42 protein-coding genes and 1 pseudogene (1 of these 43 only partly in view) are annotated in these 57,671 nt (G+C 67.5%); 17 read left to right on the top strand and 26 right to left on the bottom strand.

What is annotated here, in order from left to right; all coding sequences use genetic code 11:
• The first annotated feature begins 242 nt into the window (after positions 1-242).
• The gene (locus tag ACIHA7_RS23550; RefSeq protein WP_397293067.1) at positions 243-1,427 is read left to right on the top strand and encodes a cytochrome P450; all 1,185 of its coding nucleotides are present in this window, start codon (positions 243-245) and stop codon (positions 1,425-1,427) included.
• Between the two features lie 122 nt (positions 1,428-1,549).
• Here ACIHA7_RS23550 and ACIHA7_RS23545 read toward each other — a convergent pair whose 3' ends face one another.
• From ACIHA7_RS23545 to ACIHA7_RS23535, 3 genes are all read right to left on the bottom strand, one after another.
• The gene (locus ACIHA7_RS23545; protein WP_397293066.1) at positions 1,550-2,803 is read right to left on the bottom strand and encodes a cytochrome P450; all 1,254 of its coding nucleotides are present in this window, start codon (positions 2,801-2,803) and stop codon (positions 1,550-1,552) included.
• 190 nt (positions 2,804-2,993) lie between these two features.
• Positions 2,994-4,763, bottom strand: a complete 1,770-nt coding sequence (locus ACIHA7_RS23540; RefSeq protein WP_397293065.1) for an acyl-CoA dehydrogenase — start codon at positions 4,761-4,763, stop codon at positions 2,994-2,996.
• Positions 4,764-5,568: 805 nt separating this feature from the next.
• Positions 5,569-6,048, bottom strand: a complete 480-nt coding sequence (locus ACIHA7_RS23535; RefSeq protein WP_397293064.1) for a hypothetical protein — start codon at positions 6,046-6,048, stop codon at positions 5,569-5,571.
• Between the two features lie 775 nt (positions 6,049-6,823).
• Between ACIHA7_RS23535 and ACIHA7_RS23530 the strand changes: the two genes are divergently transcribed.
• From ACIHA7_RS23530 to ACIHA7_RS23520, 3 genes are all read left to right on the top strand, one after another.
• Entirely contained in the window at positions 6,824-10,654 is a 3,831-nt protein-coding gene (locus ACIHA7_RS23530; protein WP_397293063.1) for a hypothetical protein, read from the top strand.
• A 25-nt stretch (positions 10,655-10,679) separates the two neighbouring features.
• Positions 10,680-12,026, top strand: a complete 1,347-nt coding sequence (locus ACIHA7_RS23525) for a family 1 glycosylhydrolase (protein ID WP_397293062.1) — start codon at positions 10,680-10,682, stop codon at positions 12,024-12,026.
• 230 nt (positions 12,027-12,256) lie between these two features.
• On the top strand, positions 12,257-12,769 hold the full coding sequence (locus ACIHA7_RS23520) for a nitroreductase/quinone reductase family protein (protein WP_397293061.1): 513 nt from the start codon (positions 12,257-12,259) through the stop codon (positions 12,767-12,769).
• A gap of 280 nt (positions 12,770-13,049) precedes the next feature.
• On the opposite strand, the gene ACIHA7_RS23515 is transcribed toward ACIHA7_RS23520, so the two are convergent.
• Entirely contained in the window at positions 13,050-14,531 is a 1,482-nt protein-coding gene (locus tag ACIHA7_RS23515) for a type IV secretory system conjugative DNA transfer family protein (protein WP_397293060.1), read from the bottom strand.
• 265 nt (positions 14,532-14,796) lie between these two features.
• On the opposite strand from ACIHA7_RS23515, the gene ACIHA7_RS23510 reads away from it, so the two are divergent.
• Positions 14,797-15,750, top strand: coding sequence for a hypothetical protein (locus ACIHA7_RS23510; protein WP_397293059.1), 954 nt, complete (start codon positions 14,797-14,799; stop codon positions 15,748-15,750).
• Between the two features lie 106 nt (positions 15,751-15,856).
• Here ACIHA7_RS23510 and ACIHA7_RS23505 read toward each other — a convergent pair whose 3' ends face one another.
• A complete protein-coding gene (locus ACIHA7_RS23505; RefSeq protein ID WP_397293058.1) occupies positions 15,857-16,264 on the bottom strand; it encodes an SgcJ/EcaC family oxidoreductase in 408 nt (135 codons plus the stop codon).
• A gap of 212 nt (positions 16,265-16,476) precedes the next feature.
• Between ACIHA7_RS23505 and ACIHA7_RS23500 the strand changes: the two genes are divergently transcribed.
• Positions 16,477-17,346: an NAD-dependent epimerase/dehydratase family protein gene (locus ACIHA7_RS23500; RefSeq protein WP_397293057.1), complete on the top strand. Its 870-nt coding sequence runs from the start codon at positions 16,477-16,479 to the stop codon at positions 17,344-17,346.
• A 100-nt stretch (positions 17,347-17,446) separates the two neighbouring features.
• Here ACIHA7_RS23500 and ACIHA7_RS23495 read toward each other — a convergent pair whose 3' ends face one another.
• Entirely contained in the window at positions 17,447-18,322 is an 876-nt protein-coding gene (locus tag ACIHA7_RS23495) for a LysR substrate-binding domain-containing protein (protein ID WP_397293056.1), read from the bottom strand.
• Positions 18,323-18,488: 166 nt separating this feature from the next.
• Between ACIHA7_RS23495 and ACIHA7_RS23490 the strand changes: the two genes are divergently transcribed.
• From ACIHA7_RS23490 to ACIHA7_RS23480, 3 genes are all read left to right on the top strand, one after another.
• A complete protein-coding gene (locus ACIHA7_RS23490) occupies positions 18,489-19,208 on the top strand; it encodes an MFS transporter (protein WP_397293054.1) in 720 nt (239 codons plus the stop codon).
• 3 nt (positions 19,209-19,211) lie between these two features.
• Entirely contained in the window at positions 19,212-20,171 is a 960-nt protein-coding gene (locus ACIHA7_RS23485; RefSeq protein ID WP_397293053.1) for a LysR family transcriptional regulator, read from the top strand.
• A gap of 113 nt (positions 20,172-20,284) precedes the next feature.
• Positions 20,285-20,662, top strand: a complete 378-nt coding sequence (locus ACIHA7_RS23480; protein ID WP_397293052.1) for a nuclear transport factor 2 family protein — start codon at positions 20,285-20,287, stop codon at positions 20,660-20,662.
• An 88-nt stretch (positions 20,663-20,750) separates the two neighbouring features.
• Here ACIHA7_RS23480 and ACIHA7_RS23475 read toward each other — a convergent pair whose 3' ends face one another.
• The 4 genes from ACIHA7_RS23475 to ACIHA7_RS23460 form a co-directional block, all read right to left on the bottom strand.
• On the bottom strand, positions 20,751-21,692 hold the full coding sequence (locus ACIHA7_RS23475) for an alpha/beta hydrolase family esterase (protein WP_397293051.1): 942 nt from the start codon (positions 21,690-21,692) through the stop codon (positions 20,751-20,753).
• A 190-nt stretch (positions 21,693-21,882) separates the two neighbouring features.
• The gene (locus tag ACIHA7_RS23470) at positions 21,883-22,560 is read right to left on the bottom strand and encodes an alpha/beta hydrolase (RefSeq protein WP_397293049.1); all 678 of its coding nucleotides are present in this window, start codon (positions 22,558-22,560) and stop codon (positions 21,883-21,885) included.
• 54 nt (positions 22,561-22,614) lie between these two features.
• Positions 22,615-23,043: a VOC family protein gene (locus ACIHA7_RS23465; RefSeq protein ID WP_397293048.1), complete on the bottom strand. Its 429-nt coding sequence runs from the start codon at positions 23,041-23,043 to the stop codon at positions 22,615-22,617.
• A gap of 238 nt (positions 23,044-23,281) precedes the next feature.
• The gene (locus tag ACIHA7_RS23460) at positions 23,282-23,881 is read right to left on the bottom strand and encodes a TetR family transcriptional regulator (RefSeq protein ID WP_397293047.1); all 600 of its coding nucleotides are present in this window, start codon (positions 23,879-23,881) and stop codon (positions 23,282-23,284) included.
• Between the two features lie 101 nt (positions 23,882-23,982).
• Between ACIHA7_RS23460 and ACIHA7_RS23455 the strand changes: the two genes are divergently transcribed.
• On the top strand, positions 23,983-24,960 hold the full coding sequence (locus ACIHA7_RS23455) for an SDR family NAD(P)-dependent oxidoreductase (protein WP_397293046.1): 978 nt from the start codon (positions 23,983-23,985) through the stop codon (positions 24,958-24,960).
• A 428-nt stretch (positions 24,961-25,388) separates the two neighbouring features.
• Here the strand turns inward: ACIHA7_RS23455 and ACIHA7_RS23450 are convergent, their stop codons facing one another.
• The gene (locus ACIHA7_RS23450) at positions 25,389-25,559 is read right to left on the bottom strand and encodes a hypothetical protein (protein ID WP_397293045.1); all 171 of its coding nucleotides are present in this window, start codon (positions 25,557-25,559) and stop codon (positions 25,389-25,391) included.
• A complete protein-coding gene (locus tag ACIHA7_RS23445; protein WP_397293043.1) occupies positions 25,540-26,250 on the bottom strand; it encodes a hypothetical protein in 711 nt (236 codons plus the stop codon). Before ACIHA7_RS23445 ends, ACIHA7_RS23450 begins: the two co-directional genes overlap by 20 nt.
• A 286-nt stretch (positions 26,251-26,536) precedes the next feature.
• Here ACIHA7_RS23445 and ACIHA7_RS23440 point away from each other — a divergent pair, with 286 nt between their 5' ends.
• Positions 26,537-27,244, top strand: coding sequence for a WD40 repeat domain-containing protein kinase (locus ACIHA7_RS23440; protein ID WP_397293042.1), 708 nt, complete (start codon positions 26,537-26,539; stop codon positions 27,242-27,244).
• Positions 27,245-27,258: 14 nt separating this feature from the next.
• Here the strand turns inward: ACIHA7_RS23440 and ACIHA7_RS23435 are convergent, their stop codons facing one another.
• The 6 genes from ACIHA7_RS23435 to ACIHA7_RS23410 form a co-directional block, all read right to left on the bottom strand.
• On the bottom strand, positions 27,259-27,630 hold the full coding sequence (locus ACIHA7_RS23435; protein ID WP_397293041.1) for a hypothetical protein: 372 nt from the start codon (positions 27,628-27,630) through the stop codon (positions 27,259-27,261).
• Positions 27,631-27,657: 27 nt separating this feature from the next.
• Positions 27,658-28,941, bottom strand: a complete 1,284-nt coding sequence (locus ACIHA7_RS23430; RefSeq protein ID WP_397293040.1) for a hypothetical protein — start codon at positions 28,939-28,941, stop codon at positions 27,658-27,660.
• A 6-nt stretch (positions 28,942-28,947) separates the two neighbouring features.
• Positions 28,948-29,253 carry a WXG100 family type VII secretion target gene (locus ACIHA7_RS23425; RefSeq protein WP_397293039.1) on the bottom strand — a complete coding sequence of 102 codons (306 nt, stop codon included), beginning with the start codon at positions 29,251-29,253 and terminating at the stop codon, positions 28,948-28,950.
• On the bottom strand, positions 29,253-29,588 hold the full coding sequence (locus ACIHA7_RS23420; RefSeq protein WP_397293038.1) for a WXG100 family type VII secretion target: 336 nt from the start codon (positions 29,586-29,588) through the stop codon (positions 29,253-29,255). The genes ACIHA7_RS23425 and ACIHA7_RS23420 overlap by 1 nt, the downstream gene beginning before the upstream one ends.
• A 212-nt stretch (positions 29,589-29,800) precedes the next feature.
• Positions 29,801-30,649: a 3-oxoacyl-ACP reductase family protein gene (locus tag ACIHA7_RS23415; RefSeq protein WP_397293037.1), complete on the bottom strand. Its 849-nt coding sequence runs from the start codon at positions 30,647-30,649 to the stop codon at positions 29,801-29,803.
• Positions 30,646-32,208 (bottom strand): DHA2 family efflux MFS transporter permease subunit, encoded by a 1,563-nt coding sequence (locus ACIHA7_RS23410; protein ID WP_397293036.1) that lies wholly within the window; start codon positions 32,206-32,208, stop codon positions 30,646-30,648. Before ACIHA7_RS23410 ends, ACIHA7_RS23415 begins: the two co-directional genes overlap by 4 nt.
• A 132-nt stretch (positions 32,209-32,340) precedes the next feature.
• On the opposite strand from ACIHA7_RS23410, the gene ACIHA7_RS23405 reads away from it, so the two are divergent.
• Positions 32,341-32,937 carry a TetR/AcrR family transcriptional regulator gene (locus tag ACIHA7_RS23405; protein WP_397293035.1) on the top strand — a complete coding sequence of 199 codons (597 nt, stop codon included), beginning with the start codon at positions 32,341-32,343 and terminating at the stop codon, positions 32,935-32,937.
• A gap of 13 nt (positions 32,938-32,950) precedes the next feature.
• On the opposite strand, the gene ACIHA7_RS23400 is transcribed toward ACIHA7_RS23405, so the two are convergent.
• Positions 32,951-33,727 carry a thioesterase II family protein gene (locus tag ACIHA7_RS23400; protein WP_397293034.1) on the bottom strand — a complete coding sequence of 259 codons (777 nt, stop codon included), beginning with the start codon at positions 33,725-33,727 and terminating at the stop codon, positions 32,951-32,953.
• 43 nt (positions 33,728-33,770) lie between these two features.
• Positions 33,771-35,072: an FAD-dependent oxidoreductase gene (locus ACIHA7_RS23395; RefSeq protein ID WP_397293033.1), complete on the bottom strand. Its 1,302-nt coding sequence runs from the start codon at positions 35,070-35,072 to the stop codon at positions 33,771-33,773.
• A 244-nt stretch (positions 35,073-35,316) separates the two neighbouring features.
• Between ACIHA7_RS23395 and ACIHA7_RS23390 the strand changes: the two genes are divergently transcribed.
• On the top strand, positions 35,317-36,894 hold the full coding sequence (locus ACIHA7_RS23390) for an aspartate aminotransferase family protein (protein ID WP_397293032.1): 1,578 nt from the start codon (positions 35,317-35,319) through the stop codon (positions 36,892-36,894).
• 36 nt (positions 36,895-36,930) lie between these two features.
• The gene (locus ACIHA7_RS23385; protein ID WP_397293031.1) at positions 36,931-38,319 is read left to right on the top strand and encodes an FAD-binding oxidoreductase; all 1,389 of its coding nucleotides are present in this window, start codon (positions 36,931-36,933) and stop codon (positions 38,317-38,319) included.
• A gap of 79 nt (positions 38,320-38,398) precedes the next feature.
• On the opposite strand, the gene ACIHA7_RS23380 is transcribed toward ACIHA7_RS23385, so the two are convergent.
• A complete protein-coding gene (locus ACIHA7_RS23380; protein WP_397293030.1) occupies positions 38,399-39,811 on the bottom strand; it encodes an MFS transporter in 1,413 nt (470 codons plus the stop codon).
• 89 nt (positions 39,812-39,900) lie between these two features.
• Between ACIHA7_RS23380 and ACIHA7_RS23375 the strand changes: the two genes are divergently transcribed.
• Genes ACIHA7_RS23375 through ACIHA7_RS23365 form a run of 3 tightly spaced genes read left to right on the top strand, consistent with a single transcriptional unit; the run spans position 39,901 to position 42,361 of the window.
• Positions 39,901-40,467: a TetR/AcrR family transcriptional regulator gene (locus ACIHA7_RS23375; protein WP_147131517.1), complete on the top strand. Its 567-nt coding sequence runs from the start codon at positions 39,901-39,903 to the stop codon at positions 40,465-40,467.
• Entirely contained in the window at positions 40,464-41,471 is a 1,008-nt protein-coding gene (locus ACIHA7_RS23370; protein ID WP_397293029.1) for an ABC transporter ATP-binding protein, read from the top strand. Before ACIHA7_RS23375 ends, ACIHA7_RS23370 begins: the two co-directional genes overlap by 4 nt.
• A complete protein-coding gene (locus ACIHA7_RS23365) occupies positions 41,468-42,361 on the top strand; it encodes an ABC transporter permease subunit (protein WP_397293028.1) in 894 nt (297 codons plus the stop codon). The genes ACIHA7_RS23370 and ACIHA7_RS23365 overlap by 4 nt, the downstream gene beginning before the upstream one ends.
• Positions 42,362-42,424: 63 nt before the next feature.
• Here the strand turns inward: ACIHA7_RS23365 and ACIHA7_RS23360 are convergent, their stop codons facing one another.
• The 5 genes and pseudogenes from ACIHA7_RS23360 to ACIHA7_RS23340 all read right to left on the bottom strand — a co-directional run.
• On the bottom strand, positions 42,425-43,582 hold the full coding sequence (locus tag ACIHA7_RS23360) for an acyl-CoA dehydrogenase family protein (RefSeq protein ID WP_397293027.1): 1,158 nt from the start codon (positions 43,580-43,582) through the stop codon (positions 42,425-42,427).
• Positions 43,583-43,620: 38 nt separating this feature from the next.
• Positions 43,621-43,854, bottom strand: a complete 234-nt coding sequence (locus ACIHA7_RS23355; RefSeq protein WP_397293026.1) for an acyl-CoA carboxylase subunit epsilon — start codon at positions 43,852-43,854, stop codon at positions 43,621-43,623.
• Positions 43,851-45,431 carry an acyl-CoA carboxylase subunit beta gene (locus tag ACIHA7_RS23350; RefSeq protein WP_397293025.1) on the bottom strand — a complete coding sequence of 527 codons (1,581 nt, stop codon included), beginning with the start codon at positions 45,429-45,431 and terminating at the stop codon, positions 43,851-43,853. Before ACIHA7_RS23350 ends, ACIHA7_RS23355 begins: the two co-directional genes overlap by 4 nt.
• Positions 45,432-45,438: 7 nt before the next feature.
• Positions 45,439-51,666, bottom strand: a pseudogene (locus ACIHA7_RS23345) (type I polyketide synthase); the annotation flags it as partial.
• A gap of 68 nt (positions 51,667-51,734) precedes the next feature.
• A protein-coding gene (locus ACIHA7_RS23340; protein WP_397293024.1) for an SDR family NAD(P)-dependent oxidoreductase crosses the window boundary here: on the bottom strand, positions 51,735-57,671 show its 3' portion. The gene runs 3,111 nt beyond the window's last position; 5,937 of the gene's 9,048 nt are visible here — the last part of the coding sequence; the start codon falls outside the window, past its right edge; its stop codon occupies positions 51,735-51,737.

Here is a 57,671-nt window from a genome sequence, read left to right as displayed (position 1 = left end):
CTGCTATCTGTGCGCTGACCCTGCCGCTGCTCATGCCGGTCCAGCACCGGGCGGTCGATCCGGTCTCGTTCACAAACGACGTCCAGGCATGAATAGCTTTTGCTGTGCAGATCTACGTCAGCCGATACCTTCCGAGGAGTAATTGTCATGGCCTTGTCGTCTGCCCCGACACGACCGACGACCGAGCACGCTTGCCCGCCGGGTGATCTGTCGGCGGTGCCGCCGTCCGACGAGTCGCGCACGTGACGCTGCACACGCCGGAGTTCGCGGCGGATCCACACAGCGCCTATCAACACATGCGCGACAATCACGGCCCGCTGGTTCCGTTGGAACTGGCGCCCGGGGTACCCGCGACGTTGATCATCGGCTACCGGGAAGCCTTGCAGGTGTTGAGCGACCCCCTGCATTTTCCGGCCGACCCGCGGTCATGGCAGTCCGGTCGCGCGGCGGGTTGTCCGGTGTTGCCCACCATGGGGTGGCGGCCCGGCGCGCCGCGGACCACCGATCCGGAGTACGCCCGAATCCGCAGTGCTACCACGACCTGTCTGAACCAGGTCGATCTGTACGCGCTGCGTGCCACGGTCGAACGCATCGCGTCGAGGCGGATCGACAGCTTCTGTGAGGCAGGCTCGGCCGACCTGCTCAATCAGTACGCGATTCCGCTGACCGTCGAGGTGCTCCACGATGTGCTGGGGTTCGGGCCCGAGCGCGGGCGGATGGCGTTCTCGGCGCTGATCGCATTGCGCAACGCCACCGATGCGGCCGCAGCGCGATCGGGCGATGAGATGTTGACCGCGGTGATCGCGGAGACGGTGGCCGCGAAGCAGGTCGAGCCGGGCACCGACGTCATATCGTGGCTGCTCCAGCACGGCGCGGGTGCGGACGAGAAGGAGCTGGTGGACCAGGTGGCCACGCTGTATGTGACGGGCACCGAACCGACCTGGAATCTCATCGCGAACACAATCCTGCTGCTGGCGAGTGATGATCGTTTCGGCGGCGAACTGCTCGGCGGTGCCTTGTCCATCCGGGACGCGATCGATGAGGTGCTCTTCACCGACCCGCCGGTAGCGAATTCGTGCTTCAGCTATCCGCGCCAACCGCAGATCGTGGGGAACACCTGGCTGCCGGTGGATCAACCGGTCCTCATCAGCCTGGCCGCCTGCAACGCCGATCCGGCCGCGGCGGACGGTGACCGCACCGGTAACCGTTCGCATCTGTCCTGGGGCGCGGGCGCGCATTCGTGCCCGGCCCAGTCGGTGGCGATGGTCATCGCCCAGGAAGCGCTCGACCAGTTGCTCGACGCGCTACCGGAGGTCCGGTTAGCCGTACCGGAAGCCCAGTTGCAGTGGCGCACCGGCGGTTTCCACCGGGCGCTGGCCGCTCTTCCGGTGCGGTTTCCGCCATCGCCGCCACTGAATCTCGGCTGAGGCACCACCAGCGGGACGAGGTTCGCTGAGCCGGGGCCGGGCGGCTCAGCGAATCGATCTACCGCGAAAGCCGTCGCTGCCCAACGGCTTTCACCTGATTCGGAGCGTGTCGGCGACCACTTTCACACCGGCAACGGCGCAGTGGGCGGAAACACCACCGGCAACGTGGTCAACGCTCGGTGGAAGGGGCCGGGGCGCCACACCAGCTCCTCTTTGGGGACCGCCAGTGCCAATTCCGGGAGTACGTCCAGGAGCTGATCGATGACCTCCCTGGCGAGCAGCAGTCCGTACGGCCGAGCGTGCGCGGGGCAGGCATGCGGGCCCGTGCTGAACGCCAGATTCCAGCCGTTGTCCAGAAATTCTCCGGTATTCATCTCCGGATCGGTGTTGCAGGCGGCCATGCTCACAATGACCGGCTGATTCGCGGGCAGCCACACGCCTTCGATGATGATCGGCTGGCGTGGATAGGTGATGCAGTAGTTCGCCATGGGCGGGTCGGTGGCCAGCCGCTCGTCGAGCGCGGTCTTGGTCGAGAGCGGCTGGCCGTTGTCGATGGTGGTGAACCGGGAGTCGGTCAGCATCAGCAGCAGAGTGTTGGCCACGAGGTTCAGTGGCGGTTCGACACCGGCCGCGAACAGCAGGACCAATTGATGCACCATCTCCTCGTCGGACAGTCCGGCGGAATGCTGGACCAGCCGCGTGGTGACGTCATCGGCGGGTTGCGCGCGCTTCAACGCGGTGAGGTCCAGCAACGCGGAACCCATGATCGCGTTCACCGTTTCGGTGTCCACACCGTCGAACATCGCCGCACTGGCCTTCGCGACTCGCTCGCCGATTTCCGGGGGGCAGCCGAGAACCTCACAGAAGACCGAAAAGATCAGCGGAAGTACGTACTGGCTCAATACATCGGCGTTGCCGTCTCGGCAGAACGTATTGATGATCGGGACGGCGGATCGCTCGACAATGGATCGCAGGAAGTTGAGGTCCATGCCTGCCAAGGCGTCGTTCAAAGCAGCGCGGTAACGAGCGTGCTCCGCGCCGCTGGTACGGATCGCGTTGGGCCGATATTCGATCATGGGCATGATCGGTATATCGGTGGGCACCGTCTTCTGCCAGATCCTCGGATCGGCGGGAAAATGGTCGGAGTCGTTGAGAATTCGGACGGCGGTGCGATATTTGATGACCAGGGTTGCAGGCACTCCTGGCCACATCTCGACTGGGACCAAGGGTCCGTAGTCCTTACGCATCCGGCGATAGAACTTGTGCGGATCGGCCGCGAATTCTTCGCTGTAAATCGAGATTCGCGGACCTGCGAACTCGATCGACGGGGTCGGGGCGGTGGTGGTGGAGCCATGAAGCCTGTGCTGCGGATGCACTGACGTCTCCTTGGTGTCGGTTTCGCCAGCATCGTACCCGCGACGCGCGAGTAACATCATCGCTATCTTGTTACCTGTCAACGAGATTGCCCCGCCGGAGCCGATTCGGACATACCTCGCCAGGTGGATGCGGCCGCGGCGCCCGCACCGGGCGCCGCCGCCGCGTCAAGTGTCCTGGCGGACAGCCGGATCAGTGTCGTTGCGTGCTTTCGCAGCGCGAGTCCCACGCCCCGGGCAGATCATCGGACAACACCGGTGCACCGAGGATCTCGTCGTCGAGCTCGAAGGCGTCCAGCACTGCGGGCAGGTTGCCGGCCAGCTCGTCGATGGCGTGCCGGAGTTGTCGTTTCGTGGCTTCGATCGCGGGGATGTCGAGCAGGCCGTGCGTGAGATACCAGGTGGCCTGCTCCAGCAGGTGGTGCAACGCGAAAACATCACGCACGGCCGCTATTTCGGGGTGATCGGTCTGTTCGTCGAGCAACCGCAACGCCACTTCGGTGCAGTACGCCTCCGCGAGGTCGAGTGCCTCGGGGATGACCGCCAAACGGTCCGCGAGCGCCGGTGTCGCCAGATGCCGCTGTGCCTCCTGTGCGATCGTCAGGGTGCGCGCTTCGAGCAAGCGCAGGCGGTCGTCGGGGTCGGCCGGGTCGTGCAACCGGACTTCCGGGGGCAACGTACCGGCGAGTTGCCTGGCCAGCACTCGACCGGCGACCGAGCCGAGGACGTGACAGTCGCCCTCGCCGGTGATGGCGGCGTGACAGACGCCGAGGTAGTCGGCGACGCGGTTGGCGCTGAACATGCCTTGCGCACCCATCTTGATGCGACAGTGCGTGACCGTTTCCAGGGCGTGGAGCTGGATGAAGTGCTTGGCCAGCATGACCGACACCACCGTGTCGCGATCAGTGAGATCGCTACCGGCGAGGGCGGTTTTGATCGCGTTGCCGTACACGGTTCGGGCAACCGTACCGGCCAAATCGGTGAGCAAGGTGTCGCGTACGTGCGGAATATCGAACATCAACGGGCTGTCGACCGGGGTCAACGGGACTACCCGCTTGGCGGCGTACTTCAGCGCGATGTACAGCGCCGCACGGGCCGTGGCGTTCAAACAGGACGAGAGCGCCAAACGCCCGACAGTCAGTTGGCTGATCGCCGAAGAGAACCCCCGACGCCGGCTGGTCTCATCGCGCCACGTCAGCACGCCTCGCTCATCGATGGTAGCCAGGTCATTGCTCAGCCAGGCACTCCTCTCGACTCGCAGCCCATCGAAACTGATGACCGAGTTGTCCATGATGACCAGCGGCTGGTGATCGAGCTGGGTGATCCGCACGCCCGCGCACGGCTCGCCGTTGGCGTCGCGTAGTCGCGCGGTGAACAGATGCACGCCCTGGTCGACGCCTGCCGCGTCGATGAACCGCGCACCGATGACACAGACCCGAGCGACCGGGATGCCGACGCTCGGCATGAACTTCCGCGCCCGCGGGTTCGGCGTGTCCAGCACGAACCCGTCGCCGTCCCACGTCGCGGTGGTCTGCATGAAGCCGATGTTGGAGCCGCACCCGTATTCGGTAAGCAGCATCACACCGATGCTGGACGCGTCATCCAGGTCCTGCAGATACGGTGCGGCGGAGTCGGCATCGGTCAAGGTGGCCAGACTGCCGGAGGCCAGGTTGTAGTGGCCGGAGATCAACGGGATCAGGTCCGTCGCCAGCACCGCGGACCAATCGAACACCGCGAACAGCTCGGGGAGATCGGTCGCGACAGCACGGGTGCTGCCGATCCCCTTGACCAGGTCCCGGAGTTGATCATATGCGTTCCGGCGCCGTTGTTCCTGGCTCTGCCGCTCCGTGACCGCGAAGTCCGGGTTGCACAGAATCCGCTGCAGTTGTTGGTGGAACTCTCGGTCGCCGTGCCGAATAAGCCCAGCTAGCGATGCACTATCCCGGAGCAATTGCGTGACCATTACCGCCTCCTACTTCATCCGATCCCAGCGGTCGTTCATCCACCGTCGGGCATACCTGGGCCATCGCTGCCGAGCTACGACGTTCCAGAACCGGCGTTACCGCACAGCTATGCGGACACCGCCAGGAACCGGTACAAGAGAGCCGGAACGATCACCTGTCAAAGTTCACTGAGCCACATACCTTCTCGTAAGGTTTCGTTCACCTGATCATCGAATTCGCGTGTAGCACTGCGAAATCGATGTTCCGATCCAGCTCATATACCGGATCACGTACTCGGGAAATGGTTGCGGCCGGACCGGATTCACATGGCCCCTATTGTAGAGCGACTGCTCGTGAGTTATCAACCTGGAGAACGCATTTCGGCGTTTTCGATTAGCGCATCGTGGGATCACCGAAATAGCCCCACCCAGCGGAACCGGACTGTCACAACCTGAAACGTTGGACGCCATGGGATGTGATCATCGTCGGCGCAGAACTCGGTGCGGAGGATGATGTTCGACCGGGCATGCTCGCCTCGGCTTCGGACGCGGCCCGCCCGCGGCGGGCCCGAATGGTCGGTGTCGTCTAGCCATCACCCACCTCTCCCAACAGATCCAGAGTACGACCGCGCGCCAGGAATGGATGTCCAATCCGGACATGTCGGATTGAACGACAGCGGTACGCCGCCCGGCCGTGTCGTCGCGGGCGACATTCAAGCATGTAGCACCCGACCGGGGATCCCCTCTCGGCTTGCGCGAAAATTATCTGGATCTGACTGAAACTTGTTGATAGTAGCTGGATTCGAACTCATCCGGTGATCACCGGCTACGAGCGCAACACGACTTCCACGGACATTCGGTGGGGATCGAAGGTTGTCGCGAGGGTCTTCCGGCCGTCCGATTCCGTGACACTGATCGCGGTGGCACCCGCGAAGGACACCCGCGCGGGGCAATACCCTTCGGTCTCTTCCCACACGAGAGCTTGCTTGCTGAACGGCCCGCCGCGCTCCCGAAGCCACACGCGGCAGCCCGAGTCGAAGCCGGAGTACGACACCGCGACGGCTTCGTGGCGACCGTCAGGACTCACCGCTACGGCCTCGACCTCGCCCCGGTCGACGGATGCCGCGAACGCCGTCAAGACCCACACCGGCACCGTCACCAGCGTGAGCACGGCGGCGACCGTGCCCCATACCCACTTGCCGTACCGAGGGAGCACCGGGGGGAAGAAAATGTAGAGCACTACTGCGGCCGTCCAGATCACCGGCGTTGCCTCGAGCGGGAGGATGCCGAACCGGTAGAAGCGCACTGCCAAACCATCTGCCGGCCAGGCAATTATCCCCGTCGCGATCGCTGCCGCGAACAGTGCGAGTACCCCGCACAGCCACCGGATCCGCTGCCTGCGAAGCACCCGATCCGCCCCGCCCCCTTCCGCGCCCGCTGCAGACGGTTCTTCTTCAATTGACTGCTCGGTCAAACGATCTGTCCACCTCGTGCGATCCGCATCCGACTCATCTCGGTCGGACGCCGTCAGCCTATCCGCACCAGCCCGCCGCCACCCCGCCACCGCCCACTCGACAATGGTCGATGCGGCGGCCGGACCCCAGGCCCAATTTCACGGCGCGGCAATAGATTCAGCGGCAAGATTCACAACTGGGAGATTGCGTCCGCACCTTGAAGTCTGGAGGTGGGGAGGCTCTCCCCTCCGGAGCCTCCCCACCTCCAGACGTTCCTACGGAACCTCGCCGAGCTGCTTCGCCGGGTCGGTGAGGTCCTGGAAAAAGCCTGGCGCAGCGGCAGCTACGGATCGAACGCCCGCCCGTGAACAGATAAGCGAAGTTGCTGGTAGGGGGTGGTTTTCGCGTTTCCCGGTCCGGCAATCGAGCCTGGCAGGCGCAGTGCGGGGATGCGCTGACGCGCAGAACATTCCATGCAACGAGCCGATCGCCCGCGCCCCGCCGGAGGTATCGTCGAGGTGGTTGTGCCGCAGGGGAAGATGTCTGAACGGGGGAGTTGAGACGTTGATGTCCGGAGATCGCTTATGGCGCCGGCGAAGTCGATGTGTGGCCGATGAGTGATAGGCCATGAATCAGGAAGCGGGAAGTTCACCCCGCAAGGTTTTCACCCGACAATTCAACAAACTGTGGGAACGCGCAGGGAATCCCATCCTCGATCGGGTGGCACGCACGGCCAACCAGCGTGAGGAGGCGGCCAGAGGCCACACCGGGACGGTCACGACCCAGCGGCTCAGCGATTGGCGCGCCGGCGCTATCCCGGCCCGGTGGGAAGTGCTTCGTCCGGCGCTGCTGACGCTGATCGACCTGGCGAAGCAGGCGGACGGGCCGGCTCCCGCGGAACTTCTCACCTTGCGACATTGGCAACGCCTGTGGTCCGAGGCCACTGCGTGGAAACCTTCAGCGGACCCCTATTGCCCGTATCAGGGCCTGGCACCGTACTTTCCGGGCGACGCCGAGCGGTTCTTCGGCCGCGAACGCGCGACCGCCGAACTGGTGGAGCTGGTCCGATCGACCGACCTGGCCGGTGGCGGGATCGTCGTTGTGTTCGGTGCCTCCGGCGCGGGCAAGTCGTCGCTGCTCGCCGCGGGGCTGATCCCGGCTCTGGGGCCCGAATGGACAACGACCACCAGCACACCGGCCCCGGACCCCGCCGCGATCGAGATCCCGTCAGACCGTGGCAGTCGGCGCCTGATGGTCGTCGACCAGTTCGAGGAGCTGTTCACCGCAGCAATCGACGACGATGCCCGCAGGACGTTCATCGACCGGTTGCCGCGCTGCGCGGAGCAAGGTGTCACGGTGGTGATTGCGGTGCGGGCCGACTTCTTCGCCCCCTGCCTGGAGTATCCGGTGCTGGCCGACGCCATCACGCGACGCCCGTTCCTGCTGTCCGCGATGAGCAGCGATGAACTGGCCGAGGCGATCACCGAACCGGCAGCCAGGGCGGAACTGAAGCTGGAGCCGGGCCTGGTCGAACTGATCCTGACCGAATTCAGCGGGCTGGGTGACCGCACCGATGGTGCGCTGCCGCTGCTGTCCCATGTCATGGAGGCAGCCTGGCATCGTCGCAAGGGACGCAAGCTGTCCGTCGCCGGTTACCGGGCCGCGGGCGGTGTCGCCGGGTCCGTTGCCCACACCGCCGACACCGCGTGGCAGAAACTGGATAACGCTCAGCGGACAGCGTCCAAAGACATACTGCTGCAGCTGGTCACCGTCGGCCGCGACACCCGCGACACCCGACGCCGGGTTGCCCGCGCTGATCTGCTCGCACATACCAGCGACCCCGAGGCCGCGGCGACGGCGCTGGAAACCCTTGCCCAGGCCCGGCTGATCACCCTCGACACCCATACCGCGATCCTCACCCACGAAGTGGTGATCGACGCATGGCCGGAGTTGCGGAAATGGATCGACGCTGATCGTGAAGGCCACCTCGTCCGTCAGCGGGTCGCCGCCGACGCCGCGGAATGGTCGGCCGCGCAACGCAACCGGGCCCTGCTGTATCGCGGCACGCGCCTGGCGCAGGCCCGCGAACATCAATCGAGATCGACCGGGCAGACCGGCGAATTCCTCCTCGCGGGCATCCGGCAGCGCCGCAGGCGCATCGCCACGCAGGCCGGGCTCGCGGCGGCGCTGGTCGTGCTGCTGGTCGCCGCGCTGACCAGCGTCGTCCGCGCCGGCGTCACCAGCAGAGAGCGCGACGAGGTCTTCTTCACCACCGTGCTGAGCGAGGCCGACCGCCTGCAGAACAGCGAGCCGACGCTATCCGCCGAGCTGAGCCTGCTCGCACAGCGACTCCGCCCCGGTAGTCCCGACGCCGCCGCACGCCTTATCGCGAGCCAGAACCTGCCGGTGGCACACACTTTCGCCGACCACGACGGAGACATCGCCGGGCTTGTCTACCTCGACAATGGTCTGCTGGTCACCACGGGCGACGATCACGTCATCCGGGTGCGCGACCCAGCCACCACCGCCCTGCTGGCAACGATCACCGACCACGCCGGCACCCTCACCAGTCTGGACGGGCATGGGTCGACCCTGATTGTGGGCAGCGCGGACCACTCCGCACGAATCTATGATCTGTCCACCCCGGAACGTCCTCGCTTACTACACATTGTCGACACCGGGTCTCCGATCACGAGCCTGGCGTTCTCGCACGACGGCCGCACTGTCGCCATCGCCAACGACGACCGCGTCACGCTGTGGGATCTCACCGACCCACAGACAGCCAAACCTCGCTCGCCAGCTCTGACCGTCGGTGAATCCGTCTACGCGGTGGGATTCAGCAGTGACGACAAGGCGCTGGGGACGGCGAGCCGAACGGCGCAGGGCTTGTTCGGCAAGACGCTCACTGCTCGGCTGTGGGATCTCGACGCACCGCCGAGCACCCGGACCGGAACGCAGGTCGCGCAGGTCGTCGACGGACGAATGCTGCTGGATTTCGCAACCAGCACACCGCTGCTGGTCGCCGCAGGCCGGTGGCCGTCGCAGCCACCAGGCAGCGACGCCGAAATTCGGTTCATGAACATCGAAGACCCGCACCGGCCGATTCCCGCTGCCGCAGGCTTCTCCGTCCCCTCCGCTTACGACCTGGTCAGCATCGTCCTCAGCCCCGACGGCCGGACCCTCGCGACCGTCACATCCTTCGGCACCCAACTGTGGAACTTGGCCGATCTCGCGCACCCCTCCCCCCTCGGACCGCCGCTGGCCGCTGCCGCGACCTGTCTCGGATCCAGCGACCGGCGATGCTCCACCATCCCGGCGGGCGCTGCCTTCAGCCCCGACGGACGCTACTTCACGATCGCCACCGTCGGCGGCACGGTGCAGCAATGGTCGCTGCCCAGCACGACGCCGGCTGGGCAAGCCGGACAGATCCAGCCCCCGGCGGTCAGCGCCGACGGTACCCGGATGATTACCACTGCCCACGGCGCCGCCGCCCGCATCTGGGACATCCACGACCCCGCAGCGCCACAGTTACGCGGCACCGTCGACAACGTCACCGGAATCGCGGGCATGTCCGGCACCAGCTACCCCGTCGTGAGTTTCGACGGCCGGTTCGCGGCACTATCGATCAACGGGGTGATCACGCTCCTCGACATCACCGACCCGGGCAAACCCCGTGCGACGCACCGTTTCCCGGAAGCAGCCGGCGTGGCGTTCGCCCTCGACCAGCAGGTACTGGTCACCCTCTCCCGAGGGCCGGTCGCGACATTGATCGTCTGGGACTACACCAACCCCGACCGGCCGGTGCAGCGCAGCGCAGCGATCGTCGTGCCGTCATCGGTTCGGTTGTTGCGCACCGGATTCAAGTTCGCCGCCAGCCGCGACGGCAAGATCGGCGCCACCCTCGCCGACAAACTCAACATATGGGACACACCGCAGTCGCTGGCGCACTCCACCGGGCCGATCGGCACCATCGTCGCCGACTGGCTCGGCGACGGCGGCGGTCTCGCGGTCAGCCCCGACCACCGCACCGTCGTCGCCGGTTGGGACGCGGGCACAGCCCGCGTCTTCGACATCACCGACCCGGGAAACATTCGGCCACTGGGAGAGCCACTCGCGGCCAGCAGAAGCGCGGTCTCCTCGGTGGACATCAGTCCCGACGGCCGCCGCCTGGCAACGGCAGGCACCGACTCCACCGTCCGGCTGTGGACTTTCACCGATCCCGAACACCCCACCCCCTACGGCCCGTCCCTCGCGCCACCGGGCTCCGGCCGATGGCATGTCGCCTTTCACCCGAAAGCCAACTACCTCATCGGCACCGGCGGTCAAGGCGCACTTCGACTCTGGGATCTCGACCCCGAGCATGCCGCACACCGCATCTGCACCCTTACCGCCGACACCATCACCACCGACCTCAGTACCTACTTGCCGGGACGGAAGCTGCCGACGCTATGCCCGTGATCACTTCTTCGAAAGTGCAGACACCATGAGCAGATTCACCCGGCGTGCCGCGTTCGGATTGGCGGTGGCCGGTCTCGCCGGCACCGTCATCGGCCAACCCGCGGTTGCTGCCGGACGGCCCGCGTCGCCTGTCGATCTGCCGCCGCTGGGCCCCGACTTCCACTGGGGCGTAGCCGGTTCCGGATTTCAGAGTGAAGGTCACACACCCGACAGCCACCAGCGGCGGCTGTTCACCGAACACACCGCGCTCGCCCGATTCCCCGACTGCGTGGACTTCTACACTCGGTATGCAGCGGATATCGCGCTGGCCGCCGGCCTCGGGGTCGGGGTGTACGGCATCAGCATCGAGTGGGCGCGGCTACAGCCCGGCCCCGATGAATGGGACGAGGCCGGTTTCGAGTTCTACGACCGTGTACTGGATGCCATGGCCGCCAACGGAATCCGTCCGATGCTCACCCTCGACCACTGGGTGTATCCCGGGTGGATCGCCGAGCGTGGCGGTTGGGGTGATCCGGGCATTGTCGAGGCGTGGCTGCGCAATGCCCGCAAGGTGGTGGACCGCTACGCCTTCCGAGACCCGCTGTGGATAACGGTGGCCAATCCGGGCGCATACATCAAGTTCGAGACGCGCGACACGCTACCGGCCACCGGCATGGCGGCGATGACGTCGCGGCTCGCCGAAGTACACAACGCCATCTACGACCACATCCACCTCGTGCAGCCCACCGCACAGGTGACGATGTCGACCAATGTCGCGGCAGGGACCATCGCGGATGCGACGGAAAGCCTGATCCTGGATAGGGTCATCGACCGCTTGGATTTCGTGGGTCTCGGTACCTACCTCAGCTTCTCGCTGGACACGCTGCCGCAGCTGGCAGAGCACACGATGATCGCTCCGCAAGACCTGAACAACCCGTTGACGCACGCGGTACAGCCGGAATCGATGTACTACGCGCTGCACTACTGCGCACGCAGATTTCCCGGCAAACCGGTGTATGTGGTGCAAAGCGGGATCGTGACGCGCAACGGCACGCGAGACGACGGGTATAGCCGCGCCGATCACCTGCGCGACACCGTCTACTGGTTGCAGCGCGCGCACGCCGACGGCATCAACGTGATCGGCTACACCTACTGGACACTCACCGACAGCTTCGCCTGGGGCAGTTACACACTACGTTTCGGCCTGTACACGGTCGATGTCGTCACCGACCCCACTCTCACTCGCAAGCCCACCGACGCCGTCGCCGCCTACCGCGCCATCACCGCGTCCGGCGGGATACCGGGCGACTATCGCCCCTCGCGGCAGCCGGCCGCTTGCTCGTTCGTCGACCTCCCCGACAGTTGCATCGACCCGGTGACCGTGCCGCATTGAGGGCAGCGCCATACGTTCTCATCAGTTCTCACGGGACGTACGCGGTGCCGCTCTCGGGGACACCGTCGATCATCGAGCCGCGAATTCGACGGGCTGACCGTTGATCGTGCGGACCAGTCGCTTCCGCCGCACGACTGCCAGCGCTGTGAGCGAGCGCGCGCGAAAATCTGATCACGATCCCTGGTCGACTTAGGACCGTAACTGTCCTACCGCTACGACATACTCGAATCATGAGCGAAACCGCATCGACTGCCGGACAGCCGGAACAGACCGACATCACCGACTACAACGATCCCGACGCGCCGTGGAACCAGGCGTGGGACCAGGAGGGCGGCATCGCCAACTGGAACGATGATGTGATCAAGGAGTTCCGGGAGAACTCGGGCAAGGTGGGCGGTGCTTACGCGGGCGGAGATCTCATCCTGCTCACCACCACGGGAGCCAAGAGCGGCAAGCGGCACACGACTCCACTCGGCCCGCTGTACCGAGGCGACACCATGTACGTGAGCTCGTTCATCGAGGACAAGTACCCCGCCTGGTGGTACAACATCAAGGCCAATCCGCAGGTCACCATCGAGCTCCGGGACAAGACCTACCAGGCGACCGGCAAGGTCCTCGAAGGCGCGGACTACGACGAGTTCGCGGCCTGGGCACTGGAGAGCAATCCACTGCTGGCGGATTTCCAGTCCAAGGTCGACCGGCCCATACCGCTGGTCGTGCTGAACCTCGACGGCGAGAGCTGAGCGCTCTCCGAAACCTCCCAGCCACGGCGCGTCGACATCGGTGCGCGCCGGGCTGCGCAGGCTGCTGCCGCTGGCGGCGCCGGCCGGATACGCGGGGCCTCAGGTAGGGACCGGTCGCGGCCAGGCGCTGGGCGACCCGGGTGCCGGGCGTACCGAGGCTGCTGCGTCATCTTCAGAAGCGCGTACCTGTTCGGGTACGTGCTTCTCGCGTTGAACGCCTTACAGCCCAACCGATCACTACGACCGGCCCACACGCGATTAGCGCCTACTCAGCGTGCGTTTACGGCGGGGCCGCCCCTCCGGTCTTCTCCAGGCTGACCGGCAGTGACGTCCCGGTGGGCGGTGCACTGTTGACCAGATCCGCCAGAGTCGGCTTACGCGGCAGATGCGCGTCGATCGATCGCCTGACGGCATCGGCGTAATACCCCGTCCACCAGGGTTCGGTCTTGATCAGCACCGGCGGTACTCCGGATGCGAACAGCACAGCTCGCTCGCGCGGTAACGACCGCAGCTCCGATACCCCGATGCCGTAGCCGCCGATTCCATCCACCCGGTCTCGCAGAAATGGCACATCATCGACACCGGCGCCCACCACCTTGATGTTCGCGGCCGACCACAACTCGTTCATACCGTCGCGTCCCCAGCATCGGACGCCCTGTGCCCACGACTCCAGCATTGCCATCACAATGACGTTGCGGGAACCGTATCGGCTGTACCACTGCGGAAAGTCTTTGCGCCGAGCCACATTCGCGGCATCATCCAGGATCGTCAGCACGGGAACGGTCCACCATGCCTTCCGCACGGCGACATCCAGCACCGATTCGATCAAAGCGCTCACCAATGGCGCCGACGAACCACTCCCCGCAGCCGCCAACGCATACAGCGTTTCGTTCGCGTTGACGAACTGGTGCCCATCGAACTCCTGCTGGTCGTCGCTTACTCGGCTGACCCAGGGGCGCAGGTGCGGGAACCGTAGGCAACGAGCCATCTTCTTGGCGGTCCCGAAGAGTCCGCCCTGGTGGCGCAGGTCCGTGTTGTATACGGCGGCCAGACCCGCCGCAGCGAGATGGTGCCCATGCCGGCGAAGCAGCTCGACAGGTTCGGTGTCCTGCAGATATGTCACCCATTCCCACACTTGCTGGATCGGACGTCCGGCAACGGATGCGGCCAGAAACAGCGTAGAAAGCAACTCTTCGGCCTCGACCTCGAAGTAATCGCCCGCGTCGGTGCGGTTGTCCGCCTCGGCGAAATGCGCTGCCAGACGGGCAGCCCGAACGGCGTCGCCGCCGACCCACGCGAGCGGATCCCAGAACCAGCTCGCCTCCTCGCCCGCCACATTCTGCGGGTCGAACACCCAGATTCGGCTCCCTTGGGCCGCACGGACGTCACGCGTCGCGTCGACGATGTCGCGCTTGGTCGAGGCGGCGACCACCGGCCCGACGGCATCCAGAATCGCCGGGATGGCTCGGCACGCCGACTTTCCTTGCCGTCGACCCCAAATATCCAGATGGAGGTCGTCATACGAGCCGTAAAGCCGTTGTCGTCCGGCAACAGCTGTGCCGATCGGAACGCCCGGCGCCTCGGCAAATCCCAGCTGCATACCGAGCTCGTCGGCCTTCCGCCGTGCACCGGCTGCAGTCAACGGTGCAAGCGCTTTGCCGGATGCCATGAACCGAGCCTTGCTATCGATCGCCGGCCGTCCGCGAGCAACGAGCTTGCGAATCAATACCTCGGAGACCCGCCCCATCATCACCTTCGTCATCCCCCTACTCGAACTCCGCCCTGGATACCAGAGTGTCCCAGTAGAACTCATCTACCGCCAGTTCCGGACACGGTCCAGCTGAGTCCGCCGCGCCGGATTCGGACTCGACCGCCACCATGCGCGGGCCACTGATCGCGAGAGGAGGTGATGTCTCGGTGACGGCGGGATGAACAGGGATTGCCATTCGAGGCCAGGACTGTGGCGGCGATGATCGGGCGGGCAGACTGCGGGTGCCGAGCCGATCTGTTGCCGAGTGGAGGTATCGATGACTTCGCGTGTGCCGATATCGCGGCGGTGCTTCCTCGGGCTTGGGGCCGCGGCCACATTGATCGTCGGTGGTCGCGCGACCGCGGAGGAAGTAACGCTGGGGCGGTTCGCGTTGAGTGCGGCGTCGACCGCGTTGCTGTGGCGTAAGGCGTTGTATGACGAAACCGTCCTGCAGTCCTTCGCTTTCGACAATGCGAACGGTCACATCTATACCGCCCAGGTGCGGAACGGGGCGAGTTCGGCGGCGGCGGGCGATTTGTGTCTGACGAAGTTGTCGACTGCGGGTGCGGTGCTGGGGCATATGTATTTGATGGGTTTCGGGCACGGAGTTCAGATCGGGGTCGAGCCGGCGGGGACTTCGGCGTATCTGTGGACCGAGACCGATGCGGTGACCGAGGGCGGGAGTGCGTGGGGCAGCAGAATCGCTCGCTTCGAGTTCGCTGACGGGCGGACGGTGCCGGCATCGTCGGCGGAGCTGAGGAAATACACCCTTGTTCCTGGCGCGACGAATACCACCTGTGCGATCGACCCGTCGACCGATCGATTGATCATGCGCTATAAGCAGGGAAGCGAGTTCCACTACGCCGTATTCGATCGGAAAGTCGTCGAAGCGGGCGGTACGACGCGGCTGTTCGATATCCCCCAGCCGGACGGACTCGGCATCTTTCAGGGGTACACCGCCTTCGGCGACTACTTATATCTGCTGACCGGAAACGCCTACGGCGACAGCAACCCCGCACCTGGCAATACCTACCTCACCAGCGTGGATCTGCGGACCGGCGCGCAGGTACAGCAAGCGCTGACCCAGGCGGGAAAGTCGCTGGACTATCGCGAACCGGAGGGAATGGCCATCCAGCTGGTGGCAGGTCGGCCGCGGCTGTGCTTCGGTTTCGCCTCCGGTGCCGAAAAAGCGCGCTCGGCAAGCATTTTCTACAAATCCGAGCTGGTGTGATGTTCAGCAGAACCGGCGGCGACTTTGCATTCCGTATCCAACGGGCTCGTTTCCTGACGTACCCGAGGCCATGCACCCGCATGGCCTCGGATAGCCCGCCGACCCGTCAGTGATCGACGACGGGAGTGTTCTGGCAGAAGGTGAGCAGCCAGCGTCCGTCCTCTTTGGTCATGCCGTAGAGCGGCGAGCCCTGTGACTGGAGTTCGTCGGCGTGGTTGAAGTACTGCTGGCGGACCTTCACGGCAGCCACGTCCGGTCGGATGAACCGGATGAAGAAAGGCTCGTAGGTGGCGTAGCCGTCCTTGGTCGCGCCGGGCAGTGCGGCACGGGTGAATTCGGAGATCTCGTTCAGTCCGTTGAGGAATTTGCCGCCGCCGGTGGTCCAGATGGCGTCGGGGTGGAACAGGGCGAGGAAACCGTCGGCATCCTCGGCGCGCTGCGCCTTGGCGACCGCGGCCACGACGGCGTGGATGGCGGCGATGTCTTCGGTCTGCTCGAGATCTCGGGTTGTCATGCCGACATCTTCGAACATCAACCCCACTCGAGGTCAAATGACCAAGAGTGTGATCCATCTCGCTGACCGCGGACCACGCCGCGCGCAATGGACGGCATCTCCCCTGGCAGTCGCGACTAGCGGAAGTCGAGGTCGTATAATACGGTACCGGGGTACCGTGAGGGCTGCCGAGCAGACCCTGGGCGGCTGTGACAACCAGGAGGAGATTTCTCATGCGAGTACTACTCATCGGCGCGAGCGGCTACGTGGGTTCCGCTGTCGCCGAACACCTCTCGTCCCTCGGGCACGAGATCGTGACGCTCGAGCGCCCCGGCGCCGCTACCGGCGCGAGTGGGTACGAGACTCGCACGGGAGATCTGGCCGATCCCGCGTCGCTGATCGCCGCGGTCACCTCCGACATCGACGCCGTCGTCAACCTGGCGACCCCCAGCGGTGATGTGGCCGTCGACGCGGCCGCGGTCACGGCGCTCACCGATCCGCTGCGCGGCACCGACAGATCGTTCGTCTACACCAGCGGCGTCTGGGTGCTCGGCGCGACCGACGGCGCCGACGAAACCACGCCTACCAACCCCATCCCTATCGTCGGGTACCGTCCCGAGATCGAGCGCCAAGTCCTCGCGCTGGCCGACACCGGCGTCCGCGCGGCCGTCGTCCGCCCCGGCATCGTCCACGGCCGGGGCGGCGGAATCCCCGCTCTACTGGTTGATCTGGCCCGGAAGCACGAGGCTCCTGTTGTCGTCGCCGACCCCACGGTCGTGTGGCCGATGGTCCACATCGACGACCTCGCAGACCTTTTCGCCAAGGTCATCGCAGCCGCCCCGGCAGGTTCGGTGTGGCATGCCATCAGCGAGCCCGCCGTCCCGGTCGCCGAGCTGGCTACGGCGGCGGGCCGGGTGGCCGGCGTCTCCGGTGCAACCAAGGTCTGGCCCCTCGACCAGGCCCGAGCCGACCTGGGCGAGCTCTTCGCCGACGCGCTGGCGCTCAGTCAGACCGTCACCGGTCAGGCCGGAATCGACCAGCTGAACTGGGCGCCGAAGGGCCCCGACGTGATAGCGGATCTGACCAGCGGTTCCTACCGCTGATCAGCTCGCACCGAGGGAAGGGGCCCGTCATGCCGCCTGACGGGCTTACCCGACCGCCGTCGGCGGCTGCCCGATTCGGGGCGTCGGAGCTGACCGAAGATTATGCCGTGCCGCTCAGATCGCTGATCACTTGCGCGAGGGCGCGTACCGGCTCGGTCTCGGTGCGCCACACCAGCGCGTAGGGCAGCGGCGGCATATCGGTGATGGGGATCCAGCGGACGTGCGTCACTCCCCAGTGGTAGCGCACGTGGGCGGGGAATGGGTGGATGATATCGCCGTTGCCGACCCAATCGATCAGTTCGTCGGGGCTGGTGGCGATCTTGCCACGGGTGATCGGGCGGCCGCTCGGGGTCGTGAAGGGCAGGTAGGTCTCCTCCCACTCCGGCGGCGGGTCCGGGACCATTGCGTGCAGGTCGTCGGCCAAGTCTTCGACCGAGACCTCGGCACGATCGGCCAGCGGGTGGTCGTGGCTGACCGCCAGCACGCGGGTATCGCGGAACAAAACGGGGCCGAGGGTCAGGTCGTCGCCGACCGGAGGCCAGACCACGATCGCGTCGTACTGGCCGCTGCGGAGCAGACCGAACGGGTCGACGAAGGACAGCCGGTGCAGTCGCAGTTCCCATTGCGGATGCCTGCGCCGAAACTCGCCCCAATAGTGGTGCAGCCCTTCATAGTTGAAGGGCAGCAGCGCGACGCGCAATACCGCCGTCTGCCCCTGCGCGGCGAGCTTGGCCCGCCGCACACTGTGTTCGAGCCCCTCGTAGAGCGGACGCAGATCGTCGCGCAACTGCTCGCCGACCGGTGTCAGCCGCACCACCCGATTGGTCCGTTCGAACAGCAGCGCGCCGATCTGCCGCTCCTGCTTCTTGATCGCCTGGGTGATACGTGCCGGGGTGACATTGAGCCGCTCGGCGGTCCGGCCGAAATGCAGTTCCTCGGCCAGCGTCAGGAAGATCTCGATATCGCGTAACTCCACGAAGTCCCTGTCTCGTTAACTCCGCGGTTAATGCGGCATTGCTTTTTTGATCGTTGTTCGGCGGTGGCCGGCCGCCCATTCTAGGACCCGAGCCCGGTGCGCCACCGCCGCCGCGGGTCCGATCCCGGTGACCGGAAGGTCCCGATCGCGAGCAAGGAGCTTTCGTATGACGACCGTGTCCGGTACTCCGGCAACGGATTTCGTGGCCGACCAGGTGCCGCTGCGGCACTGGTTCGGCGTCGCCGCTGTGGCCATGGGCACATTCGCGGTGGTGACGTCCGAACAGTTGCCGGTGGGCCTGCTCCCGTCGGTGAGCAGCGCGCTCGGCGTATCCGAGGGGACCGCCGGGCTGATGGTGACCGTGCCCGGCCTGGTGGCCTCGGCGACCGCGCCCATCCTGCCGGTGGCCATCGGCCGTCTGGATCGCCGGGTCGTCCTATTGGGCCTGATCAGCCTCATGGTCGGCGCCAATCTGCTCTCGGCTTTCGCCCCGAATTTCGCGCTGCTGCTGGCCGCGCGGTTTCTGATCGGCATCGCCATCGGCGGATTCTGGGCGCTGGCCGCCGGCATCGCGGTACGCATGGTGCCGGAGAAGTTCGTACCGCAGGCCACCGCCATCGCCTTCGGCGGCGCGACGGCCGCCAACGTCCTCGGCATCCCGGCGGGCACGCTCATCGGTGAATTGACCGACTGGCGCATCGCGTTCGGCGTGCTCGGCGGTCTCGGGCTGGTGGTGGTCGTCGCGCTGCTCGCGCTGCTGCCGCGCCTGCCCGCGACGCAGGCCGTGCACGTGCGCACCCTCGGGCAGCAGTTCCGCAGCGCGCTTGCCTCCCTTGCGATCTGGTCGACCCGCGGATCCAGGCCCGCGCACATCGCGGAAGCCTGAGCCGTGGCGAGTTCCGATGCGCTGGACCGGGACGTGTGGCGGTCGGACCGCCGACCCCGATCCGCCCTGCCCGAGTTGAACATTCGACTGCTGGAGTCCTTCCACGCGGTCGCGCAGGAAGGCAACATCACCCGGGCGGCCGCCCGGCTGCACCTCACCCAGCAGACCCTCTCCGCGCAGATCAAGCAGCTGGAGCGGGCGCTCGGCGCGGTCCTGCTGGTCCGTGATTCGCGTGGCGTACGACTTACCGCGGCCGGTGAGATCTTCGCCGAAGGCGCCGGCGCCATGGTGAGCGGCCTGGCAGAGCTGTCCGAACGAGTGAATCGCGCTGCGGGACAGTCGATCAGTCGGCTGCGGGTGGTGTTCTGCCCGCGCTCGACGGCCCCGTTCCTGATCCAAGTCGCGAATGAGCTGGAAGCCGCAGACCCGACCCTGCGGGTGGTGCTGGTCAGCGTGCGGTCCATGGCGGAGACCCTGTGCGAACTCGAATCGGGCCGCGCGGACGCGGGCCTGATGTGGCTGCCGATCGAGGGAGACACACTGCGCCACAGCATCATAGGTTCCGACGGCTGGGTAGCGGTGTTCGCCCGCGACGACGACTTCGCCGATCGCGACCGGGTACGGCTGGCGGAATTGACCTCAGCGCCGCTGGTGCTGCCCGGCATTTTCATGTCCGCCGCAGCCGAACAGCACTGGGCTGCGGCCCTGCGCCCCGGCCCCGGACTACCGGAGGCGACCGTCGCCGACACCGCCGACGGTCCGATCATCGCCGCACGCAGGCAAGGGATCTGGATCGCGCCCGAATCCCTTGGCCGCCGCTACGCCGACGCCAACAACCGCGTAGTCCGCATCGCCGACGCGCCGCCCATCGAGGCGGCCGTGGTCTGGACCGCGCGGGCGCCGCAACAACTGACAACACTGTTGGTCCGCGCGATACGCGCGGCCGTGGAGGTGAACGAATGACCTGGCGTACCAAATCCTGTTTGTACCAGGAACCGGAAAAGACTGTTTCCCACCGGCTTTCGGGGGCGGCAGGATCGCATAGCACCCATCCGCGCCTACCCGAGGAGTTCAGCATGCGCACCACCGCCGAGGTCATGGACCGGTTCAACCGCGCCTTCATCGAACGTGAACCCGAGCTACTCGATGATCTCGTCGACGACGACTGCGTCATGGAGTCGGTGCAGCCCGCACCGACCGGTGAGCGGGTCCTAGGGCGGGAGGCCTGCCTGCTGTTCTGGAAGACCCTGGTCGAGGACACCGCCACCCAGTTCCAGCCGCAGGAAGTGATCGTCGCGGGCGACCGCGCGACCATCCGCTGGCAGTACCGCTTCGGCGCAGGCGAGAACGACTGGGTCGAGGGGGTGAACCTCATGCGCGTCCGCAACGGCCGGATCGTCGAGGCCCTCGGCTACAGCAAAACCACCGGCAGTGTCCCCCTCGCCACCGACTGAGTGTCTATCGACATTTGCGCGAGGCGCGATACCCGTGAACGCCCGGCAGGGAGTCCAGCCGGGCGTTTTCGCTCGTAGGGCAGCAGGATTACGGCAGTGTGTAGTTGGTGAGGTAGTTCCATTGACGGTCGAGCAGGTCCGTGACTCCCGCGCCACTCGGCCAGCCGTGCGGGACGCCGGACATGACCCGCCAGATCTCGGTGATTCCGGCATCGCAAGAGCTGTAGGTCTGCAGGGTGCCGAAGGCATCGTCGGTGGCAACCGGTGTCGACTTGCAGCCGTTGCGCTGCGTCCACTTGGTGATGTTCTCCTGACCGACCGGTTGGTTGGAGTAGAGGTCCGCCGAGCCCTGAAAGATTCCGACGGCGATGGGCCGGCTCGGCGTGCACGGCGAGACCGGGACCGTGGTCGCGCCGACACTGCCGAACCCCCCGCTTCCGAAGGCTCCGAGCAAGTCGTTGGCACTCGGTAACGTCGGGTCCGCACCCTGCCAGGACGTGGCCGCGGCGAAGATGTCGGCCGCGTCGCACGCCATGCGCTGCGCCATGATCGAACCTTCGGAGTGGCCGGTGGCGTAGACCCGCGTCTTGTCGATGCACCAGGTCTGCTCGATGTCGGCGACGACGTTCTTCAGGTACTGCACGTCGATCGAGTTCTGGTTGAACAGCCAGACGTTGCCGGGGAAGACCTGGGGAACTAGCGGGATGCTCAAACCGGTCGTGCCTTCCACGATGCTCTGCGGGTAGGCCACGATAAAGCCGTGGTTTGCCGCGTACTGGGTCCAACCGGTGCCCGCGTCCATGTCATGGGCGGTGGCGTTGAAGCCATGGTTGGCGATCAGCAGCGGCACGTCGCCGGACAGGCCGGGCGGGACGTGCACGGTGTACGTCCGCGTTCCGGGGACCACGAGGCCACCGACGGTCAGGACCGGGCTGGAGATCGTGCGCGTGATCGTTGCGCCGGTCGGGGTCAGGGTGCACTGGGCCTGAGCTTCCGCCGTCGCCGGCGGGAGCACCGCGAGCAGGCCCACAGCCAGCGCCAGTGACGCGATAGCGGCACCTGTGCGACGGAGCGGGGCTCCAACTCGCCTCCTCCGGTAAGGAAAAACGTTCATGGCAATCCTTCGGTTGATCGCCCCGGGCTTTCCGGGCGGCATTACGGTGGCTCTCGAGCGGCGTCCTACAGGAGATATAGCAAAACCGAATGGACTGTTACCTATATCACGATGAATTGCTGAGCGGCGGGCGGCTCCCCGCAGACCTGAGTTTTATGGTGCTGGGCCCGCACACCGAAGCGCCAGTGCGGGCTGACGGAAGATCAACGGGCCGAGCCCATCTCGAGTCAGCTACGCACTGACATGCGAACGCTCGATCATCCGGAACGGTCGACGGGTGCGTTCGGCGGTCACGAGCCTCCAACTCCGGCACCCGAACACCGGGCCAGCGGCCCGCCCGACAGGTCGTGTCATGTTCGGGCATGGTGCCCTCTACCAAGTAGCTGGTGACGACTTCGGACGTGCACGGGTTGCCGCCGAGAAGATAAGCCCGTGCCCACTTCCGTCGACAATGACCAACCGAGACCGCTGACCGAACTTTCGTCGAGCAGTTCGCCGCCACGTAGCGGGGTGATTGGTCCGCGACGCAGAACAATGACCCGATTACCTTCTTCGTAGCTTCTGAACGGGGCTGCGGTCGCCCACGGTAAACACCCGACCGAGCGTCTCGACACACCCCACGCCGCTGGATGCGCGGTTCATGGTCACCGCGAAGGGCGCTCTGCGAACGCGCGGTTCGGAGAGCGCCGCGCGCGCCTGCGCGCACTGGGCTTCGACCGCGTCGACGATCTGGGAATGCCGAGGTTGCGGACGGCGCTTCACCGGGCGCGCTGTGGCTGATCATGTCCGGTGCGATGCGGGGTCGGCGCAGGCTGGGCACTCGCCCTGGTCAGGAGGTTCAGTAGGTCGGCCAGTTACCCGGTGTCATGAGTTCGAGGAGGTGCTCGTCGGGATCCCGGAAATAGATGCTGCGGCCGCCGAGTGCCCAATTGGTCCGGCCTTCGATCGGGATGTCGTGCGCGTTCAGGTGAGCTTCCCACTCGGTCAGTTGGTCCTCGGCGACCGCGAAGCACACATGGAGCCGGCCACTGCCGTCGTGGGGTGGGATCTCGCCGTTCGGCAGACCCGGTCCGGGCAGCACTTTCGGTTCGAGCGATCCGCCGCGGCGGAACAGCAGCAGCACATTGTCGCCTCCGATATCGAACGCGCACAGCGGGTCCGCTTCGAGGATCGGTTTCAGTTGCAGCACATCGGTATAGAACTTGCGGGAACGACCGAGGTCGTCGACATACAACGCGGACTCGATGATCCGGTCAAGTTTCGGCACAGTTCGCTTCCCTCCTCGATTACGGTGTCGGAACAATCGTGCAACCTCGAGCCGACTCGAGGTCCAGCGTTGGGTGGATCACAGGGTTCCGGACGCGCCTGGACGCCGAGTTCGGCGACGCCCGACGCTCGCGCCGCGCACGTCGCTCTCGGGCTTTTGGTACATCACCCAGGTGGCGAGGCCGAATAGAGGCGCTGGGCCCGGTGACGCCAGCGAGCGCGACGGCGTTGGCCGGCGCCTACGGACTTTCGATGAAGCCGACTCCCGCACGACGGATCGCCTCGCGCATGGCCGCCCGCCGCCGGGCGGCCGGAGTGCCTGCGGCGATGGCCGCTGTCGCGCCGAGGCACGCGCCCAGATGCGCGGTGATGACCGGCCACCCGGTCTGGTCCGGGAAGTGTTGTTTGAGTTGTTCGAGCAAGGTGGTGTGGACGGAGCGCAGCCGGACCATCAAGGATCCGGGGAATCCTCCTGCACTACGAATGAATTCGCGCCGTAGGTCCGCGAGTTCATCGGCGCCCGCCGCGGTGACGTCGACGGCGTCGACGAGTGCGTTCATCGCCGCTTGTACCGCTTCCCACGCCGTCGCGTCAGGGGCGAGGGCGGTGATCGAGTCCAGCGCGAGCTGGATATGCGCCTCGATGTGATGGAACAGCACGTCTTCCTTGGCGGGGAAGTAGAGGAAGAACGTCCGCCGCGACACACCTGCCGCGGCCGCGATGTCGGCCACCGAGGTGGCCGTGAAGCCGCGGTCGAGGAACAGTTCGGTCGCCGCTCGGACGATCGCGGACCGTGTCGCCTGACGCTTTCGCTCGCGGAGCCCCGTCGCTTCTGTCACAAGAGCAGAGTAGCCGCTTGACAACCTACATTGCACTAGTGCAAATATACATTAGTGCAATTTCGGCCCGGCTTACCCGGCCGATGACGAGCGGAGAAGTGATGACTGAGCTGACGGGCCGTACCGTCCTGGTGACCGGCGCAGGGCGTGGCATCGGTCGCGCCGAGGCATTGTTCCTGGCCGCGGCGGGGGCCAACGTCGTGGTGAACGACCCCGGCGTGCGGATCGACGGTTCCGGCGGCGATGACGCGATCGCGGCATCGGTGGTCGCCGAGATCCGAGCGAACGGCGGAAACGCGGTGGCCGACACCGGAAGCGTCGCCGACTGGAATGCCGCCCGGCGCATGGTCGATCGCGCGGTCACCGAGTTCGGTGATCTCCACGCGGTGGTCAACAACGCCACCATCGAGATAAACAAGGGGCTGGAGCGGCTGACCGAGACAGAGTTCGATGATGTCGTCGCCGTGAAGCTCAAGGGGACCTTCGCCGTCAGCCACTGGGCAGCGGCCTTCTGGCGCAGCCGATTCGACGCGGGACAACGCGTCGATCGGGCCATCGTGAACACTGCCTCGGGCTCTGGCCTCCTGAACCCGCTTCCGCTGCAAACCAACTACGCCGCGGCCAACGCCGGGGTCGCGGCGATGACCACGGTGCACGCGCTGGAGCTCAAACGCCTTGGCGTCCGGGTCAATTGCGTCAGCCCGTCGATGATCCGCACTCGGTTGACCGACCCGGTGCCCGGCATGGATGAGACACCGCCACCCGGCGACCTCGACCCGAAGGACCCGATCACCGTGGCACCGCTGGTCGCCTACCTGGTCGGCCGAGACTGCCCCCTGACCGGACAGGTGCTTTCCGTGCGCGGCGGGACGATCGCGGTGAACCACAGCTGGTTTCGCGGCGCGCAGATCCACAAGCAGCACGAACTCTGGACCGTGCGGGAACTGGCGGCACGCCTGGAAGCGCTCGCTCTCGAAGACCCCTTCGACCGCCTGACCACCGCACTAGGCGGCGCGCTCGGCATCGCAGGCCGCGACCAATTGGAAGCCATGATGAACGCGCGACTCAGCGAAGCGTGATCGACGACGCAGCCGGGACCGCAACAGCTGCGAAGACCGACGGCTCGAGTCCGCCGAAACAGCGGAGGCCGTAAGGCTACGACCTTTGCCGAACATGCCGCTGGTGGACCAGCCTCAACTACGTCCGAGTGACGATCGGCGGCCTCGGTTGGCTGTGTCTGTTGCGGGCCCTGTCGTTGGTGGCGGCACCGGCCGAGCAGGCGGCAGCGCCTGCGGTGGGTCGGCCTGCGCGAGGTGGCATACCGCCCACGCGAGGACGGCCGAATCTGTCAGCTGACGGAGAAACGCCGTGTGACAGCTCTCAATGGCGCACTGAGCGCGATAATCGCCGTCGCCCTCGGATTCGCCGGAACCACCGGCAGTGCGGCGGCGGTATTAGGCGTATTCGGTGTCTGGACACTGGGCGGGCGTCCTACCCCATCGTGTCCCTACTCCGAGTCGCCGCAGTCCTGGATCGTGATCCGCAAACCCACCGGAACTCCGATGTCATCGAATTCGAGATAGGCGGGAAAGAATCCGTCGCCCACCGACGTCATCGCGAACATGATCCGCGCCCCGCCCACCTCGATCGCCGCCGCCTCATGCTCCGCCGCGCACACCCGCCATCACCTGCCAATGATGGGAATGCGGACGGAAGTCGACGGCGAAGCGACGCTCCGGTTCTCTGGTGCGACGCTCTTGCAGCGCAACAGCTTTCGCATGCGCTTCGACCGCGGGGATGCCGAGCCATCCAAATGCCCTGCCGTCCGGGGTGGCTAGCTCCTCGGCGGCGAACTCCTCCGCGATCTCGTCCTCGTGCAACCCCCAGAACACAACGTCGGCCAGCCCGTCGATCGGCTGCTCGTGCTCCCATTCATTCAGCGCATCCGCGTCGGCGAAGGCCAAACGCGCATGGTCGACACCGACGCCGTCGAGGTATACCACTGCCGCGACCGGCCTTTCGGCGAAGACGATCCGCAGATACTCCCATCCGTAATCCTTCGCAGGCTTCCCTACGATCGGTAACGTTCGATCGGCCGGTACATCACCGACAGCGAGAACTGGAACGCCGCTGACGATAAATCCTGAATCGCCCGCGGCTATCGCCCGCCGGACCCGCTCGCGGTGCGTCACCTGGTGCGCAAAGGCCTGCAGTGACGCGTCGAGCCCCTCGCGCCGACACACCGCGGCGAAGCTTTGCTGGAATTTCGCCACATGCACGGACGGAATGTCATACAGCGTGCGACCGGCCTGCCGGTCGAATGCCCGCGCGGCCAATTCCGCATCGCGACCGACGATCTCGAAGTCCACCGCCTCCGGAACACGCCCACCCTCAGCCACCCGCGCCCCCGACCACAGCCCGAGATACCCACCATCGATCACTACCAGCTCGCCCGACGGACACGTGATCTCGCCGAGCGCAACAAGATTCGCCACGACAGCGCAGTGTAGGCGAGCCCGGGCGGCCTCCGCTCAGCGCGGAATCGACGCTGCCCACCGCCGTGCGGGTGAGTTACCGGCTGATAAAGGATTCGGGGAGTTCGTAACGCCCGCGTGCGACTTGCGACATCCTTGGTGTCGGCGGGCGGAGGGAAGAATGGGGAAGACACTCGCCGTGGAACGCGAGGACAACCGCCTGGAACGCATCGTGCACGTGTGGGATATCAGCGACCCGGCGCACCCCACACCGTTCGCCGAAATCCACACCGGAGGTTGGCTCCAGCCCACGTTCACCATGTCACCGGACGGGCGGATGCTTGCCACTACCGTCGCACCGGCGGACACCGAGCTCTGGGATATCAGCAGGCGCGACCAGCCCAAGCTTCGCGCGCGACTGCCCGGAGATGCGGCGAGTCTCGCATTCGGCCCCGACGGCCGAGTGCTGTACCGATCCGGCCGAATCGGTGACGACCAGGGGACCGAGATATTCGATCTGACCGATCCCACCGTGCCGAAACTACACAAGGCCGTGCAGTCCAAGACCGGATCCCCCGCCTTCAGCGCGGACGGCCGAATCTTCGCCACGGCGTCAGGGCGTGATCTCGTCCTAGCGCCGACCGACAACCTGGAGAGCACCTTCGGGCTCCCCGGCCACCTCGGCACCGTGACCGCCCTGCGGTTTCGCCCCGACGGCCTGCTCGTCTCGCGCGACCCGCGCAACGTCCGGATCTGGGATGTCCGTGGCGCAACGCGAACATTGAACGATCCGGTAGCGGCAGCCTGCGCTCGCCTCGGATCCACTGTCCCGGAACGGATCTGGCAGCATTACGCGCCGAACCTGCCGTACGACAACGTCTGCGGATAACTGCTACGTGCTTTCTAGATCTCGATCTGCGACGGATCGGGCAACGATTTCGGGCGCTCGTCGGTGTACCAGGTGTACTCGATCCCGCCGAGTCTCCCCTCCTCGACCCACAGAATGACCTCGCCGATCGGTGCGCCGTTGCGGTCGGTCACCCCTGCATCGATGAAGATGCCGTTCGTCGAATCAGATGCCGCTTGCACACCAGGCGGAACCATCAGATCCACGCTCGGGGAACCCTCGCCCCACGAGGCAACGACCTGCGTAAACGGTACTTGCGCCAGATAGTCACCAGCACCGGCCTTACCCGAGGCGGACAGCAGTTTGGTCACCACACTCGATTCGAGCTCGGTCAGCGCCCTCGGTTCTATCGGCGTAGTACTACTCATCACCCTCTCCTCAGTTCTCGCGGTACGTCACGGAATGTACGCGGTGCCAATCTTGAAGACACCGTCGATCATGGAGCCGCGGATTTCGACGGTCTGCCCGTTGATCGTCCGCACCAGCGGATTCGTCCTGTCGTACACGCCGTTCGGAACACCCTGCACGCTCTCGATGAGCTTCTTCATCGTCGCTTCCTCACCACCGAGCGAGTTCACCAGGCCATCCAGTTTGTGCTTCGGGACGAAGACGTGTTTCATCGGCTCCGGGCCGAGCGCGTAATCCAGCGAGCTCTGCAACTTCTGGCGCGCGACCTTGGCGATATCCGCGGTGCGCTGCGCCATGAGGTCGGCGATACGCTGGAGCGCAGCCCGCCTCGCCGCGAGGTCCTCGCCGGTTTCGGTGACCTTGTCGACGAATTTGGCGGCCCGCTTCGCAGCCAGCACCCGGTCGACGTATTTCTTCATCTTCACCGCGAGCTTGCCTGCCTTGGCAGCGGCTATCGCCGCCGCGCCGAACCCGGCCGTCAACGCACCCGCGATCACGCCGAGGATGACGGTTTCGGCGACCTCCTGCGCCAGATCCTTGGCGAGATCGACCAGCAGCTGCCCTAATTGGGTCCGGAACTCCAGAATCGCGGCGCGATGGTCGCGGCACGATTTCGCGAGGTCCCTGTAGAGAGTGAGTACTCCCTCTGCGGAGGCTTTCAGCTCCCGGATGTCTTCATCGACGTGGGCGGCGTCGGGCGCGGTTTCGCTGTCGAATCGCTTCGCCAGCTGATCGAGCAACGTCGGCAGATTGCCGACACCGGATTCGGTAGAAGCGAGCTTGTCCCAGGAATCGGCGGCGGTCAGCAGGTCGTGCGGCTCACCGTCGGGCATCGAAACGCCGAATTCTTCGAGCGCGGACACCGCGAACCCGACATCGTCGAACAGACCGCTACCGGGCCCGCCCGCCGAAGGCGGCGGCACCAGACAGCTCGACCAGGCGGGGTACAGATTCGCCGGTTTCGTCGGCTCCGGACGCCCGGTTCCCTCGACGTAATCCGCGAGTGCGTGGTTGTATCCGAGCTCGTTCAGAATGCCTGCGTAGTTACTCATCGCGGTGACGAGAAGCTCGCTCATACTCATCGCCGTTTTGACGGTCGAGTCGTAGGACGTGGCCCAGGCCTTGGATTCGCCGACACTCCCGCCCATATTGCCGGTATCCCGCAGTGCGGCGATCTGCGTGGAGAAGGTCCGATGGTATGTGGTGGCAAACGAGTACAGGGACGCTCCTGCCGCGGAGTACACGGCGGGATCGACGATCAATTTCGTCATGGAGTCCTATGACCTGCCCAGCATTGCCAGATTCGCGGCGACGGCCGCCGAATACCGGTCGTGCGCGGCCTGGACGGCTCGGCGCATGGTTTCGATCCCGTCGGCAACATCGGTCGCCCCGGTCTGCCAGTCGCGGAAAGCCTCGGCCTGCGCGTCCGCCGCCGCACCGTTCCAGTTCTGCTGCACGGTCGAGATGCGCTGTTGCAACCCGTCGAGGCTGTCGTTGAGAAAACCGACGAACCCTGCGACCCGAGCGACCATCTGCTCGAGCTCGTCGAGATCTACCCGGAAAGGCTGTGAATTCTCGACCATCACAGCGCCGGCAGATCGAGCGACCCGGTGGACTGGAGGGTGCTCGCTCGCACCCGGTCCTGATCGTCGAGTGTCTTGCTCGTGACACCGAGCAACTCGGCCATCTCGGCCAGGGCATCGAGCACGGTGTCCGCTCCTTGTTTGGTCTCGGTCCACCCTGCACCGAACGAATCGGCCGAGGTCCCTCGCCACTGGGACAGCAACGCTGCAATATCTTTTTCGAGGGAGGTCAGGCCGTTGATCAGTGATTCGGCGACCTGCTGGACGTACCGGCCGGCGTCGCTGACTTCGTCAGGAACAAGGGCGAAGTCGGTGGAGATGGGTTGGCCTGTCATTCAGCATCCTCGAACGTTGGTGCGGGTCAATAGGTTAGACGCGGTAACGTAACGTCCGGTTCCTTCGTGGGAGCGTGGCGGCGGTCACAGGGATGCTCACGGCGCGGCGGGCAACAGGGTGTTGAGGACCGCGGCCAGCTCACGCACATGGGGCTCGGTGAGCATCGAGTAGTGGTCTCCCGGCACCGTGTGCCGTTGGACCGCACGGTTGCTCAGCTGTTGCCACGATGCGGCCGCGCGGTCCTGGGCCGCCGGATCGCCTTCGGCGGTGAACAGCAGGACCAGGTGGTCGACGGCTCGGCGTGGCCAAGACCCAATTGGGCCCCCGCGCCGCCGTCGACGGAGATGGTGGCGCCGGTGGTGTACGCGGCGTCGGGGCCCGCCAGATGGACGACCATGCCCGCGACGTCCTCGACGCGAGCGAACCCGCGCAGCGGAACCTGCTTTTTGATGCCCTTTGCCCCCTTGTCGACCAGCTCGGCTACCAGATCGGTCGGTGTGAAACCTGGCAGCACCGCGTTGACTCGGATACCGAATCGGGCGAATTCGATGGCGGCACAGCGGGTGAACGCATTGATCGCGCCCTTGGACGCGGCGTAGTTGGCCTGGCCGACCCAGCCGCGCTCGCTCATCACCGAGGAGATGTTGACGATCGCGCCCTCCCCCTGGCGCATGAAGTGCTGCTGCACCGCCTTGGTGCCGTTGAATACGCCGCCGAAGTTCACCGCCATCACCGACTGCCAGTCGTCGGCGGTCATGTGGAAGATGAGCTTGTCGTTCGCGATGCCCGCGTTGTTGACCAGGATGTGCAGGCCGCCGAGCTCGGCGATCGCTCGCTGGGCCAGCTCGTGCGCGGCTTCGGGATCGGAGACGTCACCGGCCACGGCGACGGCGCGCCTGCCCGCGGACTCCAGCTCGGCGACCAGTTCCTTCGCCGCCGCGTCGCTGCTGCGGTAGTTCACCGCGACGTCGGCGCCCTCGGCGGCCAGCGCCAGGCAGATCGCGCGGCCGATACCGCGCGCGCCACCGGTGACCAGTGCGACCTTGCCGTCGAGTTTCATCGCTGCCGCCCCGGCATGAGCACCGCGACCACCACGGCGGCGGTCGCTGTCGCGATGGCCGCGGCCAGTGAACCGGCGTGCACCGAGGACATGAACGCGTCCCGCGCGGTGTTCATCGCGGGCCCGGCCACCTCCGCGGGCAGCCTGCCCGCCACGTCGAAGGCCGCGACGACAGACCTCGACGCCTCGTCCACCGGCACTCCGAGGGCGGTGAAACCGCGCTCGACGCGATCGGCGTAGACCTGGTTCATCACCGAACCGATCACCGCGATGCCGAGCGCCGCGCCGATCTCGCGGGTGGTGTCGTTGACCGCCGAGCCGGCGCCGAAGCGATTGGCGGACAGGGCATTCATGATGGAGTCGGTCGCGGGCGCGGTGCCCCATGCCAGACCCGCCGCCATCAGCACCATGGCGCCGACCACCGGGCCCCAGTAGTCGGCGTAGGCGCCCTGGACCGCGGTGAGCAGGAAACCCGCTGTCAGCAACAGCATTCCGAGCGTCACCACGATCCGGGCGCCGATGCGCACCGTCAGTGCCATGCCCACCGGCGCGAGCACACCCATGACCACGGCGAACGGCAGGGTGGCCAGACCGGCCTTCAGGGTGTCGTAGCCACGGATCACCTGAAAGTACTGGGTGATCAAGAAGACGAAACCGAGCAGACCGAGGAACGCCATCATGATCGCGACACAGGCCGCGGTCACTCGCCGGTCGCGGAAGATGGCGACCTCGAGCAGCGGGTTGGCGATCCGCAGCTCCCACCAGGCGAAAAGCACGAAAAGTGCTGTGGCACCGGCGAATCCGCCAATGGTGGGGCCGGACAGCCAGCCGTGGGCCGGGCCCTCGATCACGGTATGCACCAGCACACCGACGCCGGCGATGGACAGCAGTGCGCCGACCACATCGAACCGGCCGACACGTTCCGCGCGCGAATTCGGCAGCAGCACAAGGCCGCCGACGAACGCCACCGCGATGATGGGGAGGTTGACAAGGAACAGCGAGTGCCACGGGTAGTGCTTCAGCAGCAGGCCGCCCGCGATCGGCCCCAACGCGGTGCCGACACCGGAGACCGCGGCCCAGATGCCGATCGCCGCCGCCCGCTCCTTGCGCTCGGTGAAGATGGTCGACAGCAGCGCGAGCGTGGCCGGGTAGATCAGCGCGGCCGCCACACCGGTGGCGGCCTGCGCGGCGATGAGCTGGCCGGTCGTCGCGGCACTCGCCGCGAACGCGGAGAACACCGCGAACAGGACCAGGCCGATCTGCAGAGTTGTCTTGCGGCCGAAGCGATCTCCGAGGCCGCCGCCGGTGAGCAGTAAACCCGCGAAGACCAGGGTGTAGGCATCGACGATCCACTGCATCGCGGTGGTGGACGCACCGAGCTCACGGCCGAGCGTCGGCAGCGCGACATTGACCAGGGTCGCGTTGACCACCGAGAGCAACACGCTGAGGCACACGACGATCAAGGCCAGCCAGCGGCGTGCGCCGCCGCGTCCGGGCTCGGTGGTGAGCGGCGGCTCGGCGCCCGCGGCATCGGCCTGCTTGGCAATGTGCGCGTTCACGCCACCCTCCTATAGAACGATGCACTATTATTGTGTAACACTGTTCTACAGTATCCTTCGTCTAACCGTCAACCAGAATCGAACGGTTACTGTGACAAGTCCAAACGCCCCCGACCGAGGAGCCACACTGCTATGGCCGACCGCGCCCGCACCCCGAGCAAGGACGTCGAGCGAGCGCTCATCGAGGCCGCCGAGGTGGTGCTGATCCGCGACGGCCTGGCCGGCGTCACCGTGCGCGCGGTCGCCGCCGAGGCCAGCGTGGCGCCGATGGGCGTCTACAACCGATTCAGCGGAAAGGACGGCCTGGAATGCGAATTGCTCATCCGCGGCTTCCAGCGCCTGCGCGCCGAAGTGCGCGCGCCCGCCGATGCCGAACCGCTCACCAGGCTGCGCGAGTCGGCCATCGGATACCGCCGCTTCGCCATCGAGCACCCGCAGCACTACCAGATGATGTTCCACCACCCCTCGGCCGGTAAGCACTTCGCCAACAAGGCCGTTCAGGAAAGCGCCAGCGGCACGTTCGACGAACTGGTCGCCCATATCGGCTATGCCACCGCCCGCGGCGCGATCGCCGATGGCGACGCGGTGGAACGCGCCCAGCAGTTCTGGTCGGCGCTGCACGGCGCCGTGTCGCTCGAACTCAACGACGCCATTCGCACTCCTGACCCGGCGGCCACCTACGCCCAGCTGGTCGAGCTGCTCATCCACGGCCTGCGCCACGATCTCTGACCGACGCGTGCGTTCACGGCAGAAATGCTGCGCTGCGGGCAATTTCGTGCCGCGGCCGGTCGCCGACCTGGTCCGCGATCAGGTCCGCCAGCTCGAGCGTCTTCACGGAGTTGTAGAAGTGCCCGCCCTCGAAGACCCGCAGGTCGAATTCGGACGTCGTGTGCTCGGCCCAGGCGCGCGCTTCTGCCACGCTCACCTCGGGGTCGTCCCTGCCGATCAAGGCGGTGATCGGACTGGCGATGCTGCTGCCGGGACGCGGCCGATAGGTCTCGATGGCCTTGTAGTCGCCACGGAGCACCGGAAGTGCGGAACGCAGAATCTCTTCGTCGTCCAGCACCCGACCGGCGGTGCCGTTCAGTTTCCGGATTTCGTCGATGATGTCGCGGTCCCGGCCGAGATGGACAGTGCCGCGCCGGAACGTCGACGGTGCGCGTCGCGCCGACGCGAACAGCCGCGTGGTCTCGAAGTCGCCGGCCTGCGCGACCTCGTAGGCCACCACGGCGCCCATGCTGTGACCGAACAGCGCTAAAGGCTTGTCGCGCAAGGATTCCATGACCGGTCCGAGCAGGTCGGCGAGCCGGTGGATCGAGTCGACCACCGGCTCGTTGCGGCGGTTCTGCCTGCCCGGATACTGGATCGCCACCACCTCGACGCGCGGGCTGAGGGCCTTGGCCAGCGTAAAGAACGAGCTCGCCGCCCCGCCCGCATGCGGGAAACACACCAATCGGACCGGCGCCTCCGGCATCGGCATGAATCGGACGGTCCATCGATCAATATCGGTCAGTGTCATAGCTCTTCTCTTCTCGCGGCGGATGGCAGCCCGGGAGCGGGCACTACGTTGGCTGCAGATGGGCGAGCAGCGCGGGATCCAGGAGCGCGGGCAGCGGGTCGACCAGGCCGAACACCCGCAGGCAAGCGATCGCGACCTCGGCGTTGTCGTGCGCGGCGTCCTGCAGGTGCCCGACGTGCTCGATGATCTGCATCAGCTCGGCGGGCCGCTCGCCCGGCACCCCGGGCAGGCTCAGATCGCTGGTGATCGCCATTTCCCAGACCCCGTCGACGACCTCGGCGGCCAGCTCGGTGAAGAACGCCGCCGCGTCCGGTCGTCCGGCACCGAGGTGCCTGCGCAACACCCGCGCGCCCATCGCGGAGACCGACATCCCGTGCCCGTATACCGGATTGAAGCTGCACACGGCGTCGCCGAGCACCAGAAGTCCGGCGGGGAAGTCCGTCATCCGCTGGTAGTGCCTGCGCAGGTTCGCCGGATACCGGTACCGCATCGGGCCGGAGATGGGTTCGGATACCTCGAGTACCTCGTACATGTCCGGTGCGGCGAACTTCTTGCAGAACTCGCGGAAGCCGTCGAAATCGGTGGGCGGGGCGCCGCCGAGCACGCCGTAGGCGGTGGCGATGACCCGGCCGCCGTCGACGCGTTGCAAGCTCCCCCCGGTCGGATTGTCCGGCCCTGCCACGGTATTGATCACGATGTCGTCGCCGAGCGCGTCCTCGGGAGTACGGCAGTAGAAGGTCACGTAGCCGACGTCGATGCGGTGCTTCTCCTCCGCCACCCGCGGATAACCCAGCTCGGCCAGCCAGGCGGGCGTGCGCGAACCGCGGCCGGTCGTGTCGATCACCACGTCCGCGGCCAGTTCCTGTTCGACGCCGTCGCGCAGCACCTGGACACCGGTCACCTCGCGCCGATCAGCGCTCGTTGTCAGGTGCAGGATATTCGTGCCGGTGCACAGTTCGACCTGCGGTAACGCGCGCACTCTTTCCCGAATACGGAATTCACGGAACGGGCGCGAACTGGCGACCACCGATAATCCGGAATCGCCCTTGGCGAACGGGCGGCCGCCGAATATCCACCGCACATTCCGGGACAGATCGCCGCGCGGCGCGCCTGCCGCGACGAGTTCGTCCATGATCCCGGGGAACAGCTCCTCGACGGCCTGCTGACCGCCCGCGAGCAGGTCGTGCGCGTGTTCGCCCTGTGGCACCCCGCGGCGCGGTTCGGCGGTCTCGGACAGCACATCCCGATCCACCACCGTTACCCGGTCATAGTGTTCGGCGGCGACCCTGGCGGCACACAGGCCCCCGATCCCGGCGCCGAGTACCACCGCGTGTCCACTATTCATCGCGAATAACTCCTAGCGTGGAAATTCAGGATCATTTCTGCTAAACCCAAATTAGCCGCGCCGTCCAACGGCCTGCCCATTCACCGACAACCAGTCGGCAACCCGACCACCGAAATGGCGATTACCGAGCGATGACCGCTTGTTGACCAGCCTGATTACCGGCCGTCGTTACTGTCGGGAATTCATAGGGTAATTTCCGGCGCGCGCCGATATTGCGGCCGCCGGCCGTACTGGAGGAGATGGCATGGATTCCGTTGTCGACGGCCTGGAACTCGCAGAACCTCAGATGCGTGAGGTGCTGTCGATGGCCAAGCTCGATGTCGAGTACGTTCGGGCCGAGGGAAACAGCCTCTACCACCTCGACGCACAGCAGGCGGAAGTCCGGGTCGCCGACTTCGTCGGTGGCTACGCCTCGCTGCTGCTCGGGCACAGCAACCCGGAGATCATCGCGCACGCGAAGGCGACCCTGGACGCGCAGACCCCCGTGTACGTGCCGATCGCCATCCACGCCGCGGCCAACCGGGTTGCGCACCAGCTCAATGCGATCATTCACCGCGAAACCGGCAGCACCGAGCCCTATTTCGCGATTTTCGCCAGCACCGGCGCCGAGGCCATCGAGTCCTCGCTCAAGCATGCCGAGTTCGTCCGCACCGCCCGGATCTCGGCGCTGACCGACGAGATCGGCTCGCACATCGAGCAGGTGCGCGCGGCCATCAAGAACGGCGACGCGTCGGTGGCCGAGGCCGCCTACGCGCGGCTCGGCCTCAGCGAGACCGGGATCGAGGGTTTCGAGGAGGCTGCCGCCGAGGTGCAGCGCCGCAACGCCGAGACCGGCGCGACCCCGCCGCGCTTCCTCGCGGTCGAGGGCGCGTTCCACGGCAAGCTGGTCGGCAGCGTGCAACTCACCCACAACGCGAGCTTCCGCGGACCGTTCGAGGCGATGGCCGCACGCGCCGACTTCGTCCCCTTCAACGATCCGGCGGCGGTGGCCGAGGTGGCCGCGCGCGGCCGGGCCAAGCTGCTCGACCTCGTGCTGACCGACGGCGTGGCCGCCCTCGTCGAGCGCGACTTCCCGACCTACTGCGCGTTCGTGCTCGAGCCCATTCAGGGCGAGGGCGGCATCAAGCCGGTGACGGCCGAGTTCGCCGCCGCGGTCCGGCAGGCCTGCGACGCCCTGGACTGCCCGCTGATCCTCGACGAGATCCAGTGCGGCATGGGACGTTCCGGCAAGTTCTTCGCCAGCTCGCTCGTCGGGCTGCACGGCGACTACTACGTCCTGGCCAAGAGCCTCGGCGGCGGTATCGCCAAGAACTCGGTGATGCTGGTGCGCGGCGCGCACTACCGCAAGGAGTTCGAGCTGATCCACAGCTCCACCTTCGCCAAGGACGGGTTCTCCAGCGCCATCGCGCTGAAGGTGCTGGAACTGCTCGAGGCCGAGGACGGTAAGGCCTACCGGCTCGTCGAGGAGCGCGGCGGCGCGCTGCGGGACATGCTGAACCGGGTCGCCGCGGCCAACCCGGACACGATCAAAGAGGTCAGGGGCGAGGGGCTGATGCTCGGCCTCGAGTTCCAGGACCTCACCGGTTCGAGCGCACCGATGATCTCGGGCTTCGCACACGCGGGCGTGATCGGTTACGTCATCGCCGGATACCTGTTGCGCGGGCATCGAGTTCGGGTGCTGCCCACCGGTAGCGCACCGCACACGCTGCGGTTCACCCCGTCGATCCAGCTCTCCGACGCCGAGATCGACCAGCTGGAGACCGCGTTGCGCGATATCTGCGAGGTGCTGCGCACCCAGGACGAGCAGCGGCTCTTCGGCTGACGAGTATTCGTACCCAACGAGGAAAGGCTCGCTGACGTGAGTGATCTGGACTGGATCGAGCGGTTCGACGCCGAGGTCCGACCGCACCTGGAGGGGCCGGTCCACCGGCCGGGAGAAGAGGGCTACGACGCCGAACGCGCGGTGTTCAATGTCGCGGCCGAGCATCGGCCCGCGCTCGTGGTCGGGGTGACCGGCTCGACCGATATCGCCGCCGTCGTGCGGTTCGCGGGCACCCACGGCGTACCGCTGGCGGTGCTCGCCACCGGACATACCGCGTCGGTCCCCGCCGACGGCGGCATCTTGATCAACACCAGCCGGATGCAAGAGCTGCACATCGACCAGCAGCGGCGCACCGCGCGGGTCGAGGCCGGGGTGCGCTGGGGTTGCGTGATCAACGATGCCTCGCGGTACGGCCTCGCGCCGCTCAATGGTTCCTCGCCGACGGTCGGCGTGGTCGGTTACACCCTCGGCGGCGGCGCCGGGCCGCTGGGCCGGGCCTTCGGCTACGCCGCCGATCGGGTCCGCGAGCTCGAGGTGGTGACCGCGGATGGAACGATGCGCCGGGTCACCCCGGACGACGACCCGGAGCTGTACTGGGGACTGCTCGGCGGTAAGAGCAATTTCGGTGTGGTCACCGCGCTGGAGTTCGAACTGGTCGAGGTGTCCCGGCTCTACGGCGGCGGCATCTTCTTCCCGGGCGAGCACGCCGCCGACGTGTTGCACGCCTACCGGCAGTGGGTGACCGATATCCCGGACGAGATGTCGACCTCGGTTGGGCTGCTGCGGATTCCGCCGGATCCGGCGATGCCCGAGCCGCTGCGCGGTCAGTTCGTCGTGCACTTGCGGGTCGCCTACCTCGGCTCGGCCGAGGAGGGCGCGCGGCTGCTCGCCCCGCTGCGGGAGAGCGCGCCGCCGATCTTCGACATGGTCATGGAGATGCCCTACACCCAGGTGCACACCATCCACCAGGACCCGACCGATCCGCTGTACCTGCTGGACCGGGGAACGTTCCTGCGAGAGCTGGACGAGGCCGCCGTCGACGCGATGGTGGAGCTGGCCGGACCGGCCAGCAACAGCCCGCTGTTGCTGCTGGAACTGCGGCACCTCGGTGGCGCGCTGACCCGGCGGCTCGGCCCGCCGAACGCCGTCGGCAACCGGGAGTGGCCTTTCGTGCTGTCCGGTGTCGGGGTCGGTACCCCGGCGGGCACGGAGGCGATCGAGGAGAACCTGGAGCTGCTGCTGAAGCGGATGGCTCCGTGGAGTCCGGGGCGCAGCTTCCTGAACTTCCTCGGCCATCTGGACACCGGGCCGGACAGCGTCCGCGGCGCCTACGACGAGGGCGACTACGAGCGGCTCGTCGCACTCAAGACCATCCACGACCCGAAGAACATCTTCCGGGTCAACCACAATATCCCGCCAAAGTAGTCGGGAAGTTCCCGCCGACGATGTCGGGAACGCGAGATGGGCCTGTCCCCCACCGGGAACAGGCCCATCGGCGTCGGAGTCAGTGCGGGTTGCGGCCCTTCGGCAGGAACAGGGCGAGCACGAAACCGACGGCAACCACGACAGCGCCGACCGCGACCGCGGGCACCAGGCCCGCCACGAACGAGGCGTAACCGCCGAAGCCGGCGAACACCGAAGCCAGCACGGCGACACCGAAGGCGACGCCGAACTCGCGGACGGTGTTATAGGAACCGGAGGCGATCCCCTGGTCTCCGGCGGGCACGCTGGCCAGCGCCATCATGCTCATCGGCGAGAACGTCAAGCCGGTGCCGAGGCCGGCGAGGATGAACGGAATGACCATGGCCGAGTACGCGATATCCGCCTCGTTGGTCAGCGCGATCCAGCCGAGCCCGATCGCGAGCAGCGCCATGCCGGTCACGATCAGGATGCGCGAGCCGAACTTGCTCACCAGGAAGCCGGACAGCGGCGCGACCACCATCGGCGCCGCCGTCCACGGCAGCGTCCGCAGCCCCGCGTTCAGCGGGCTGAGTCCCTGCACGATCTGGAAGAACTGGGCAAGCAGGAACACCGCGCCGAACGCGCCGAAGGAGAACACGAACGCGACGATGTTCACCACCGTGAAACCGCGCGATCGGAACAGCCGCAGCGGCAGCATCGGCGCCTCGGCCCGGCTCTCGGCCAGCACGAAGGCGATCAGCAGCAGCACGCCGAGGGTGAGCGAGACGAGCACCGTGGTCTGGGTCCAGCCGTGGTCCGAACCGTGGATGATGCCCCAGATCATGGCGAACACCGCGGCGGTCGCGAGTACCAGGCCGAGCGGGTCCAATTTGGCCGCGCCGCCGCGTGATTCGCGCAGCACGTACGCGGCCAGCGGCAGCGCGAGCAGGCCGACGGGCACGTTCAGCCAGAAGATCCAGGTCCAGTCCAGACCGTTCGCGACGGCGCCGCCGACCACCGGGCCGACCGCGATGCCGAGACCGCTCAGCCCGCCCCAGATGCCCACCGCGGCGTCACGTTGCCTGGCCGGGATGGCGGCACTGAGCAGGGTCAGCGACAGCGGCATCACGGCCGCTCCCGCCACGCCCTGCAGCGCTCGCGCGGTGATCAGCATCCACGGCTCGGTGGCCAGACCGCAGGCCGCCGAGGCCACCGTGAAGACCGCGATGCCCAGCAGGAAGATGCGCTTGCGGCCGAACCGGTCGCCCAGCGAGGACGCGGTGAGCAGCAGTGCGGCGAAGGGCAGGGTGTAGGCGTTGACGAACCATTGCAGGTCGCCGAGCGAGGCGTTCAGCTCGGTCTTGATCACCGGTAGGGCCGTCGTGACGACCAGATTGTCCAGCGTGACCATGAACAGCGGGATGCTGACCGCGGCGAGGACGGCGGCGAGCGGGCGGTGTCCGGTTTCGGACGCGTCGGTTCGCGTCGTTTTCGTGGGGGTTTCCAGCGCAGCCATGAAGCAACTTTCGTAGTTGTGATCCGCTGATAACTAAGTAAAGTAGCTATCGACTGATAACATGTCAACGGAGTCGATCAGGAGGCTCGATGACCAAACGGCTGACCGCCGCCGAGCGCACCGAACAGCTGGTGACCGCCGCCATCGGCGCGTTCTCGATCGCGGGCTACGCGGGCACGACGACCGACGACGTCGCGCGGCTGGCCAGCGTCTCGCAGCCCTATGTGATCCGGCTCTTCGGCTCCAAACAGCGGCTTTTCATCGCGGGGGTCGAGCGCGCGGCGGACCGCGTCGAGCAGATCTTCCGCGACGCCGGTACCGAACTGAGCGATCTCGCGCCCGCCTACGACCGGATGATGCTGGCCGAGCGGGAACTGATGGCCATGCTGCTGCACGGCTTCGCGGCCAGTTCCGATCCGGAGATCGGCGCCGTGGTCCGGGACCGCTACGGCCGGATCTATCGACTCATCAGGGACCTCACCAACTCGTCGCCGGCGGAGGTTCGCGCCTTCCTCGCCAACGGCATGCTGCTCACGGTCATGTCCTCGCTGCGCATCGTCGGCCCGAACCCGGTGCCCGCCGAACCCTGGATGACCGAACTCATCGACTCGATTCCCAATTTCACCAATGACTACGAGGCGCTGGAGGGGAAATGACGCTCGCGACCATCGCCGGCGACCGGCTGCCGAACGCGGGCCTCACCGGCCCGTTCGCGGCCCGTACCAACGGATTACGCAAGGTGTATCGCGGCACGGTCGCGGTGGACAAGGTGGACCTACGGGTGCCGGAGGGCTCGGTGCTCGGCATGCTCGGGCCGAACGGATCGGGTAAGACGACCACCCTGCGCATGCTGCTCGGCCTGGGCAGGCCGACCTCGGGTGAGGTGGAACTGCTCGGGCACCGGATGCCCGAGGCCGCGTCCGCCGCGCTGCCCGAGGTCGGCGCGCTCGTCGAGGGGCCGGGTTTTCACCCGTTCCTGTCCGGGCGGGAAAACCTGCGCAGGCTCGCCGCCGCCGAACCGGGACTGACCACCGCGGAGATCCCGAGCGCGGTGACGGCCGCGCTGGCGCGGGTCGGCCTCGGTCCGGCCGCCGATCGGCGCTACCGCGGCTATTCACTCGGGATGAAGCAGCGACTCGGGCTCGCGGCCGCGCTGCTGGCGCCCCGGCGGCTGGTGATCCTCGACGAACCGACCAACGGCCTCGATCCGGCGGGCATCAGGGAGGTCCGCAAGATCATCGCCGAGCTGCACGCCGAGGGCGTGACCGTGGTGGTGTCCTCGCACTTGCTCGCCGAGGTGGAGGCCACCTGCACCCACGTCGCGGTGTTGCACAACGGCACTCTGGTGGCGCAGGGCGAGATGGGTGAGTTGCTGGAGGCGGGCGGCCCCTCGCTCATCGTCGCCACCACGGACGGCACGAAAGCCGTTGCGCTGCTGCGGGAGAACCGGATTCCGAGCCTGCTCGTGCCGGAGGGTGTCCGGGTCGACCTGAGCACGACCGACGCGCCCTCGGTGCTGCGCATCCTGGTCCGCGGTGAGGTGTCGATCTACGAGGCCACCCGCGCCCGCACCGGGCTCGACGCGATGTTCGCCAGGTTGACCGAGGGTGCGGAACCGACGGACCTGTGGTCCGCGATGGACGAGGAACGATCGGCATGATCAACGCAGAGGCGATACCGAGCAAGAACAGGATGGAGGCCGCGACCACGGCCGCCACGACCAGGGGCTCGGTGGCGTTCACCAGGCTGCTACGCGCGGAGCTGCGCTGGGTCTTCCGCAGGCCGCGCAACCTCATCATGCTCAGCGTGCTGCCGTTCATCCCGATCGCCGTCGGGATCAGCCTGTTGTTCGCCGAGCCGTCCACGAGCCCGCACGCTGGGCCGGGTTCAGGTCTGCTGCCCGCCGCTGTCGGCAACGCGTTCGCACTCCCCATCGCCGTGATCGTCATCTCGCTGACCACCGGAATGCCGATCACCGCGGCGATGGCGGGCGCGGACGCGCTGGCGGGCGAGGCGGCGCACGGCACGCTGCGCGGCTGGCTGCTCGCGCCGGTGAGCCGGGGCAGGCTGCTCGCGGTCAAGGCGGTCGGCGTCGCCGTCGTCGTGCTGGCCGCGACGCTGCCGATGGCGCTGTCCGGCTTCGCCGCCGGTCTGGTGATGAACGGTACGCACGCGACATACAGCCTGTCCGGCGGCAGTGTCACCTTCTGGGCCGCGCTCGGCAAGATCATGATCGCCGTCGGCTGGGTGACGTTGCAGCTGCTCGCGGTCGGGGCGGTGGCACTGGCGATCTCGGCGTGCACCGACCACCCGCTGATCGTGGTCATCGCGGTCCTCGGCGGCACCGCCCTGTCCACCCTGCTGACCATGCTGTCCCCGCTGGACTGGCTGCATCCGTTCCTGCTCACCGAGTCCTGGAACGCGATCGGTGATGTGCTGCGCGATCCGATGCCGACCGACGCGCTGCGGCAGAGCGTGCTGTGCGCGCTCTGCTACATCGGTGTCGGACTGTCGCTGGCCTACCTGCGGCTCACGACGAAGGACAGCTGAGAAAACGTCGAACGTGCCGCCATCGGGGTGCGGCACGTTCGGCGCATAGCGGGCACGGAGTGCTCACGATCGGCGCGACACCGGCACCACGTAGCGGCTGAAGACCAGATCCCGCAGGACATCGTCGCCGCCTTCCACGATCGAGACGTAGCGCATATCCCGCAGCAGCTTGCCGATCGGCGACTCGTGGGTGTAGCCGAGGCCGCCGAACATCTCGGAGCCGACGCTCGCGATGTCCCAGCCCGCCTGCCCGCAGAACATCTTCGCGGTGACCGCGGACTTCAAGGTGCCGATCCTAGCGAAGGTTTCGGCCGGATCCGGTCCGTTCATGATGGCGTCGTACTGCCCGGCCGCCGCGTGCAGATGACTCTTCATCACGTCGATCTGCATCTCCATCTGGCCGAGCTTGGCGGCGAACACCGGCGCGGCGAGCAACGTGGAATCCCGGAACGACTTGGTCTTGGCGTAATCCATGCACAGGTCCCTGATCCGCCGCGCGATACCGAGTCCGGTGGTCGCGATGAGGATGCGGCTCGCGTTGAGGCCGACCTCGAGCAAGCGCAACCCGGAGCCGCGCAGCTGGTTCGCCGCGGGCACCCGGCAGTTGTCCAGGCTGATCTGATAGGTGCCCGACGCGCGCAGGCCGAGCATGTCCCAGCGCTTCACCACCCGCACGCCGGGGGTGTCGGCGGGGACGAGCACGGCGGAGTAGTCGCTGGGGTCATCGGCAGAGCGCGCGATGACGACGAGGAAATCCGCGAAGCCGGAGTTGGTGGAGAAGTACTTCTCCCCCGTCAGCACGAGTTCGTCACCGGAGCGCGCGACCATGGTGTCGATCTTGGCGAGCTCGCTGCCCGCGTTGCGCTCGCTGCCGAGGGTGGCGCAGAAGCTGCCCTGCTTGGCCATCGGCGCGAGGTAGCGGTCCTTGAGTTCGGCCGAGCCGTACAGTTGCACGATGCTGGTCCCGAGCACCGAGATGAACAGGGTGAAGGCCGCGCCCGCGTCGCCGTAGGCGAGTTCGTTCGTGATGGCCACGCTGTCGGTGAGACTCAGTCCGGCGCCGCCGTATTCGGTGGGCAGCCACCAGTTGGCGAGCCCGGTGTCGGCGAACTTCTCGTATATCGGCAGCGGCGCCTCGGCCAGCGAATCGAGGTATTCCCGCTTGCCTTCCAGCTCCGTGCCGACGAATTCGCGCACAGTTTCCAGTGTTTCCGGCATCATGACCACCCTTCCTCGGGTCTGCGTTATCGGTGTGAAACTCAGTGCTGCGCCTGCCAGGACGGCGGTTGCCGGGCAGACCAGGAACCCGCGGCGGGCGCGTCGCCGCCGGCCCGCCACCACGGCGGTGCGGGATCCGAATTCCCCTGGGGCGCAGTCGAAGTCTGTAGCGCGACGAGGACGACGGTCAGCGCCGCGATTTCGGCGTCGTCCAGGCATCCTCGTTCGATACGGAGCGCGGTGTCCTGCGTCATTGCGGCGGATTCCTGCGTCATTGCGGCGGGTTTCCGTGTTTGCGGCTCGGCAGCGGCGCGTGTTTGGCGCGCAGCATCGCCAGCGCCCTGATGAGCACGATCCTGGTCTCCGACGGATCGATCACGTCGTCCACCAGCCCGCGCTCGGCGGCGTAGTACGGATGCATCAGCTCGGATTTGTACTCCTTGACCAGCCGCGCCCTGGTTGCTTCCGGATTGTCCGAGGCCGCGATCTGCCTGCGGAAGATGACGTTCGCCGCGCCCTCCGCGCCCATCACGGCGATCTCGTTGGTCGGCCAGGCCAGTGACAGATCGGTGCCGATCGACCGGGAGTCCATGACGATGTAGGCGCCGCCATAGGCCTTGCGCAGCACCAGCGAAACCCTGGGCACGGTGGCATTGCAGTAGGCGTAGAGCAGTTTCGCGCCGTGCCGGATGATCCCGCCGTGCTCCTGGTCCACGCCGGGCAGGAAGCCGGGCACGTCGACCAAGGTGACGATGGGGATGTTGAACGCGTCGCAGAACTGGACGAACCGCGCCGCCTTCTCGCTGGCATGGATGTCCAGCGCGCCGACCATCGCATTGGGCTGGTTGCCGACCACGCCGACGACCTGCCCGGCCAATCTGGTCAGCGCGCAGACGATGTTCGGCGCCCACGCCGTATGCACCTCGAAGAACTCGCCGTCGTCAACGATCTGCTCGATGACGTGCCGAATGTCGTATGGCACACGGGAATCCGCGGGCACCAGGTCGATGAGCTCCTCGGTGCGCCGATCCGGCGGATCGGCGACGGGAGCGCCGGGCGGCAGCTCCCGGTTGTTGGCGGGCAGCAGCGAGAGCAGATAGCGGACGTCCTCGAGGCAGCTCTGTTCGTCGTCGTAGACGAACGTCGCCACCCCGGAGTCGGTGCCGTGCACGTCGCTGCCGCCGAGGCCGTCCTGGCTGATCTGCTCGCCGGTAACCGCCTGCACCACATCGGGTCCGGTGATGAACATCTGCGAGATGCCGCGCACCATGAAGACGAAATCGGTGAGCGCGGGCGAGTAGGCGGCACCGCCCGCGCACGGCCCGAGCATCACGCTGATCTGTGGAATGACCCCGGACGCTTGGGTATTGCGCCGGAAGATGCCGCCGTAGCCGGCGAGCGCCGTGACGCCCTCCTGAATCCGCGCGCCCGCACCGTCATTGAGCGAGACCAGCGGTGCGCCCGCCTGGATCGCGAGGTCCATCACCTTGTGGATCTTGGCGGCGTGCGCCTCGCCGAGCGCGCCGCCGAAGATCCGGAAGTCGTGCGCGTAGACGAACACCGGGCGGCCGTAGACCGTGCCCCAGCCGGTGATCACACCATCGGAAAAGGGTCTGCGATCCTCCAGCCCGAAACCGGTGGCGCGATGCCTGCGCAGCGGCTCGATCTCCTGGAACGAACCCGCGTCCAGCAGCAGCTCGACGCGTTCGTGCGCGGTGAGCTTGCCCTTGGCGTGCTGGCGTTCGGTGGCCTTCGGATCGGGCCCCTGGCGGGCCTTGGCCCGGTATTCGTGCAACTCCGCGAGCCGGTCGGCCGCGCCGGTGCCGTGCGGGGTGTCATCCAGGATGGTCACAGTGTCATCAGCTCCTGACTCCGTCGGTGCGCCCCGTCGGCGTCCCGGAAACCTGTGGGCCGTCGGTGACACGCGGGAAATAGCCCGCGCGGACGAAGAAATCGACGTACTTCTCGAACAGGTCCTTCGTCACCGATGGGCAAGCGATGCCGGTGCCCGCGAGGGCGGACTCCGTCTCGCTGGTATCGAACAGCCGATCGGAGTCGTCTTCGCCCGAGGCGATTACCGCGAAAGCGCCGAAGAGGGGCAGCATGGCGTTCTCCCGATCCCGCTTGATCAGTTCGCCCCATTCCGCCCATGGCAGTTCCGCGAAGGTGTAACCGATCGAGCGCAGATAGTCGACGCAATCGGCGAAGCTCAGATCGTCCTGGTTGTACAGGTGGAAGTTCCGGTTGGCCGCGTCCGCCTTGGTGGACAGCGCGACGATGGCGGCGCTGACGTAGTCGACCGGCACGAAATGCAGGTGACCGCCGAGCCGCTCGGGCACCGCGCCGGCTTGCAGCAGGCCCTTGAGGCTGAGCCAGACGAAGTCGCTGGTCTGGCAGGCGCCGTTGCGTTGGTCGCCGGAGACCACGTCGACCCGGTACACCGAGACCGGCACGCCGCGATCTCTGGCCACTCCGATGATCTGTTCGGCCGCCCATTTGCTCTGCACGTAGCCGGTCGGCAAGATCTCCCCCGGCCCGGTCGCGTCGTCGGGGCGCTGCGGCCGGTCCCCCGCCGCTTCGGCGGAGAACACACCGGTGGTCGAGACGTAGTGGACGGGGACGGTGCGATGCCTGGCGGCCAGGCGCAGCACCTCGGCGGTACCGAGCACGTTGGCCTGCTTGAGTTCCCGGTACGGGTACAGCCAGTTGACGGTGGCTCCCGCGTGGTAGACGACGTCGACGGTCCGCGCCAGCTCGTCGAATTCGGTTTCGGCGAGGCCGAATCGGGGTCGCGCGAGATCGCCGACCACGATCGTCAGCCGCGCCGGGTCCACCTCGTCCCACACCTGATACCACCGCAGGCTCTCGCGCAGCCGGATCAGCGCGGCGGCCTCGTCCTCGGCGCGCACCAGGCAGTACACCTGAGCGTCCCCGGCGCGCAGGATGTCGCGCAGCAGGAACGCGCCGACGAATCCCGTTGCGCCGGTGAGCAACACGGCATTCGGCGCGACGGCGACCCGGCTGACGGTCGCCGCGGCGCGGATGTCCTCGTCGAGGACGATCTCGGCGGCGAAGTCGACGACCTCCCTCGACTCGGCCTCGGTCCGCTTCGCCAGCAACGCGGTGCGCAGGAAGTCGGCGAGTTCGTTCGGGGTCGGCCGGTCGAAAACGACCGTGCCCGGCAGTCGGCAGCCCGTGCCGGTGCTGAGCCGGTTGCGCAGTTCGATGGAGGTCAGCGAGTCGAACCCGAGGTCGGTGAACGGCTGATCCGCGCCGATGCCGGAGCCATCGGCATGCCCGAGCACGGCCGCGACTTCGCTGCGCACCAGCTCGAGTACGAGCCGACGGCCGTCGCGCCGGTCCAGTCCGGTCAGGCGAGCGGTCAGCGAGTCGAGACCGCTGTCGGTATTGCCTGCCACCCGCCGGGTCGGCAGCCGCAGCAGTCTGCGCATCAGTACCGGGGCCTGGCTGGGGCGGGCCCGCAGCAGCGCGAGGTCGAACGGGGTGGCGACGAGTTCGGTGCGGCCGAGGCCGAGCGCGGTGTCGAGCAGCGTGGTGCCCTGGCCGGGTTCGATCGGCCGGAAGCCGCCCCTGGCGATGCGGTCGAGGTCGGCTCGATCGAGATGGCCGGTGATGCCGCCGTCTTGGCGCCACAGACCCCAGGCGACCGACGTTGCGGGCAACCCGGCCGCCGCGCGGTAGCAGGCCAGTCCGTCGAGGAACGCATTGGCCGCGGCGTAGTTCGACTGGCCGGGGCCGCCGAAAACGGCTGCGGTGGAGGAGAACAGGACGAACGCGGTGAGGTCGTGGTCCTTGGTGAGGTCGTGCAGTTGCCAGGCGGCGTCGACCTTGGGCCGCAGCACGGCGTCGAGCCGGTCGGGGGTGAGGTCGGTGAGCAGGCCGTCGTCGATGACGCCCGCGGTGTGGATCACCCCGGTCAGCGGGTGGTCGGCGGGGATGTCGGCCAACAGCGCGGCCAGTGCGGCACGGTCGGCGACATCGCAGGCGGCGATGGTCGCCTCCGCACCGAGTTCGCGGAGCTCGGCGCGCAGTTGCTCGGCACCGGGCGCGGCCGGGCCGCGCCTGCTGGTGAGCACGAGCCGGGTGACGCCGTGGGTGCCGGCGAGGTGGCGGGCGAACAGCGCGCCGAGCGAACCGGTACCGCCGGTGATGAGAACAGTTCCTGTGGTACTCCAACGGTATTCGTCGAGTTCCGGCGGCACGCGCAACCGGCTGAGCCGGGGCACGAGCACGGTCTCGCCGCGGATCGCCGCCTGGGCTTCACCGGAGACCACGATGGCGGCGAGGAGCTCCTCGGTCGGTTCGGCCGCGTCCAGATCGATGAGGATGATCCGGTCGGGGGCTTCGGACTGGGCGGACCGCAGCAGACCCCAGACCGCGGCGGCGCCGGGATCGGTGACCGCTTCGTCGCGACATTGCAGCGCGCCCCTGGTGGTCACGACGAGGCGGGCGGTGCGATCCTCGTCGGCCAGCCACTCGCGCACCATCCGCAGGGCCCGCCGGCTGAGGTCATGGGCAGCCTGCGCCGGATCGGCACCCTCCGGTGCGAACAGGTCGACGCGCACGGCGTCCCCGTCAAGGCCCCAGCGCAGCACCGGCGGGCGGGTCGAGAGCAGGATGGGTGTCCAGTCCACTGTGAACATGGCCTCGGTGGCCACGGTCGGGCGGTCCGGGTGCGGCCTGCGGACCACCGCGTCGATGTCGAGGACGGGCTGTCCGGTGCGATCCTCGGCGCGCACCGAGAGGGCGGCACCGTCGGTCAGCCGAACGCGCAACGCGGTGGCGCCGGTGGCGTGCAGCCGGAGCCCGTGCCATTCGGCGACATACTCCCCCACCTCCAGTACGGGGCGCAGGGCGGCATCGAGCAGGGCGGGATGCAGTGCGAGACGGGCGGTTTCGTTCTGCTCGGGCAATGTCGCCTCGGTCAGCAGGGTGTCGCCGTCGCGCCAGAGCCCGGCCTCGATCTCCGCGGCGCCGGGCGAGGGCCAGTCCGCGTCGCCGCCGGATCGGCCGTCGCGGCCGGTGAAGCTGAGCAGGCCGGTGGCGTGTTCGGTCCAATCGGTGTCGATCTCGTCGACGCGGCTGGCGATGGTGATGGTCCTGCGGTTGGCGGCGTCCGGCGCGCCGACGTGCACCTGGAGTTGCCGTCCACCCTCCGCGGTCAGCTGTAGCGGGATCGGCGTGTACAGGTGATCGATTGCGGTGCAACCGAGTTCGTCACCCGCCCGGATGGCGATCTCCACGAGCGCCGAGGTGCCGTCGGTGAGCCACGGGTGGCTGTATCGGGCGAGGTGCCCGGTGAACAGCATCGCCTCGCTGCCCGCGATGGACAGGGCGGCACCGAGCAGTGGGTGGTCGGCCTGGTCGAGGCCGAGTCCGGCGGCGTCGCTCGGCCGCGCCTGCTGACCGAGCCAGAACCGCTTGCGCTGGAAGGGGTAGGTGGGCAGCTCGACCTGGGCGGCGCCGGGCAGGATGGCGGACCAGTCGAGTGCGATCCCCCTGGTGTGCAGACCCGCGACGGCGGTCGCGACCGTTTCGGTCTCGGATCTGTTCGCGCGCAACATGTTCAGGAGGGCGCCGAAGTCACGTTCGACGCAGTCGGCGACGAGTGCGGTCAGCACGCCGTCCGGACCGAGTTCGAGATAGTCGGTGACGCCCTCGTTTTCGAGAGTTCGCACGCCATCGAGGAACCGGACGGCCTCGCGGATGTGCCGGGCCCAGTAGTCCGGCGAACGCAACTGCTCCTCGGTGGCCAAGGTGCCGGTCACGTTCGACACTATCGGGATCTCAGGTGCGCTGAACTTTACCGTGGCGGCTACGGCTGTGAACTCGGCAAGTATTTCGTCCATGTGCGGCGAGTGGAACGCGTGACTGACCGTGAGGCGCTTGGTCTTGCGCCCCTTGGCTTTCCAGTCGGCGGCGTAACGCTCGACAGCGTTCTCATCGCCCGAGATCACCACGGCCTGTGGGCCGTTGATGCCTGCGATCGCCACTCCCGAAGGCAGCGAATCCTTGATCTCGGCCTCGCCGGCCTGGATCGCGACCATCGCGCCACCCTCACGAGCCGACTGCATCAACCGGCCACGAGCCCCCACCAAACGGCAAGCGTCCGCCAAATCCAGCACCCCGGACAGATGCGCCGCGGTCACCTCACCAATCGAATGACCCAACAGATAATCCGGTGTGACACCCCACGATTCGAGCAACCGGAACAACGCCGTCTCAACCGCGAACAACCCCGCCTGCGCATACACCGTCTGACCCAGCAAAGCCGAATCCGCCGAACCCTCCGGCGCAAACAAAACACCCTTCAAAGAACGCTCGAGCTCACCATCCAAACGCGCACACACCGCATCCAGAGCAGCAGCAAACACCGGCGAGCAGCCATAAAGTTCACGCCCCATGCCAAGACGCTGCGCACCCTGACCCGTCAACAACACCGCCAACCGGCCGCGTGCACGGTTGCTCGCCGGTGCGCCTTCCTCGGCCAGATTCTGCAGACCGCTGACGAAGTCGGCCCGCTCCTTACCGACGACCACCGCACTGTGCTCCAACACAGCGCGGCCGGTGGCGAGCGACAGTGCCACATCGGCCGGTGCGAACTCGGCCGCGTCCCGCGCGTAGTCCAACAGCTGATTCGCCTTGGCCCGCAGGCCTTCCGCGGACTTCGCGGACAGCACCCACGGCACCGAGGGCAGCGCGACACCCGCACTGGTTTCGGCTACCGCTTCGGGCGCCTGCTCGAGGATGACGTGCGCATTGGTGCCGCTGATCCCGAAGCCGGACACCCCGGCCCGGCGCGGCCGGTCGGCCACCGGCCAATCCTGTGGCTGGGTCAGCAGCTCGACGGCACCGGTGGACCAGTCGATATGCGGCGACGGTTCGTCCACGTGCAACGTGCGCGGCAGTCGGCCGTGCCGCATCGCCTGCACCATCTTGATCACGCCGCCGACCCCGGCGGCCGGTCCGCTGTGCCCGATATTGGACTTCATCGAACCGAGCCACAGTGGCCGGTCCCGCTCCTGTCCGTAGGTGGCGAGCAGCGCGCCCGCCTCGATCGGATCGCCGAGCCTGGTGCCGGTGCCGTGGGCCTCGACCACATCCACGTCGGACGGTCGCAGTCCGGCGGCCGCGAGCGCGTCTCGGATCACCCGCTCCTGCGCGGGACCGTTCGGCGCGGTCAGCCCGTTCGACGCACCGTCCTGGTTGACCGCGCTGCCGCGCACCACGGCCAGTACCCGGTGGCCGTTGCGGCGCGCGTCGGAGAGCCGTTCCAGCAGCACCATTCCGGCGCCCTCGGACCAGGAGGTCCCGTCCGCGGCGGCGGCGAACGACTTGCAGCGGCCGTCCGCGGCGAGACCACCCTGTTTGGCGAAGTCGACGAGACCACCCGCGTCGCCGTTGATGATCGCCCCGCCGGCCAGGGCGAGCGTGGACTCGCCGGACCGCAGTGAGCGCAGTGCGAGGTGCATCGCCACCAACGAGGACGAGCACGCGGTATCCAGCGAGATCGCGGGCCCCTCCAGGCCGAAGGTGTAGGCGATACGCCCGGACGCGATGCTGCCGAGCTTGCTGGTCATCAGATAGCCTTCGAGCTCCTCCGGCGCGGCCAGCCCGAGGTAGCTCTCCTCCAGCACGCCGACGAAGACGCCGGTCTTGCTGCCGCGCAACGAGTTCGCGTCGATCCCGGCGTGCTCGAACAGTTCCCAGGAGATCTCCAGCAGCACCCGATGCTGCGGGTCCATCGCCACCGCCTCGCGCGGCGAGATGCCGAAGAAGGCGGCGTCGAATTCGGTGGCGTCGGCGAGGAAGCCACCCTCGGTGATCGCACACTTCTTGCGCAGCCGCTCGATGTCCCAGCCGCGATCGCCGGGCGGTTCGGCGATGGCGTCGATCCCGTCGTCCACCAGCCGCCACAGCTGCTCCGGATCGGCGGCCCCGCCGGGGTAACGGCAGGCCATGCCGACAATGGCGACGGGTTCGGTGTCACTCGCCTCCAGTTCGGCCAGGCGCGCCCTGGTCTCCCGCAGGTCCGCCGTCACCCATTTGAGGTATTCGACCAGCTTCTCTTCGTTGGACTCGTTGGACATCGGATCGATATCTCCTTAGCAATGACCGGGCCGCGCGCTGTGGTTCAGCTGGCGGAGCGGCCGAGTTCGGTGTCGATCAGGTGGAAGATCTCGTCCACCGAGGCCGATTGGATCGCCGCGGTCGCGTCGGCGTGCTCGCTGTCGCGCTCGGGCCTGCCCACCTTGGCGAGCATGGTGCGCAGTCTGCGCTGGACCGCGGCCTGGCCGTCGCCCTCGTTCGCCACCGTGGCCAGCAGCGCGTCGATCCGGTCGAGCTCGACCAGCACTCGGCCGAAGCCGCTCTGGTTGGCCGGATTCGCCAGTGCGAGTAGGTGTTCGGCGAGCGCGTCGGGGGTCGGGTGGTCGAAGACCAGGGTGGTGGCCAGGGTCAGCCCGGTCCCGGCGTTGAGCCGGTTGCGCAGCTCGACCGCGGCCATGGAGTCGAAGCCGAGCTCCTGGAACTCGCGGTGGTCGCCGATGGCCCCCGGATCCGGATGGCCGAGCACCGTCGCGACCTCGGCGCGCACCAGGTCGAGGACGAGCCGGCGCGCCGCCGCCCCGCTCAGCCCGGTAAGCCGCTGGGTCAGCGGTTCCGCCGCGGCCATCGAGGTGTGTGCCGTCCGGCGCGTCGTCCTGGTCGGCTGCGCCGCCGACGCGGTGTCGTCGCCGAGCTGGAAGCGGTCGGCCGGAATGTCCAGGTAGGTCAGGGAATCGACGGTGAGGACCGGCTCGCCCTGCTCGTCGGCCAGCGCCAGCCCGATGGTGTCCGCGTCGATCTCCGCGATCCGGCTGTGGACCGAGGTCGCGCCTGCCGCGTGCAGTCTTACCCCGCGCCAGACCGCGGGCACCCGAATGGTCTGCTCGCCCACCGTGATCGGCCGCGCGGCGAGCGCGAGGTCGAGCAGTGCGGGGTGCAACCGGTAGCGGGCCGCGTCGGCGTGCAGCTCCTCGGCCAGCCGTGCCGTCGCGGGTGTGCCGTCGATCCGTTCGACGGCGGCCTCCTGGTTGCTGAGCCTGCCGTCGGCGCATTCGAGCCAGGCGGTGTCGTCGTCCGGTCGCACGTGGACGGTCAGTGCCCGTTCCCCCGCCGGATCCTGTTCGCCGATCCGGAGCTGGAACCGCAGCGCACCCGCGTCGGGCAGCAGCAGCGGTGCCCGCATGGTGAGCTGTGCCAGTGTGCTGCAACCGAGTTCGTCGCCCGCACGGACGGCCAGCTCGATCAGGACGGTGCTGGACAGCACGGTGGTGCCGTGGATGATGTGTTCGGCGAGCCAGGGATGCTCGGCGAGCGAGATCCGGCCGGTGCACACCAGCTCATCGCGACCGGCGATGGCGACCGCGGTGGACAGCATCGGGTGGTCGAGCCCGGGCCCGGCGGTGTCGGCCGCCCGGCCGGTGTGCTCCAGCCAGTAGCGTCGACGCTGGAATGCGTAGCGCGGCAGCTCGACTCGGGTGGCGCCGGGCAGCACCGCGGCCCAGTCCACGGCCCAGCCCCTGGCGTGCAGGGAACCGAGGACGCGGGCGACAGTCTCGTTCTCCGGTTTGACCCCGCGCAGCATGGACGTCAGCAGGCCTGGGCCGTTGCCGGGCAGGCAGTCGGTGATCAGTGCGGTCAGCACCGGGTCGGGGCCGAGTTCGACGTAATCGGTGACGCCCTCGGCGGCGAGGGTGCGCACGCCGTCGAGGAAGCGCACCGCCGCGCGAATGTGCCGGGACCAATAAGCGGGCGAACGCAATTGGTCCTCGGTCGCCAGCGTTCCGGTGACATTCGAGACGATCGGGATGCGCGGCGCGTGGAAACGCACCGTCTCGGCGACCGCCGCGAACTCGGCGAGCATGTCGTCCATGTGCGCCGAATGGAACGCGTGACTGACCGAGAGCCGTTTCGTCTTGCGGCCCTTGTCTTTCCACGCGGCGGCGAGTCGCTCGACAGCGTCCTCGTCACCCGAGATCACCACGGCCCGCGGGCCGTTGATGCCCGCGATGGCCACGCCGGCGTGCAGCGAATCCCGGATCTCGTCTTCACCGGCCTGGATCGCGATCATCGCGCCGCCCTCGCGGGCGGACTGCATCAAGCGGCCACGGGCCGCGACGAGACGGCAGGCGTCGGGTAGCTCGAGCACACCCGCCAGATGGGCCGCGGTCAACTCGCCGATCGAATGGCCGAGCAGGTAATCCGGTGTGATACCCCAGGATTCGAGTAGCCGGAACAACGCGGTCTCGACCGCGAACAACGCGGCCTGCGCATACGCCGTCTGATCAAGCAGTGCCGAGTCCGCCGAACCTTCCGGCGCGAACAGCACCTCCTGCAGCGGCCGCTCGAGCTCGGTGTCCAAGTGCGCGCACACCGCGTTCAACGCGGCCGCGAAGACCGCGGACGATCCATACAGCTCACGCCCCATACCGAGGCGCTGGGCACCCTGACCGGTCAGGAGCACGGCGAGCCTGCCCGCCCGGCCGTCCCGCTCGGTGCCGGTGACGGTGGCGAGCCGGGCGATCAGCTCGTCCCGGTCGGCGCCGACGACAACCGCGCTGTGCGGCAGCACGGTCCGGCCGGTCGCCAGCGACCACGCCACATCCGCGGGCGCGAGCTCGGGCCGTTCGGTCAGGTACGAGCCGAGCCGCCGAGCCTGATCCTGCAGACCCGCAGCGGTTTTGGCGGACAGCACCAAGGGAACCACCTGATCGGCCCGACCGGTCGCGGCGACAGCCTGCTCGGCGGGCGCCTGCTCGAGGATGACGTGGGCGTTGGTGCCGCTGATTCCGAAGCCGGACACGCCGGCCCGGCGCGGTGCGCCGGTCTGCGGCCAGTCCCTCGGCTCGGTCAGCAGCTCGACCGCGCCGGACTCCCAATCCACATGCGGCGACGGCGCGTCCACGTGCAGGGTGCGCGGCAGTTTGCCCCGGCGCATCGCCTCGACCATCTTGATCACGCCCGCGACCCCGGCGGCCAGCTGCGTATGCCCGATATTGGATTTGAGCGAGCCGAGCAGCAGCGGCCGATCCCGGTCCTGGCCGTAGGTGGCCAGCAGCGCGCCCGCCTCGATCGGATCGCCGAGCTGGGTGCCGGTGCCATGCGCCTCGACGGCATCCACCTCGGCGGGTCGCAGCCCCGCGTCGGCGAGAGCCCGGCGGATGACCCGCTCCTGGGCCGGACCGTTCGGCGCGGTCAGCCCGTTGGACGCGCCATCGGAGTTCACCGCCGAGCCGCGCAGCAGGGCGAGCACCTGGTGACCGTTGCGCCGGGCATCGGAGAGCCGCTCCAGCAACAGCATGCCGACGCCCTCGGACCAGGCCGTGCCGTCGGCGGCCGCGGAAAAGGCCTTGACCCGGCCGTCCGGAGCGAGCACCCGCTGCCGGGAGAACCCGACGAAGGACAGCGGGGTGGCCAATACCGTTGCGCCACCGGCGAAGGCGAGGTCGCATTCACCCTGGCGCAGTGCGTTCGCGGCGAGGTGCATGGTCACCAGGGACGACGAGCACGCGGTGTCGAGCGCGACCGTCGGTCCCTCGAAGCCGAAGGTGTAGGCGAGGCGGCCCGCCGCGACGCTGGTGGACACGCCCGTGGTGAGGTAGCCCTCGATGCCGTCCGGCGTGGTCGGCACCATGCCTGGTCCGTAACCGAGGTACATGAGACCGGTGTAGATGCCGGTCCGGCTGCCGCGCAGGGTGGCGGGCAGGATGCCCGCGTGTTCCATTGCCTCCCAGGTGGTTTCCAGCAGCAGCCGCTGCTGCGGGTCGGCGGCGAGCGCCTCGCGCGGGGCCATGCCGAAGAAGTCCGGGTCGAATCCGGCGACGTCGTCGAGGAAACCGCCGTGCCGGACGTAGGACTTGCCCGCCTTGTCCGGATCGGGGTCGAACAGCCCGTCCAGCGCCCAGCCGCGGTCGGTGGGGAACTCGGAGATCGCGTCGACGCCGTCGTCGACCAGTCGCCACAGGTCCTCGGCCGAGTTGACGCCGCCGGGGAATCGGCACGCCATGCCGACGATGGCGATCGGCTCGTCGGCGTGGTTGCCTGGTTGAGTATAGGTTCGGGTCGCGTCCGCGGCCGCGCCGAGCCGCTCGCCGAGGTAGCGGGCGAGCACTTCGGCCGACGGGTAGTCGAAGACCACGGTGCTGGTCAGTCGCAGTCCGGTCGCCGCGCTCAGCCGGTTGCGCAGCTCGACCGCGGTCAGCGAGTCGAAGCCGAGGTCGCCGAAGGCGCGGTCGGCCGCGATCGCGGTGGGGTCGGCGTGGCCGAGTACGGCGGCGACGTGCACGCAGACCAGGTCGAGCAGGGTGCGCCTGCGTTCGTCGGCGGACTGGCCGAGCAGCCGTCGGGCCAGCGGTGAGGTCGCGGTGGTCGTCGCGGCCCTGGCGCGGGTGCGCACCAGACCGCGCAGCAAGGCCGGGACGCCGTCGGGCCGGGACCGCAGCGCGGCCCGGTCGAGCCGCACCGGGACGACCGTCGGCAGGTCGCCGGCCAGGGCGGCGTCGAAGAGGGCGACACCCTCGACGGCGGAGAACGCCGGAAAGCCTTGGCGCCGTAAGCGTTGCAGCTCGGCGTCGTTGAGCAGGCCGCTGAGCCCGGCATCGATGTCCCACAGGCCGAACGCGATAGCGGTCGCGGTCCGGCCCTCGGCGCGGCGGTGCTCGGCCAGCGCGTCCAGGAAGACGTTGGCCGCGGCGTAGCCCGCCTGGCCCGCGGACAGCAGCAGTCCACCTGCCGAGGAGATCAGCACGAAGGCCCTCAGGTCGAGGTCGCGGGTGAGCTCGTGCAGGTGCCAGGCGGCGTCGGCCTTGGGCGCGAGGGCGCGATCCAGCCGATCTTCGGTCAGTGCGGTGACGAGTCCGTGGTCGGGTACGCCGGCGGCGTGCACGACGGCGGTCAGCGGGTGTTCGTCCGAAATGGACTGCAGCAGTTCGGCAACGGCGGCCCGGTCCGCGACATCACAAGCGGTGACGGTGATCTCGGCGCCGAGCTCGGTCAGTTCGGTGCGCAGTTGTTCGGCGCCGGGTGCGTCGAGGCCGCGCCGTGAGGTCAGTACCAGCCTGCGGGCGCCGTGCGCGGTGACCAGGTGCCTGGCCAGGAGCGCGCCGAGCCCGCCGGTGCCGCCGGTGATCAGGGTGGTGCCCTTCCCCCAGTCGGATGTCGCGGGCTCGGTGGGTGCCTCGACCGCGTGCAGCCGGGGTACCAGCAGTGCCCCGTCGCGTACGGCGACTTCGGGTTCGCCCGCGGCGGCCAGCGCGGCGACGACGGAGTCCAGGTCGGTGCCGTCCACGTCGGCCAGCACGATCCGGTCGGCGCTCTCGGCTTGGGCGGCCCGCACCAGACCCCAGGACGGCGATTGGGTGAGGTCGACTCGATCGCCGTCGTTGGTGGCCATGGCGTTTCGGGTCACCACGATCAGGGTCGAGTCCGCGAAGCGGTCACCGGACTGCCAGACGCCGAGCACGTCGAGCACCCTGGCCGCGGTGGCGCGGACCCGCTCGGGCACGGTGCCTTCTTCGGTGGTCCCGCAGTCGAGCACGACGACTTCCGGCGCCGGTTCGGTTTCGGTGCACTGCTCCCACAACGTCCAGGACACGGGGCGGGGCTTGGCGATCGTGCGCGGCTGCCAGCCGATGTGGAACAGCGAGTTGCCTTGGCTCTCCGCGTGTCCGGCGTCTTCGGTCGGCAGCGGATGACCGGTGAGCGCGGCGACGGACAGCACGGGGAGTCCCGTGCCGTCGGCGGCGACCATGGCGAGGGTATCCGCGGTGGACAGGGTGAGGCGCAGCCGGAGCGCGGTGGCGCCGATGGCGTACGACTCGACGGAGGACCAGTCGGCGGGGACCAGTTCCTGCTGGCCGTCGAGGTTCAGTGCCGCGCGCAAGATCGGATCGAGCAGGGTGGGGTGCACCCCGAATCGGTCGGCGTCGGTCACGTCGTCCGGCAGGGCCACTTCGGCGTAAAGTTCGTCGCCGCGTCGCCAGGCCGCGCGAGTGCCGTCCAATTCGATCGGCTCGGCGGCGCTCGGTGG

Origin of the sequence: Nocardia sp. NPDC052316 (genome assembly GCF_044547795.1) — a bacterium.
GTDB lineage: Bacteria > Actinomycetota > Actinomycetes > Mycobacteriales > Mycobacteriaceae > Nocardia.
The sequence above is the reverse complement of the archived record's forward strand: the minus strand, read 5'-3'. Positions and strand labels throughout refer to the sequence as shown.

Excerpts from the sequence above, each read along its gene's own strand:
- ACIHA7_RS23375 (WP_147131517.1), top strand. The coding sequence starts at position 39,901 with ATGACCAAACGGCTGACCGCCGCCGAGCGCACCGAACAGCTGGTGACC.
- ACIHA7_RS23470 (WP_397293049.1), bottom strand. The coding sequence starts at position 22,560 with ATGATCAGCCACAGCGCGCCCGGTGAAGCGCCGTCCGCAACCTCGGCA.
- ACIHA7_RS23430 (WP_397293040.1), bottom strand. The coding sequence starts at position 28,941 with ATGACGAAATTGATCGTCGATCCCGCCGTGTACTCCGCGGCAGGAGCG.
- ACIHA7_RS23440 (WP_397293042.1), top strand. The coding sequence starts at position 26,537 with ATGGGGAAGACACTCGCCGTGGAACGCGAGGACAACCGCCTGGAACGC.
- ACIHA7_RS23500 (WP_397293057.1), top strand. The coding sequence starts at position 16,477 with ATGCGAGTACTACTCATCGGCGCGAGCGGCTACGTGGGTTCCGCTGTC.
- ACIHA7_RS23405 (WP_397293035.1), top strand. The coding sequence starts at position 32,341 with ATGGCCGACCGCGCCCGCACCCCGAGCAAGGACGTCGAGCGAGCGCTC.
- ACIHA7_RS23510 (WP_397293059.1), top strand. The coding sequence starts at position 14,797 with ATGACTTCGCGTGTGCCGATATCGCGGCGGTGCTTCCTCGGGCTTGGG.
- ACIHA7_RS23530 (WP_397293063.1), top strand. The coding sequence starts at position 6,824 with ATGAATCAGGAAGCGGGAAGTTCACCCCGCAAGGTTTTCACCCGACAA.
- ACIHA7_RS23370 (WP_397293029.1), top strand. The coding sequence starts at position 40,464 with ATGACGCTCGCGACCATCGCCGGCGACCGGCTGCCGAACGCGGGCCTC.
- ACIHA7_RS23490 (WP_397293054.1), top strand. The coding sequence starts at position 18,489 with ATGACGACCGTGTCCGGTACTCCGGCAACGGATTTCGTGGCCGACCAG.
- ACIHA7_RS23425 (WP_397293039.1), bottom strand. The coding sequence starts at position 29,253 with ATGGTCGAGAATTCACAGCCTTTCCGGGTAGATCTCGACGAGCTCGAG.
- ACIHA7_RS23415 (WP_397293037.1), bottom strand. The coding sequence starts at position 30,649 with ATGAAACTCGACGGCAAGGTCGCACTGGTCACCGGTGGCGCGCGCGGT.
- ACIHA7_RS23400 (WP_397293034.1), bottom strand. The coding sequence starts at position 33,727 with ATGACACTGACCGATATTGATCGATGGACCGTCCGATTCATGCCGATG.
- ACIHA7_RS23515 (WP_397293060.1), bottom strand. The coding sequence starts at position 14,531 with ATGACGAAGGTGATGATGGGGCGGGTCTCCGAGGTATTGATTCGCAAG.
- ACIHA7_RS23505 (WP_397293058.1), bottom strand. The coding sequence starts at position 16,264 with ATGACAACCCGAGATCTCGAGCAGACCGAAGACATCGCCGCCATCCAC.
- ACIHA7_RS23365 (WP_397293028.1), top strand. The coding sequence starts at position 41,468 with ATGATCAACGCAGAGGCGATACCGAGCAAGAACAGGATGGAGGCCGCG.
- ACIHA7_RS23380 (WP_397293030.1), bottom strand. The coding sequence starts at position 39,811 with ATGGCTGCGCTGGAAACCCCCACGAAAACGACGCGAACCGACGCGTCC.
- ACIHA7_RS23540 (WP_397293065.1), bottom strand. The coding sequence starts at position 4,763 with ATGGTCACGCAATTGCTCCGGGATAGTGCATCGCTAGCTGGGCTTATT.
- ACIHA7_RS23455 (WP_397293046.1), top strand. The coding sequence starts at position 23,983 with ATGACTGAGCTGACGGGCCGTACCGTCCTGGTGACCGGCGCAGGGCGT.
- ACIHA7_RS23355 (WP_397293026.1), bottom strand. The coding sequence starts at position 43,854 with ATGACGCAGGAATCCGCCGCAATGACGCAGGACACCGCGCTCCGTATC.
- ACIHA7_RS23480 (WP_397293052.1), top strand. The coding sequence starts at position 20,285 with ATGCGCACCACCGCCGAGGTCATGGACCGGTTCAACCGCGCCTTCATC.
- ACIHA7_RS23390 (WP_397293032.1), top strand. The coding sequence starts at position 35,317 with ATGGATTCCGTTGTCGACGGCCTGGAACTCGCAGAACCTCAGATGCGT.
- ACIHA7_RS23360 (WP_397293027.1), bottom strand. The coding sequence starts at position 43,582 with ATGATGCCGGAAACACTGGAAACTGTGCGCGAATTCGTCGGCACGGAG.
- ACIHA7_RS23420 (WP_397293038.1), bottom strand. The coding sequence starts at position 29,588 with ATGACAGGCCAACCCATCTCCACCGACTTCGCCCTTGTTCCTGACGAA.
- ACIHA7_RS23520 (WP_397293061.1), top strand. The coding sequence starts at position 12,257 with ATGAGCGAAACCGCATCGACTGCCGGACAGCCGGAACAGACCGACATC.
- ACIHA7_RS23435 (WP_397293041.1), bottom strand. The coding sequence starts at position 27,630 with ATGAGTAGTACTACGCCGATAGAACCGAGGGCGCTGACCGAGCTCGAA.
- ACIHA7_RS23395 (WP_397293033.1), bottom strand. The coding sequence starts at position 35,072 with ATGAATAGTGGACACGCGGTGGTACTCGGCGCCGGGATCGGGGGCCTG.
- ACIHA7_RS23525 (WP_397293062.1), top strand. The coding sequence starts at position 10,680 with ATGAGCAGATTCACCCGGCGTGCCGCGTTCGGATTGGCGGTGGCCGGT.